Raw genomic sequence first — 56,370 nt, 5'->3', positions numbered from 1 at the left:
CATGTGTTAAAAGAAAAAATTAGAGCCCAACAAAATCTTCGGGCTTTGGCATTTCAAGTTTCAGTCCTTTTCTCTTCCTGACCTCCATTACGAATTCCTGGAAGAGGTTCTGTGGGACGAGTTCGAATCCCGCGTGCTCTGTGCTCCAGATGGCCTTTCCTGAAGTAGCCCCTCTTATAGCCCCGGCAAATCCGAACATCTCTTTAACCGGTGCCTTTGCGATTATCGTTACCATGTCTCCTTCGGTTTTCATTTCGAGTATCTGGCCTCTTCTACCCTGGATTTCTCTCGTCACAGCACCCATCATGTCCTGCGGGACTGTAATGAATATCTTCTGGTACGGTTCGAGTAGCGCTGGCTTTGCCTGCAGTATTGCGGCAAAGATTGCCGACCTCACCGCTGGAATTACCTGTGCTGGCCCCCTGTGAACAGCATCCTCGTGGAGCTTACAGTCAACCAGCTTTACCTTTATGCCCATGCACGGCTCCCTTGCAATTGGCCCCGCTCTCATCGCCTCTCTGAATCCCTCAAGAATCAGCTCCATAGTCTCATTGAGGTACTGAATACCCTTCGTGACGTCGCAGAAGAGATTCCCTTCGTAGTACTCCTCCGCTCCGGCAGCTTCTTCGCTTGTGAGTCCAGCTTCTTGGAGAAGTCTCCTTCTCTCTTTCTTGTCCATTTTCATGTCAACTACGCCCTCTTTGAACATCTGAATTACCTTCTCCGGCAAGGGTTCGACAACAATGTAGAACCTGTTGTGCTTGTTCGGCGACTTGCCCTCCACAACAGGGGAGGTGCCGGTAACAGTCTCCCTGAAGACGACAATTGGCGGGGAGGTGATAACATCAAGCTTGTAGTCCCTTCTGATCTTCTCAACCTTGACTTCGAGATGAAGCTCTCCCATACCGCTTATGAGGTGCTCTCCCGTCTCCTCATTAAGCGTGATGTGAAGCGTTGGGTCTTCCTTCGCGAGCTTTCTAAGCACCTCAATGAGCTTCGGCAGGTCCCTCGGGTTCTTGGCCTCAATGGCCATCGTAACAACGGGCTCGCTGTAGTGCTTGATGCTCTCGAAGGGCGTTAGATTTTCAACCGTTGTGCAGGTTGAACCTGCAACAGCATCCTTCAAGCCAATCACCGCAACAATGTTTCCCGCGGGGATTTCATCAACCTCAACCCTCCTCGGCCCCATGTAGAGACCGACCGTCTGGATTCTGTTCTTTGCCTTTCTGTCGACTATGTAAAGCTCCATTCCCGGCCTTATTGTTCCGCTGTAAAGCCTCCCAACCGCAATCTCGCCTGCCTGCGGCTCGACAACGATTTTGGTAATCATCAACGCAACCGGCCCTTTGGGGTCGCAGTTTACCATCGCCTTGCCCACTTCGCTGTTAATGTCTCCCTTCCAGATAACGGCTATTCTCTCCTTCTGAGCCTCAATTGGGGAGGGAAGGTGCCTTATGACCATGTCGAGGACAACCTGATAAAGGGGGCTCTTCTTGGCGAGCTCCTTAACCTTGCCCTCTTTAATGTGCTCGTAAACTTCCTTAAAACCTATTCCGGTCTTCTTCTGAGATGGCACACTTACAGCCCAGTTGTAGAGCGCTGAGCCGAAAGCTGCGCTTCCGTTGGCAACGTCAATCTTCCATTCCGAGTACTTGTCGGGCCTCATTGCCTTGATGAGCTTGTTGACTTCAGTAATTACTTTAATAAGCCTCTCCTGCATCTGCTGCGGCGTTAGCTCAAGCTCCTTGATAAGCCTGTCAACCTTGTTGACGAAGAGAACCGGCTTGACGTTCTCCTTCAAAGCCTGCCTAAGAACTGTCTCAGTTTGCGGCATTACACCCTCAACAGCATCAACAACAACGATGACACCATCAACAGCTCTCATCGCCCTCGTAACGTCTCCTCCGAAGTCCACATGTCCGGGAGTGTCAATGAGGTTGATGAGGTAGTCCTGCCCCTCGTACTCGTGAACCATAGAAACGTTCGCAGCATTTATGGTAATTCCCCTCTCCTGCTCCTGCTCATCGAAGTCGAGATAGAGCTGCTGTCCCGCAAGCTCCTCGCTGATCATTCCGGCTCCGGCAAGAAGGTTGTCGCTCAACGTTGTTTTTCCATGGTCGATGTGAGCGACAATTCCAATGTTTCTTATGAACTTCGGTTTCCACATTAACTCCTTAATCTTGTCGACTTTCTTCGCTCTGGCCATTAAAATCACCTCGCTGACTTGGCGACTCTCTCAACTTCCTCTTTCTTCGCCACTGCAAAACTCCTGCTCTCGTTGTTTGCGGCAGCAATAATCTCATCCGCCAAACACTGAGCGATGCTTCTCTTTGATTTAAATGCAGCCCTCCTCGCACCCTCTGCAATGTTTCTGAGAGCTATATCAACTCTCCTTGAGCTTGAGGTGTCAACGGCCTTGGGAACGGCAATACCACCGTACTTCAGCCTTACAACCTCTTCCCTCGGCCCTGCATTGATAATCGCATCAACGAGAACCTGAATGGGATTCTTCTTTGTCTTCTTCTCAATAATCTCGAAAGCCTCCTTAACTATGTTGTAGGCGAGAATCTTCTTCCCCGTGTTGTGGCCCTTCCTCATGACCTTGTTTATCAGCCTCTCGACAATGAACACCTTCTGCTTCGCAAATGGGACGTTGGCATGCCTTCCGTGGTTGTGCGGCACGTACTTCGGCTCAAGGCAGATGTAGCTCTCCAGTGCTGGATCGCTGATTTGAACCTCGCTTGGATCATACTTGCCAAAAACCAGCAGCTCCTCCTTTGTAAAACCGTATTTCATGCCTTCACCTCAGCCTCTTCTCTTTCCTGCCCCTCACAAGCTCCCTGAGGCTGGTGTTGTTCACCTTGACAACCTTGTACCTCACTCCCGGAATATCTCCCATGCTTCTGCCCATCCTTCCTCCGATTTTCTCCACAATGACCTCATCGTGCTCGTCGATGAAGTTGATAGCACCATCTCCGGGGCAGAAGGCTGTAATCTGCCTGCCGTTCTTGATTAGCTGCACTCTGACAGCCTTCCTGATGGCTGAGTTCGGCTGTCTCGCCTCGATACCGATCTTCTCCAGCACAATTCCCCTCGCCATCGGTGCTCCCTCAAGCGGGTCTGCTTTGGCAGCTAAACCAAGAGTCCTTCTGACGAATCTCCTGTCGCTCCACCTGAACTTCTTCCTGTTTTCCATGAGCTTTCTCGCAGCGAATAATCCTCTACCCATATCCATCACCTTACTATCACGTCTTCAATATCGTGATGCCTCTTAGCCAGTTCTTTGGCTTTATTAATGTTTTTACCTCCTTTTCCAATCACTATTCCTTTTAAATCTGGACTGACACTCACTACTGCTATTTTTGAACCTTCTTTCTCCATTAATTTGACATTAACCTTAATGGGTTTAAAAATATTGGCAATAAACTCTGCTGGGTCTTCTGAGTGCTCGATAATTTCAATTCGCTTGCCTATGAGCTCTCTCGCTCTCTCGACGTTGATTCCTCCCTTGCCAATCGCAACACCCATGTGCCCCCTTCTAACAACGAAGACGACCTTGTCATCGTAAACAAGACAGTCCTTGACGCTCGCTCCTGTAAGATTCTCAAAAAGAGTGAGATATCTGATACCGTCTGCTGATAGCTTTACTCCCATGATGAACCCCCGAAGTTAGATCTCTTCTGTTATGGCCATGGCTGCAACGCTGAACGGCTTTCCGCAGAGAGCACCAAGCTCCATGTTGGTTCCGTTGTAAACCAGAATTTTGACGTCGTAACTCTTTATTTTTTCAAGCACTTCCTCTGGACAGTTTGATGCCACTATGACTGCTTTTGCCTCTCCATTTCGCAGTGATTTCAGTGTGCTCTTACTACCCAACCTGTATCCTCCAGTCTTCAACACAGTCTTTATTATCGTCTCAACTTCCGTCATTTCTTACCCCCCATTTTCAATACAAGCTCCACATCTCCCGTTCCGAGCTTTATGGGCTGCCCAACAATTATGTTCTCGGTTATACCTCTCAAATGGTCCTCCTCTCCTCTAACGGCGGCATCGAGCAGGTTGTTGACCGTCATCTCGAAGGCAGCCCTCGCCAATATGCTCTGCTTTTCTCCGGCAACACCATGCCTACCTATCTGCCTCAACTCTCCGTCGGCAGTCATGACATCTGCTACGAGCATTATGTGCCTCACATCAACCTCAAGGCCCTGCTCCTCCAGAGTGTCGAGGGCCTCCCTTATTATGGCGTTCCTCGCCGCCTCTATCCCAAGCACCTCGTATATCTCGTATATGTTATTTGTGGTTGTGCGGGTGAAGTCCACACCCTTAACCTTCATTATCTTCTTCAAATTGGAGCCCTCAGTATATAATACATATTCGTCCTCCTCCTTCCTAATGATGACCCTTTTAATTTCCTTGAGCCCCATTATCACCGTATCCTTCAGCTTGTCAAAGGCGGCCATAAGTGCCTTGTATGAAGGCTCCGTAATCTGCACCGCAAGGCCCTGCTCCGTCTCCTCAACCTCCGTCTTGAGGGCCTTTCCAATTTTGCTCTTCAAATCCTCGACTGTGAGTCCCTTTCTCTCCAAAGCCTTCTCGTCTGGTTTTACGATGATTGTAAACCTCCTTATGTCAACCTCAATGTCGGCTACGTCCTTTACGTAGGTGGCCTCAATTCTGTTTGCGACTTCTCTTGCCTTCTCTCTATCCTTTGCGTATTCTGGTAGAAGCCTGATTGTCATCATGGGTGTTGATGGATTCTTACGCACGTCAAGAATTTCTATCAGTCTCGGAAGACCGAGTGTGACGTTGATTTCAGCAACACCCGCGTAGTGGAAGGTTCTCATCGTCATCTGAGTGCCGGGCTCTCCTATCGACTGAGCTGCAACAATTCCTGCAGCCTCACCGGGCTCCATCAGGTTAGCAAGATAAGCCTGAAAGCATTTCTCAACAACCTTCTTTGCCTCAGTCTTTTTCAACCCATGCTTCTCAAGTTCGGCCTTAATCTCCTCTTTAACGGCAGGAGGGAAAGGAAAATCTTTCAGTATTGAGTCGTAATCAACCTTGCTCATTTCTTCACCTCCCCGATCACTTCCCTGATTATTCTTCTAACATCAACCGGTTTTCCTCTGAAGCTCCTCATCGGATCGACTCCGTCCTCACCGTATCTGAACTGCACCAATGCTCCCGAGGTCTGCTCCCTCACCGTTCCATCGTATTCGACCTTCAGGTCCTGCAGAGCGTTAATCATTCTCCTCTGGAGGTAACCTGACTGAGATGTTCTGACGGCGGTGTCAACAAGACCCTCTCTTCCACCTGCAGCGTGGAAGAAGAACTCCACCGGAGAGAGCCCCTTCTTGTAGCTGCTTCTGACGAACCCCCTTGCCTCCGCTCCAAGGTCTCCGGGCTTGAAGTGGCTGAGCGTTCTGTTGGTGTAGGTGTAGCCCCTGCTTATCCTCTCACCTCTCACGGACTGCTGTCCGATGCAGGCAGCCATCTGCGTTAGGTTTAGCATCGAACCTCTCGCACCGCTTACGGCCATGATAACGGCTGCGTTGTCCATACCGAGGTGCCTCTGGGCAATTTTACCCGCCCTGTCTCTCGCTCTTCCGAGAACCTGCATTATTCTCATCTCAAGCGTCTCCTCGATGCTTCTTCCGGGCATTGGCTCTAAATCTCCTCTTCTGTACGCCTCTATCAGCCTGTTAACTTCGTTCTCAGCTTCCTTGAGGACCTCCTCGATTTGCTCAGCAGCTTCTGGTGGTATGTCTTCATCGTCTATTCCAACGGTGAAACCGAGCTTGCTGATAATTCTGATCGCCAATTGTGTCATATCGTCTATGAACTTCTTTGCCATCTCCTTTCCATACTTTCTGGCAATTTCGTCTATTATTATGCCCTTGAATGCCCCAACAGCCTTTTCGTCAATCGTTCCCTTGAGCAGCTTGCCGTTTTCTATAATCACGTAGGCATCGTATTCACATTCCGCACCTTTGCACTCTTCACACCCCTGACAGATTTCTGCCTTGAATTCAAGCGTTATGTCGGGAAGGATGAAGCTGAAAATCTCCTTTCCGGTGTACTCATCTTTAACAGGAATTTCGGAAATGTCCAAGCTTCTCAGAAGCTCCATGGCTTCCTCCCTAGTGAACTTCTTTTCTCCTCTCGTAAGCAGGTAAAGACCACTTATGTGGTCGTGAATTCCACCAATAATTGGCCCTCCGAATCTCGGGGAAAGAATGTGCTCCTGAACGGCCATAAGAATCTTCGCCTCAGCCTGCGCTTCGAGACTCTGAGGCACATGGAGGTTCATCTCGTCTCCGTCAAAGTCAGCGTTGTAAGGCGGGCAAACTGCTGGATTGAGTCTGAAGGTCTTGTAGGGCAGAACTCTGACGTAGTGGGCCATGATGCTCATTCTGTGCAGCGAAGGCTGTCTGTTGAACAGCACGATGTCTCCGTCCATTAACTGCCTCTCTACAATCCATCCCGGTTCAAGCTTTTCGGCAAGCTCCTCCTTGTTCGATTCTATAACTCTGATTCTTCTTCCGTCAGGCCTAACTATGTAGTTCGCTTTCGGATGCTCGCTTCTCAGAACAAACTCCCTCGCCATGTCTATGTTCTGGGGAGTTACGTAGATAGGAACCGTAAGCTCTTCGGCTATTTCCCTCGGCACACCAACTTCGTTAATGCTCAGACACGGATCCGGGCTGATTACAGTTCTTGCCGAGAAGTTAACACGCTTTCCTGAGAGTGAGCCTCTGAACCTACCTTCCTTACCCTTTAGACGCTGAGCGAGGGTTTTCAGCGGCCTTCCGCTGCGGTGTCTTGCTGGAGGAATTCCGCTTACCTCGTTGTCGATGTATGTGGTGACGTGATACTGCAGAAGCTCCCAGAGGTCTTCGAGTATCTGCTGAGGCGCCCCGGCCTCCTTGTTTTCCATGAACCTCTGGTTGATTCTGATTATGTCAACGAGCTTGTGCGTCAAGTCGTCCTCACTCCTCTGACCGGTTTCAAGGATAATAGAAGGCCTTACCGTTACCGGCGGGACGGGGAGGACGGTTAAAACGAACCACTCGGGGCGGGTTGCCTTTGGATTAATGCCGAAAGCCGGTAAGTCATCATCCGGAATTTTTTCCAGCCACTCTCTAACATCTTTTGGTGTTAATCTGTGCTCTCCGAGGTAGAAGAAGGTAGGCTTGTCGAATTTAACCTCCAGCTGCTCCGCCCCGCAGTGCGGACACTTCTTAGCTGCTTTTGTAAGCCTGAACACCTCTTTCACGACTTCTTCGTAGCTCTGGTTCAGCTCCTTTCTCCTCTCAATTTCGGCTATGAACTTGTCTCTCCTCTCATCCTTCAGCAGAATTCTGCCGCACTCGCTGCAAGTCCCATTAAGGAGCCTTGCTATCATCTTCGCGTAACCGACGTGAATGACGGGTGCAGCCAGCTCCACATGGCCGAAGTGCCCAGGACACTCTCCTGCCTTTCCTCCGCAGGTCTTGCATCTCAGGCCAGGGTCGATGACACCCAGCCTTGTGTCCATTAGCCCGCCGTCTATGGGAAAGCCATCATCATCGTACGTTTCGGGAGTGATGATTTTAACCACACTCATTCTTCTTATCTCTTGGGGGGAGAGAACCTCAAATTTAATGGCTGAAATCCTCTTCGGTACCATCTCATTTCACCTCATGCCTTATCTCCGAGAATTATTCTCGGAGCGATCATCATTGACTTCAGCTCATCCAGAAGGAGCTTGAAGGCGTAGCTCATCTCAACCTTGTGGATGTTGCTCTCATCATCGCAAATATGGCAGTAGGCTGTGTTTCTTCTGTAGTCATAGGTTGCCACATGCCCGCAGTTTCCGCAGACCCACACCTCTACTTTGTCGGACTCCTCAAGGAGCCTATCTTTTAGCAACAGAGCCGCGCCGTGTCCGATTAAAACATCCCTCTCCATCTCTCCGAACCTGAGACCTCCCTTTCTCGCCCTCCCCTCGGTTGGCTGCCTCGTGAGAACCTGCACCGGCCCGCGGCTTCTTGCGTGAATCTTGCTCGAGACCATGTGGTAGAGCTTCTGGTAGTAGATGACTCCAACGAAAATATCCACGAGGTATCTTCTGCCAGTAATTCCGTCGTACATGACTTCCTTGCCTGTGTGGCTGAAACCGTATTTTTTGAGCGTTGCCCTCAAATCCTCCTCACTCTCACCGTGGAAGAGTGAGCCGTCAACCCTTCTTCCCTCGAGGCTGCCGACCTTCCCTCCAATCATCTCTAGAACGTGTCCGACTGTCATCCTTGAGGGGATGGCGTGGGGGTTGATTATCAAGTCGGGAACGATTCCTGACTCGGTGAAGGGCATGTCCTCCTCAGGAACCAGCAGCCCAACAACTCCCTTCTGACCGTGTCTTGATGCGAACTTATCACCAAGCTCCGGAATTCTCAAATCTCTAACCCTTACCTTGGCGAGCTTTGAGCCGCCTTCTGACTGCATCAGGAAAACGGCGTCAACAACACCCTTTTCGTTACTTCTCATGGTTACAGACGTCTCTCTTCTCTTCTGCGGGGAAATCCCAAGCTCCGTCGGCTCTTCAAGGAATCTCGGAGGGGAGGTTCTGCCTATGAGCACGTCATCAGGCCCTACTTCAGTTTCGGGGAAGATTAGTCCATCCTCATCAAGATGCGCGTAAGCTTCTGCACCCCTGAAGCCTGAAATATCAGCTCCGGGTATTTCAAACTTGTCCTCCTGACCACCGGGATATCTCATTTCCTCAGATTCGTAAGTTCTGTAGAAGAAGCTCCTTCCAAGGCCTCTCTCAACGCTTCCCTTGTTCATTATGAGTGCATCTTCGATGTTGTAACCTTCGTAGCTGAGAACTGCCACAACGAAATTCTGCCCCGCAGGTCTTTCATCAAATTTTATCTCTACCTGCGTGTCTGTTGTGACGATGGGAACCTGCGGGTGCTGCATCAGGTGCCCTCTTGTATCCGTTCTCCACGCGAGGTTGGAGTACGGAATTCCGAGGCTCTGCTTTATCATAGCCGCTCCCATCGTGTTTCTCGGAGATGCGTTGTGCTCCGCATATGGAATGCTGCCGGTACAGATTCCAACGATAAGCGAGGGGTCGAGCTCCAGGTGGGTGTGCTCAGGAGTGAGCTCATGCTCGTAAACGGCAACGTACGCGTTCTCCTCCTCTTCAGCGTCAAGGTACTCAATCAGCCCCTGCCTGACAAGGTCCTCAATCGTCAGCTCCCCCTTCTTGATTTTTTCGATGTGCTCCGGCGTTACGAGGGGCTTACCGTCTTTGACAACAATCAGCGGCCTCCTTGCCCTTCCTGCATCTGTGTTTATTCTCACCTCGTTTGAGTCGGGATAGTAAACAACATTAACCTGATTGGAAATTCTGCCCTTTCTTCTCAGCTCTCGGATTTTATTTGCAAGCTCCTCCCCATTATCGTGAAATCCTACAAGGGCACCGTTGATGTAAACCCTACACTTCCTCATTCACTCACCCCTTATCGGCTCGACACCAAGCCTGAAAACAACCTTCTTTATCTCGTTCTCATCCGTTCCAACGCTTACTTCAGCGTATTCGGCGAAGTTCTTGACGAGACCACAGTTGGGGCCTTCGGGAGTCTCACTTGGGCATATCCTGCCCCACTGCGTGGGGTGGAGGTCTCTTGCCTCGAAGTGGGGCTGGGACCTTGAGAGAGGGGATACGACTCTTCTCAGGTGGGAGATGACGGAAATGTAGTTGTGTCTGTCGATTAGCTGCGAAACACCCGTCCTGCCACCAACCCAGTTTCCGGTTGCCATCGGGTGCATGAGTCTGTCCGTCAGAACGTCGCTTCTCACGGCTGTTGACATCTTCAACGGCCTTCCTCTGATCTTCGCCCTCTCAAGCTGGTACTTCACGTCTTTAATCAGCCTCAGAAAAGCAACTCTGAAAATCTCCTCCATGAGGTCTCCTGCAAGCTTCAACCTCTTGTTGGCGTAGTGGTCTTTGTCATCTTCTCTCTTGTAGCCGAGGTAAAGCTCGAAAACGGCTTCAGCCATCCTTGCGAGGAAGAAGGCCTTTGCCCTCCTCGATTCCTTGTCCGTCCCAAGGTGGGGGAGGAAGTACTGGTCGAGAACCTGCTCGGCCCTCTGATACCTGTACTCTCTGCTCTGACCCGGAGCAACCCTCTTCCCTATGTACTCTATCGCCTCTTCCTGGCTACCAACATCCGAGTCCTCGATGTTCTGGAGCATGTACTTCATTATTTCGGGGTTGGTGCTCACCATCTCCACGATTTCCTGGTCGGTTTCAACTCCAAGGGCCCTCATCAGCGTGACGAACTTAATTGGCTTGGGGAGCTGGGGGAAAGTAACCTCCAAGATGTTGTTTCTCCCCCTTTCTACCACAATAAGCGCTCTGTAGCCCGCCCTCTGAGAGAAGCACTTTGCCAGCTCTACCATTTCACCGTACTTCTCCTCCCTTTCAAGCAGAATCTTGTTCGGGGAGAGGTCTTCGAGTGTTACGAGAGCCCTTTCCGTTCCGTTAATTATGAAGTAACCACCGGGGTCATAGGGGTCTTCACCTGCAATGCAGAGCTTTTCCTCATAACTGAGGGACTGGAGGTTGTTCACCTTTCTCGCCCTTTCGAGAACAGCGTCGATAAAAGAGGGATTGAGGTTGCAGATTTTGGACTTTACCATTACCGGAAGCATTCCGATTTGCACAATTTCCGTTTCGAGGGGTTTGCCCTCATCATAAACGGTGCACTCAAGGTAAATGGGCGCAGCGTAGTTGAGATTTCTAAGCCTTGCATCTGCTGGAAGTAAAGGCATAGTCGTCCCCTCAGCCTCTTTGATTATGGGCGTGCCCACCTTGATCCTTCCCAGCTCCACGTAAGTGTCGGGAATGTCGAGCTCAATCACTCCCTGCTCATCAATCACTCTCTGAAGCCCCTCATCTATGAACCTGTTGAAGGAATCTATCTGATGTTTCACCAATCTTTCATGGGTAAAGTACGCCCTAGCCAAAACACGAGTGTCGAGCATGTCATCTCACCTTTCTCTTTTTGCAGATTTCATCATACAACCAATCTGTAAAAAACACTCTCCCCTGCAGTTAAACTTTTCCTTGTTATTTTTACAATATCCCCGGGTTTTGCTCCGATCTCCTTTGCTATTGGATCGTCTGCCTTAATTTTCGGAAGCTGCTCTTTCCCGATTCCCAGTATCTTCAAAAGCTCTTCTGCCTCCTCTTTACTCAAAACTTCATGCTTCGGAACGAGCATGTGGTCCTGCAGCTTGAACTTCATGTTGATCCTCCTATTTTTAAATACGGGCTCGACGGGATTTGAACCCGCGACCGACGGGTTAAAAGCCCGTCGCTCTGCCTGGCTGAGCTACGAGCCCTCATCCATTAGCGATGGTGAGGATTTAAATCTTTTTCGTGCTCTAAAGATACAAGCAAAGGACAGATATATTTATCGGTGCATTCGAGATTTGCGGGGAAAAGGCATGTACGCCATTGAAGTGGAGAATCTGGTGAAAAAGTTCGGGGATTTTGAAGCTGTTAGGGGTGTAAGCTTCAAGGTTAAAAGGGGTGAAATCTTCGCTTTTCTCGGCCCCAACGGGGCTGGGAAAACAACGACGGTTCACATTCTCACAACACTGCTCAAGCCCACCTCGGGGAAAGCTTTTGTCGCAGGCCTTGATGTGGTGAGGGAGGCAAGGGAGGTGAGGAGGAGAATAGGAATAGTCTTTCAGGACCCAAGCGTTGACAGAGATTTGACAGCATACGAGAACATGCTGGTTCATGGTGGCGTTTACGGATTGAAGGGAAAGGAGCTTAAGGAGAAAATAGAGAGGCTCTTGAAGTTCGTTGAGCTCTGGGAGTTCAGAGATAAGCTCGTCAAGTACTTCAGCGGGGGGATGCAGAGAAGGCTGGAGATAGCGAGGTCTCTGCTGCACCATCCCGAAGTGCTCTTCCTCGATGAGCCGACTATTGGCTTAGACCCGCAAACAAGAGCTCACGTCTGGAGCTACATTGAGGCCATGAAGGAGGAGCAGGACATGACGATATTTCTCACAACCCACTACATGGAGGAGGCTGAGAAGCTTGCGGACAGAGTTGCTATAATCGACCACGGGAGAATTATTGCGGAGGGAAGCGTTGAGGAGCTTAAAAGGCTCGTGGGGAGCGATGTTGTTTACCTTAAAGTGGAAAACGGGGCGGAGTGCTTTGAGACGGGTTTGGGCAACTGCGTCGTTTTGCCGGATGGAAGAATCAGAATAGACGTCTCCAACGCGAGCGAGGCGATACCAAAAATTTTCGAGATTGCAAGAGAGAAGGGCGTCAGGATTTTGGAGGTTACATACCACAGACCCACGCTCAACGATGTGTTTCTCCACCTCACGGGAAGGGAAATAAGGGATGAGGGTGGTGAGCTGAGAAAAGCGATTATCAGGGCTAGAATGAGGAGATAAAGATGAGAGCGTTTGAAATCATGGTTTACAGGCAGATAAAGCGATTTTTGAGGGCGAGGTCGAGGGTGGCTGGGATGATTATAAACCCCCTTGTCTGGCTAACGTTCTTCGGCATCGGGTGGAGCCGAGCTTTCAGAGACCCGAGCATTTTCGGAGGCGTTGACTACCTCACCTACCTTTCTCCTGGCATATTTGCCATGACCGTTTTCAACCAGAGCTTCGTTAGCGGAATAAGCGTGATATGGGATAGAGAGTTTGGGTTTCTCAAGGAGGTGCTTGTAGCTCCCGCATCGAGAAAGGAGACGATAGCAGGCAGAATTTTTGGCGATTCGGCGGTCGCCACACTTCAGGGAGCGATAATACTAGCTCTCACCTTTTTCATTGCAAGGATAAACATATTCGGTGTGATTCCCGCTCTCGGAGTAGGTTTTGTTCTTGCGGTAGCGTTCTCCAGCTTCGGGGTCAGCATCGCAGCCAGGATGAGGAGCATGGAGGGATTTCAGATGATAATGGCTCTCGTGATGCTCCCCCTGATATTCCTCAGTGGGGCGATTTACCCCATCGCCTTCATGCCCGCCTGGATGAAGGTCTTGGCTCTCCTAAATCCTCTAACGTACGCCGTAGAATCTTCGAGAGTTCTGCTTACGGGAGTCAGCGGGATTTTCCCCTTAGACCAAAGCCTGCTGATACTTCTGTCACTCACAGCGTTGATGCTGTACGTGGCGATGGTCTCATTCGAGAGGAGCACCGTGGAGTAAAATTAATTAACTCTTCGCCTCAATCACCCCATGCTGCCGCCGTGGCTCAGCTGGCAGAGCGGGTGACTTGTAATCACCAGGTCGCGGGTTCAAATCCCGCCGGCGGCTTTCCTGATAATTTTAAACTTCATGTATTTTCAGTTAGGGCACAGCACTGCCCGCTGTTGAAGTTTTTACAGGTGTGATGCAGAATTCTCACCACAACCGCTCAAAACGCCTTTCCGGTAGCCCGTGTAGCATTTACTATTTAGGATACATGGAATGGTGCTGTTTTATGAAGTTCTCACGATCTCCATTTTCAGGAGACTTCCATTCTTACAGAGGATGTTGAACAAGTCGCAGGCGAAATCGAAGACTTGCTTTCAATCTCCATTTTCAGGAGCCTCCCTTTCTTACACCTCTGTTGCGGTCCACTTGTGTCCACACCCCTGCAGTCTTTCAATCTCCATTTTCAGGAGCCTCCCTTTCTTACACAACCGTAAGGTTCAAGCAGCAGGCCCGCTTCGAGGGCTTTCAATCTCCATTTTCAGGAGCCTCCCTTTCTTACCCGATTATAAGAGAAATCCAAGCCCAGTTCAACGACATCTTTCAATCTCCATTTTCAGGAGCCTCCCTTTCTTACGGATGGGGCATATGACTCAGATGGCAGGCCAAGCAACCTTTCAATCTCCATTTTCAGGAGCCTCCCTTTCTTACCCTTCCCCACTACCACTACCCGAACTTCTCTTTTGCATCTTTCAATCTCCATTTTCAGGAGCCTCCCTTTCTTACGCTGAAATTATACCGCATTACTACCACCCCTATTTTGCACTTTCAATCTCCATTTTCAGGAGCCTCCCTTTCTTACAAGCCGCCTAAACTCTCGCCCATCTGCTGATAGCTCCTTTCAATCTCCATTTTCAGGAGCCTCCCTTTCTTACAGAGATATATGAGAAAGAGGGAAGTGAGAAAGCATTTACTTTCAATCTCCATTTTCAGGAGCCTCCCTTTCTTACTTGGTTTGGAGAAGAGGTGATATGAATGGGTCGTGATTCTTTCAATCTCCATTTTCAGGAGCCTCCCTTTCTTACTAAAGGAAAAGGATGAATTTCATCAGGTGATATGACTTTCAATCTCCATTTTCAGGAGCCTCCCTTTCTTACCGAATCGATCGCTGATACTCTCAAGGATACGAAAATATCTTTCAATCTCCATTTTCAGGAGCCTCCCTTTCTTACTTGTTAAGAAGGTTCTTGAGTATGAATCTGATGCATTCTTTCAATCTCCATTTTCAGGAGCCTCCCTTTCTTACCCATCAAACCACCTCACTCAAGATATTTTGCATGTATCCTTTCAATCTCCATTTTCAGGAGCCTCCCTTTCTTACAAGATGGTTGCCAAGTCACCAAACTTGGTGGCTGCACTTTCAATCTCCATTTTCAGGAGCCTCCCTTTCTTACCCCTAACTTCGGAAATTCCAGGCAATGATGAGATTATTGCTTTCAATCTCCATTTTCAGGAGCCTCCCTTTCTTACAGCTTCCTGCAGAGGTAGTGTGGAGATGCAGATAAAATCTTTCAATCTCCATTTTCAGGAGCCTCCCTTTCTTACGTGGGTTCTGATTCAAATAATATGTATCAGGAATTTATCTTTCAATCTCCATTTTCAGGAGCCTCCCTTTCTTACACGTCTCCCTGATAAATTTGGCCGTCAATGTTTACTGCTTTCAATCTCCATTTTCAGGAGCCTCCCTTTCTTACGCGGCAACCTCAGTTGGTGCACCAGTTGTGGTATCAGTTCTTTCAATCTCCATTTTCAGGAGCCTCCCTTTCTTACTTCTCCGAGATAAGCATCGCCCTGATAAATCAGATATTCTTTCAATCTCCATTTTCAGGAGCCTCCCTTTCTTACACATACTATACGGATGAGTTCACAAAAGAGCTGATATCTTTCAATCTCCATTTTCAGGAGCCTCCCTTTCTTACATCCAGCTCCTCGTCCTTGATTACAACACCTCTGATAATCTTTCAATCTCCATTTTCAGGAGCCTCCCTTTCTTACCTCAGCGTTATCGAGGATATGGAGAGTGGGGAGAGGGACTTTCAATCTCCATTTTCAGGAGCCTCCCTTTCTTACTCTCGGCATTTCAACGAGGACGCTGTACGAGAGGATGACTTTCAATCTCCATTTTCAGGAGCCTCCCTTTCTTACGCAATTTCAAGCAAGAAGATAGGGGGTAAGGAGTATATCTTTCAATCTCCATTTTCAGGAGCCTCCCTTTCTTACAGAATTTACTCGCATCGTTGCCACCAGAACAGCTTGCTTTCAATCTCCATTTTCAGGAGCCTCCCTTTCTTACTTGTTATGAAGGCGGTTAAAATAAACGGTGTAGATTTCTTTCAATCTCCATTTTCAGGAGCCTCCCTTTCTTACTTTCCAATTCAAAAAACCAAATGAATACAGCGATTTCCTTTCAATCTCCATTTTCAGGAGCCTCCCTTTCTTACAGATAGTTGGACATCACTATTCCTAAGTTCAGCACGACGTTCTTTCAATCTCCATTTTCAGGAGCCTCCCTTTCTTAGGAGATGAACGATGCCTTAACCGACCTGAGCGAGACCTTTCAATCTCCATTTTCAGGAGCCTCCCTTTCTTACGAAGTAGTCTGTGCAGATTGCGGCGAAATAGTCCAAACTTTCAATCTCCATTTTCAGGAGCCTCCCTTTCTTACCCAAATCCGGCTTTGAAGCAGGCATGAACATGTTGACATCTTTCAATCTCCATTTTCAGGAGCCTCCCTTTCTTACCCCAGTGTGCTTCAAGAAACTGGACAGTGATATTGAAGGCTTTCAATCTCCATTTTCAGGAGCCTCCCTTTCTTACTTGCAAGGGTGCAATGTGTTCTCCTGTGCCTGTTAGACCTTTCAATCTCCATTTTCAGGAGCCTCCCTTTCTTACAGAAAAAGGCCGAAATTGTGCAGGGGTTACCTGAAGCTTTCAATCTCCATTTTCAGGAATACGGCAGCTTAATCCTGTCCGAGTAGGTCTTAGTTCAGGGGTTACCTGAAGCTTTCAATCTCCATTTTCAGGAGCCTCCCTTTCTTACAATTATGTCAGCAATTGTCTTACCCTGGCCCTGCAGAGCCTTTCAATCTCCATTTTCAGGAGCCTCCCTTTCTTACGGAGATTAAGAAGGTTAAGGAGGAAGTGCAAAAGATCTTTCAATCTCCATTTTCAGGAGCCTCCCTTTCTTACTGGACGCAAAGCCATCCGATTTCATCAGGGCAAGCGAGACTTTCAATCTCCATTTTCAGGAGCCTCCCTTTCTTACAACCCAGGTTACAATGTTGACCGTATAGGAGTTATAGACTTTCAATCTCCATTTTCAGGAGCCTCCCTTTCTTACGCGTTCCCCTTCAACCGTGTGTTTCCGGTCCCTCCTGCTTTCAATCTCCATTTTCAGGAGCCTCCCTTTCTTATTGATGTTAATGCGTTATATAATTTTATTTGGAGAATAGCTTTCAATCTCCATTTTCAGGAGCCTCCCTTTCTTACCCTCCCTAAAATCCCTCCATTCACCTAATATTTAAAGTTAACTGCCCCCTTCTCCCGCCCATTGCAGCATACCTCAAAACTAACACTGTATTTATAAAGGGATGCCGGAGCAGTTTGCGGAATAGGATAGCTTCGTTAACCCAACAGCCAATTCTTAAAACTAACCCACAATTTTTCACCACCCAAAACTTTCCATTCTCTATCAAAACTCACGAAATCCCTCCATTCATTTTGGACTTTCTTGACAATCAAAAAATAATTAGTTTAAATCTTAAACTATTCGGGCATCACTTCCTTTGTATCGTGTGGAAAACTATAAGTATGGCTATGCCTAATTAATTCATGGTTTACTTTCTTAACGAGCTGGAGCATAAGTTTCTCACCCTTGAGCTAAGGCCAAGAATCAGGCAGAATCCCGTTCCTGAGGAGCTCAGAGGGTGGAACTGGCATTCTCCTCCGCTCAAGCCCTACTACAATGTTAAGCTCCCCATGTACCTCATCTGCAGCAGATACTGCCCTACGTCGAGGGATGTTTATCTCACAATGGTTGAGAAGGTGAGGGGAGAGGAGAGCTTTCCTGTTTCTCTCGGTAAAGCCATTCACGAAGCTGTTGCAAAAGCTATAAGAGAGGCGAAGAGTAAGAATTTCTCTGCAGAGCCTCCGAATTACGATAACGAGATGATTAATGTTGCAGTTAAAGCAGTATGGGAATACACCATGTCCCTGTGCCAATCATCCTACCTCAAGGTCAGGTCTGAACAACCCTACGCCACCGAAGAGGGCGTTCTTCTCACGTCCATGCCTTTTCTCGTTGAGCACAGAATGGATGGCTCCCTTCTCGGCTGCAGCGGGCTGATATCAGTTGATTGCTACGACTATCTCAGAAACGTCGTTTTCGATTTGAAAGTTGGGGAGTTCAATGAAGAAATGAGGCTCTACACCACCGGCTACGCTCTCGTTCTCGAAAGCATTCACGAGATTCCTGTTGATGTGGGCTGTATAATCTCCATCACATTCAACGGTGAGAGAATGAGAGTCAGCAAGGACCTCCATTACATCGACGCAAATCTGAGAAGCTGGTGGATTGAGGAGAGGGACAGAAAGGCTGAAATCGTTTTTAATGAGGCTGATCCGGGAGTGGCGAAGAGCTGCAGCAGTAACTGCCTGTTTAATGCCTTTTGCCTATGAGGCTCGTTGTCGATGGCTTTGGAAAGTATCTTGGAATTGAAAACGGGCTGATTGTCGTTAAGGAGAAGGGCAAGGCATTGAGGAAAGTCAGACCTGAGGACCTGAAGCAGGTTCTGATTATCGGGAAAGCAGCAATAAGCAGCGATGCTATCAAGCTATTGCTCAAAAATCGAGTGGACGTGGTTTTTCTCGATTTCAATGGCGAAATTCTCGGAAGGCTGAGCCATCCTCTGATTGGCACAGCAAAAACGAGAAGAGAGCAGTATCTTGCATACGGCGATAAAAGAGGAGTTCATCTGGCGAAGGAGTTCATCAAAGCAAAGATGGCCAACCAAATGGCCATTCTTACAAATCTTGCTAAGGCAAGGAAAGATTCGAATCCGGAAGTAGCTGAATCGCTCCTGAAGGCTAAGAAGGAAATAGATGCTTGTCTGAACGAACTGGATGGCGTGGAGGCAGAGATGATCGACAAAGTGAGGGAAAGATTGCTCGGAATTGAGGGTAAAGCTTCGAAACATTACTGGGATGCTATATCTCTCGTTATTCCGGAGGAGTATCGGTTTAACGGAAGGAGAGGGATTGAAATCGGAAGTCCGAGATATGCCAAGGATATTGTGAACGCTATGCTCAACTACGGCTATTCTATACTGCTTGCCGAATGTGTCAAGGCTGTTGAGCTTGCGGGTCTTGATCCTTATGCAGGTTTTCTTCATGTGGACGTCTCAGGAAGAAGCTCCCTCGCCATAGACTTAATGGAGAACTTCAGGCAGCAGGTTGTTGACAGAGTGGTGCTGAGGCTCATTTCTTACAGGCAGATTAAGCCCGAGGACTGCGAGAAGAGAAATATGGTCTGCCAGCTGAGCGATAATGCGAGGAGACTTCTATTAGCAAGTCTGCTTGAAAGATTGGACTCAAAAACGCAATACAGGGGTAGAAACCTTGCATACTCCTCCATTATCCTCCTGCACGCCAGAGATGTTGTTGCTTTTCTAAGAGGAGAGAGGAGGTATGAGGGGTTTGTTCAGAAGTGGTAAAATGGATGTTAGCGACATAGTTCAGTATCTTTATTGCCCGAGGAAGCTTTATTTTTTAAAAATAGCAGGGATAAGGATTTCTAAGCCGAAAATGGAGGAGGGAAAGGCTGCGCAGGAAGAGGCGAGGGGAAAGCTGAGGAGCTTTGCCAGAAAGTTGAAAGGAGAGCTTTTAACGTCGGTTTATCTTGAGAGCAAAAGATATGGGCTGAAGGGTGTGCTCGACGCTCTTGTGATTGTTGATGGAGGGGCCTTTCCCGTTGACGTGAAGCTGACGAGATTTCAGTCCATCACCTACGCATGGAAGATGCAGCTAACTGCCTACGCCCTGCTTGTTGAGGAGAACTACGCAGTTGAGGTGAGGAAGGGTTATCTCTTTCTTCTCAATCAGGGAAAATTTGTGGAGGTCAGCATATCTCCTGATGACAGGAAAGCACTTTTAAGGATAATAAAGGAAATAGAGAGGCTGATTGAGGAAGAAAAGTATCCCAGAACGTCCAAATCGAAAAAGTGCGGTTACTGCGAAGTTAGGGAGTTCTGCGTTTAGCTGCTTGGGAGTTGTGAGCCATTAAACGAACTCCACTCCCTTCTCCTTTACAAGCTCAACTCCCGTGTTGCTGATTACAATTGCGGTGGAGGAGCAGCGCTGGCAGAGAGGGATGATGAAGATGCAGTCCCTATCATCCCTCACAAATTTTCCCACCTGCCTCGCCAGAACCTCTCTGTCGTTGGGATTCAGCTCTCCACGGAAGGCTGAATACTGCACCCTCTGCAATCCAAACTTTTCGAGGAGCTTTGCCAGCCTTGCCCTACTGCCATCATCGCTTATGTCGTAAACGACGAGGTGGAGCATAGCTTAATTATAAGCAGAGGTTAAAAAACCTACTTTAAATAGAACTCGCTGAACTCCTCCACCACTCTTCCGAAGGGTGTTTTGTTACCTCCTCTGTTCAAAGCTGCTGAGCTGTAATCTGCGGCGATTAAAACGAGAAGGTTCAGGTAGCAAAGCCTCTTCAATTTGCTGCTGTCCATCGCATTTCTCCACACCTCTCTTACTATTTCGCCTTTAACGTATCCTGTTAAATTTGCGGTTCCTTTTTCTTTTACTTCCTCCAAAGCCGCCTTCAAAGCTTTCTTCTCTTTATCCTCCAGAAAACGCTTAACTTCGCTGTAGAGAACATCGAGAAGCTTTAACCCTGCTTTTATGTTACTTCCTGCCTCTGGCTCCCTCATCCGAATGTTCATAGCGTGGTGATGGAAGAAGATTGAAAAATTGCAGATTTTTCTGAGTTCAGAAAGAGCTTCGTAGTTCTCAATTTCGCTTTTGATTAATCTGCGGGCGAAAACGTCGAAAATGTAGGTGGAGAAATACTCATGCCCTCTGAAGCTCATGTATCCATATCCCTTTTTAATCTGAAAGAAAACCTTCCCCGTATCGTGGAAAATAATGGCAAGCTTCACCGCCCTCTCAAATTCGGGGCTTAGCTTTTTTCCGTATTTTACCAGCTTTGAGTTCTCTGCCGAGTCCAGCAGTTTGAGGGCAGTAGCTACATGCTCCTCAAGCGTCTCCCTTCTGGCATTCTCATTGTAGAAGCTGTATATCCTCATCTTTTCACCAGCCCCATCTCGCTGTCATAATCTCCGTCAACAACAAATGCGGCTATTGACTTCCTAATCATGTCTCTGAGAAGGGCTTTGGGGGAGCTGAGATTGCATTTTAACTTTTCAGCGCTAACGAATTCATCTGAAACTATGCAGCCATAAACCTTGAAGTTCTTGAAAGTTTCAAAGGATACTGGAACCTTCGAGGACCTTCTTTTTTCCTCAATAACGCTGTAAGGAACTACTGGTATTATAAACGAGTCTCTGACGAAGCTACCTTCCAGCTCAAAGAATTTTTCAACCGCTGAATTGATGTTTTCGAAGTTCATCAGTATCCTTCTCAAATCATTCACGCCCCTTTCGTCAACCTCAAATTCCCCATACACGTCAAGCAATCTGTCGTAATCAACGTGCACGCTGAAGTTTTTCATCTCTGCGAGTTTTTCAAGCGTTAGAGCGGTAAGACTGTAGTCGTAAACCTTGTACCTGTCATCTTTCCAGCGAGCAAGCTCTCCTCTGTCATCCACCTCATACCAGATGTAAACTTCCCCCTCCCTTTCCCCATACCTCAGAAATCTTCCGAGGCGCTGGATTAAAGAGCTGGCAGGAGCAATTTCTGTTATGAATAAGTTGGATGAGATGTCCACTCCCGCCTCTATCACCTGAGTTGTCACGATTACAAATTTTTCCGATTTTTTCATCTCTGCGAGCAGCTCAGCCTTTTTCTCCCTATCCATTTCGCTGAATCTTGAATGAAGGAGGAGCTTTTTAAACTCGGGAATCTTTTCCTTTATATTGTTGTAAAAGTAAACAGCATCGCCAATTGTGTTAAAAACCACTGTGATTTTTGAGAACTTCTTCGATCCTTCCAGCAGGATCCTCTCCAGACTTCCAAACTTCTCAACCGATGCCAGAGCAATCAAATTAATACGGTATTTTTTCTTTCTTCTTTCTTCAACGAATTTTCTGTCGAACGACTCATTAAACTCTACCATACACACATCGGGATTAAACTCCTTTATTCTTTTCTTTAGCGCTTCGGGTATTGTTGCGGACATCAGGACGAGCTTCTGGTCATTATCAATCGCAGCATGCATGAGGGCAAAGAGGAAATTGAGAGATTTGGTTGAGTCTGCGAGAAGATGCACCTCATCAAGAACGATGTTGGATAAAGCCACCGAGGCCTGAGAAAAAAGATAATGGCCGAGAGAGCCCGAAGATGTGCCATCCCAGTATTTTACCGCCTTATCAAGGTCTTCTGGAGGAATGCCGAAGAGTGTCAGGGCAAGGGTGTCGATGGTTGTTAGGGTGACGGGCTTAATCAGGTAAGGGGAGTCGGGGTTGTGCATGTACCTCTTTCCTAATTTGTTGCCAAACAGGCCCTTAAACTTGTTATACTGGTCCTCAAGGAGCGTTCTGAGCGGGAAAGCTATTATTGATTTAAGCTCCTCTTGTAAAGAGTATGCAGCAATAGTGGCAGAAATCGTGGACTTTCCGTAGCCTGTTGGAGCTTCTATGACGAAGATGTTCCTGTCCCAGTTTTTTTCAATTTCTCTGATGGCGTTGGCGATGAAGGGTCTTTCGTCTCTGCCTCCAAACCATTTTTCCACAATCTCCCCGTAGATTTCGGATAGCGTTACCATGCTACCTCTTTCACAATGTTGAGATACTGACCTGCCCTTTTCTTCTCCCTTCCGTCACTGCTGTTCTTGAGCTTCGAGTGTGCATTGTTGAGCTCCCTCAAAAAACCAAACCATCCCTGCAGGTCGCCAAGAACCACGAACCTGTAGAGCATCTGGATTGCTTTTAGAATGTTGTCAGCCTCGCTGTACTTGTTTTTGGTGCTTAGAATTGCAAGGGCTGAGGGAATTACTCCCTGTGTAATGGCTTTTCGCAACTTCTCAGAGAATTTTAACGGGTCTCTGAAGTACTTTTTGGCTGTTTCGTAAAAAGCTGGATTTCTGTAAACTGTTATGGGTATTTGCTCGTAAATCTTGTAAGTTTGACCTTCGTGGGCAATCTTGAAAAGTGTCAAAGAGATCTTATCCAGATTTTCTGTCTCCATGAGCCTCTGCAGCTCAAGGTTTAGAGTTGTCTCAATCAGCAAAAGCTCGTTAAACGTTGTCCTCCTTAAAAGCTCTCGCAGGCTCTCCCTTACGCTCTCTTTTACCAAGAAAAACTTCTCAGCTAAGGATGGACTGTTTAGCAGCCCTGCAACCTCTTCCGGGGAGAAGAAAAGGAAGTAGTAGTAGCTCTGCTGTTGCTGCCTGACGTTGGTCACGAAAGAGGAGTAGATTCCCAGCAGCGCGAGGAGAGCAACCTCCTTTGAGAGGTAAAAGGTTAGCTGCTGAGAGGTGTAGGGGGTGTCGAGGGAGGAGAAGCCGGTGTATCTGTCAACTTTGAGGAGTTGTGGTGCCGCAATACCGTCGGATTTGCTGTTTATATCCATGAAAACGTCTTTTCCCTTTATATTGAGATGGATTTCCGACTCATCTTTGGTGGAGATTTTATCCCTGTGCTCCTTAAGTAAAGCGATGAGGTCGTAGTAGGTTTTTCTGCTTTTTACCCCACCTATCCCAAAAGTTTCGAAGATTTTGGCGTTAATGTTATCATTTCCAGACATTACAATCCGAATTTCGCCCACTCTTTCATCATCAAAAGTTTCAAGAGCCTTTGAAATGGATTCAATCAAGAGCTCTCCGTTTTCAAACTTTGCAAGCTTTTTTCCAGAGAGGTAAAGAAGGCTTTCGTAAATCAGTTGGCTTAAAAAGGTCGAGTCTGGAGGCAGCGAGAGTTTCACTTTGAGCATCTACCAATCACCACCTCTCCGCCAGCCTCGTAGGCTTTGAAGTCGCCCCCCACCTCTACCAAACATTCGGGCGTTGAAAATATGGAGGTCATAATGGGAATTCTGTAGAGCACCGCCTTCTTCCCAGAGATGTAGCTCATTAGGGGGTTTTCCTTCTCTGAATACTTCACCTCAAAAGGATTCAGATAAACCTCAAACTCCCATCTCTGGCTCAGGATTCCCCTGAGTTCCACACCGTCCTCTGCGGGAAAGCTGTAATCTGTTGAAATAAGACCATCCTTCTGCGTGACCTTCACCTTTTTGACGTCCACAACCGCCACTCTGCTCTCCTTCGAGCCGATTCTGTGTATTTTCCACAGGATTTTCTCCTCTACTGCTTCCTCTTTGAATACGAGGAACCATCTTATTTTTGGAGCCTCATCGTTTAGCGAGGATAAGATGGTTTTCCCTCTTGCGGGGGAGTCGAAGGACTTTGCAAGGTCTTGGGGATTGGGGTAAAGAACACCTGAAGTGATTTTGACAGCGAGAATCCTGTTAATATCTGAATACCTCAGGGGAGTGCAGTTTAAAGCCTTCCAGCCTATGGCAAGCAGATTCTCTCCGAGCTCCGAAATTATCTCCTTTCCCCTCTGCTCTCCAATGCCCTTATCCTTTGCAATAGCCTCTGCAACTGCACCGAGAAAGGTTGTTGGAGGGGGATAGTAAAAGGATGGGGAAGTCTTTGACAGCCCAGCAATCCTCGCCTGAAATCCCCAGACGAATTCAACATCAACGAGATAGCCAATCATTTGCCCGCTCTCTCCTTCGCCTCCTCAATCGCCTCAACCACAACCTCTTCAAAGCTTCCACCTTCGGGGTAAACAAAGAGCTTCGTGTTGAAGTTAACCTTCTCCTTTTTCTTCCTTGCGTTATCTATGTAGCCTGCAGTGTAGGGGCTTGGGACAGTCCACACGTCGTCAGAAACTGCCACAACTAAGGAATCCCATTCCATTACTGGCAAAAACCTCGTTTTCTTTGCTCCAAAGGCGAACTCGATGAGAAACTTCTTTAGGGCTTCAAGAGCTGCGTTAATTCTTTCACTCCTCTTCCCCACCTCTGTCCCAGCTTTTTCATAGCTGAAGGTCGTCCTTCCAATGTACCTCGTATCAAGGTCAAAGCTGAAAGTGTAAACCGCTGAAGAAAGCTCCACGTAGTAAATCATCTGTCCCTGCCCTCCCTCAACGAAGGGAGTGCCGAGGGCGTACCTTGAGTGAAGCTGAGGCTCTATTACTGCTCCCTCTATGGACTCCCTTACGGGAATCATGTAGCCGGTGTAGAAGTTTGACGTTCTTTTTACGTTTCCACCTGCTCTGGGAGCGTAAAGGAATCCACCAACATCCTCAACAATGCAATTTTCAATTACTGTTTTTTCAAACTCGAAATCGTCCTTTGGCGGGTCTGATGAGAAGGACTCCTTGAAAACGTTCTCGTTGGTGCTCTTAAGGAAAATTCCCTTCTCACATAGCTTGCAAACCTTCAGCCCATTCTTTTTGCCAACCTCTGCAAGAACCTCCTGAAAGCCATGGGCAATGCTTTCACCACTGATTGCAGGAACAAAGTATGTTGTGTATTTTGCGTCAGGCAAAACTACGGGCACTCTTCTGTGCTTCACGTAATTTCCAACGCTCTCAGTCATGTTCATTGCTTCCACATTGAGCATAACTCTTCCTCTTACCGAAACGAAAACGTCACTCACCACTACCACCTCCCAATTTTGCTGAGAGGGCAAGAGCCTTAGCAGCGATGAGAGAGGTCTTCTCTCTCAGCTCCTTCCTCTCGTCAGTTTTGGCTATATCTTCAAGCTCTTTCTCCACCCTCTCGTAGTCAATCTTTCCAACCAGTTCTCTGGCCTTCTCATTTTCAAATTTTTCCTTCTGCTGGATGGAATGGAGGTCTCTCAAGGCCTCCTTCAGGTAAAAAACTGCTAAATCCTTAGAGGGCACGTATCCGAGCTTGTCAACGTAGGTGTAGCTTCCCTGCTCTGCGACGAGAACTGCAAGGACCTTTGCTAAATTGTCGAAACTCATGGTAGAACTCATACTTCATTTAATATAAATCTTTCTGCTACCAATATACATCGGAAAAGGCTAAATATTGCTTTCAAATTAACAACGTGTATGAGAACTGCACTAATCGCCACACTCGGCTTTGACGAAAAATTCTGTTACAGAGCCATACTCCGGCACGGAATCAAAGAAGGGGACAGAGTAATCCTTATAACGACGCAGATGGTTGAAAGAGTGGCAAAGGCTTACGAGTGGATTCGAAAGCTTCTGGAAACTTCCTACGGAGACAGGGTGGAGGTTGAAGTTCTACAGGTTGAGCTGAAGAGTGTTGAAAAAGCAATCAGAGAGGTTGCGGATAAAATCAAAGAGGTTGAGGGCTATGATTTGGTTGTTGTTAATATCAGCGGAGGTATGAGAGTTTTGGTCGTCATCGTGCTTCTCGCATGCATGTTGGGGCTGCCAGAAAACCTGAAAGTTGAGATTGAGAAAGAAGATTTCTCTGATATTGTGGAGCTGCCCGTTGGAGTTCTGAAAATAGTCAAGTCACCGCTTGGTGATGATAAAGTTGAAGTCCTTAAGGCCGTTATGAACGGGCTGAGAGACGTGAGAGGCTTATCCAAGCACTTGGGCAAGGATGAGAGCACCATAAGGAGGCATCTTGCAGCTCTTGAGAAGATGGGGTTGATTGAGGTGAAGAAGAGAAAGCCCCTGATTGTGAGTGCAACCGAACTCGCTGGGTTGATTGTACCGTAACACTGTAAAATGAGCACATTTCGAAAGCTTAATATTTTCCTTTGATAGCCAGTGTGCATGTACAGTGCTACCTTTACTCTTGAGGCTATCACTCCTGTTTTCATGCGCGGTGCTAATCAGAGCAAAGCCGAAATCAGGGCTGCATCGATTAAAGGCTTGATGAGGTGGTGGTTCAGGGCTCTGTCCGGGAGCTATTTTGGCAATGATGTTGAGGGGTTGAGGAGGGTTGAGGAGTACGTTTTTGGAAGCACAAAGCGGGAGAGTAGGGTGGTGGTTGAAGTTGTAAAAGAACACGTGGAAGAGAGGTTCTGTCCACTACCAATGGTTTGGAAAAAGAAGAAAGGTGTTACAACAAGAGTATCTCAAAGAGCAATCGCTCCCGGATCGAAATTCACGCTGCTTTTAACTTCGGATGATGAAGAAGTTCTTAAGTTAGCCTGCTATTCTTTAATTGGGTTGGTGTATTTTGGTGGGATTGGTTTTAGATGCTCTCGTGGAGCGGGGTCACTCAAAATTTCAAGTTTAAAATCCGATGTGCAACTAATAGATTTGCCTAAAAATAAAAATCAGTTGGGGCAGATGGTGAATGATCTCACTGTAGAAATTGCTAAAATTCTAAAAAAGACGTTTCTTTGTGATCATGAAAATAAAAATTGCACAAGTTATTCTTCTTTTTGGTGTTTCTACCTGTTCTTGTGGGGGGAAAAGGCTGAATTGGAAGAGGTATATTATCGGAGCAACAATTTAGAAAATGAGCGGTTAACCCTTCTTGATTTGTTTGAAAAAGAATTTAAGAACAAAAATAACCACTTGTCTAACTACGGATACCGTGATTTTGTTTTTGGTTTACCGAGAGGTACAAAAAAAGACAGGAGAGCATCTCCTATTAAAGTCGGGATAACAGAACTTTCCGAAAAGTACCATGTAAGGGTGTCGGTTTTTAAGACTAAAATATTCAAACCGGGAATGAATGTGAAGTGGGACAATATTTTCGTGTTTCTGGAAAATATCGGGGCAGAGAGAATTTACCCAGAGAGGTGAATAAAATGGCTGACAACGAATTCTGGTTAAACAAAATTAGGGCTTTCTTCCATGACCCTCCAGATAAGTCGTTTGAACTTAAAACGCATGAACGAAGAGCCTCATTTATTCTTGGAGAACTAAAACCAAGCAAATCTCTAAAAAGAATAATAAAAAATGCTGATATACAAGCATCATCCTTACAAAGAGTAGACCTTGAAAAGAGTATCCACAAAAAAGAACTGAAATCGACATTTGACAGGATTCACAACACGGAAAAATATGAGTACATAGGCCAACCAATTATAAGGCACCCCGTAACCGGGGAGATTAAGGAGTACGGCACAATTTTAGCCAATCTTCCTCAAACACAGAGGGAGGTTTACGACGTTGATGATGAGGGCAAAGAAGATTACGAGGAGCAGTTTCAAGAGATACTTAGCAGAATTCTTAAAATAGAAAAGAAAGTCTTTGATGACTTTAAGAATAGATACAGTGACCCAAAAGACCTCTACATTTCACTATGGGCATTTTACGCCGAGAAGCTAAAGGAAGCCTTGGAGGAGGAGTTTTCGGCAAGCTTCGCAGAGGAGTTCGTGAATTTACCTGCATATACTCTTAGCCCGGACCATACGCTATTTGACCATGCAGACGCCACTTCGGCCATTTTCGGTGCTGAAATTGACGGAAAAAAGCCTGTGTTGGTGCTTTTTAAAATTAGCCCCGTTCAGAAGTTCATTGCTGATGCGAGGAAAGAAAAAGATCTGTGGGCAGCGAGCCACATGCTTTCAACTTTAACCTTCAAAGCAATCTCATTCATCGCTGATAAATTCGGTCCAGATGTCGTGATATATCCTCACTTGAGGGGAAATCCCTTTTTCCATGCTTGGTTACATTCAAAGAAAATCTGGGAGTTTTCAGATTCTCACAGCCTTAAAATAGCGTCTGTTCCCAATAAATTCCTGGCACTCGTAGGTGTTAGCGATGAAAAGGAGCTAAACAATTTAAGAGAAGGCATCAGGAACGAAATTGAGAGCTTCTTGGCTGATTTATTTGACAAACTCTGGAATGAGGTTATTGTTGGGGCCTTGGAACACAGTGACGCTCTAAAACATTTAGGTGACAAAAAAGAAATTCACAAAGAAATTTTGCTCAAACGTTTCACCTTAACCCTGAGCTCTCTTAAAATCCATGATGTAGATGTTTCTGGGAGCAAAGAGGAAGCTTATGAAAAGGTAAAAGATTTTGTCAGAAGTCTTGGCTTGCCAAATGCAATAGAAAGTAAATATCTGCAATGGCTTGATATGCTTGGTAGTGTGGAGGCAAGCAACAATCGACCAACCAAATACGACCTTTACTCTCTTTACTACGAAATCCTGACTGTGTTAAATGCGATTGAATCGACGCATTTCGACAAACCAGCCGAACCCGCAGGATACAAATGCACGCTTTGTGGTGAGCATCTGGCCATAGGTGGCGAAAGCCGGGAAATGATGGAAAATGTTTGGGGGAAAATTCATAAGCGATGGCCCTCCCACCTTCGCAGCAATGAACGTCTATGTGCTGTCTGCGCTGTTAAAAGGTTCTATCCAAAGTTCATTGAGACTCTGGATATTTTTGAAGGGGTAGGTAAGGTAGTTCCGGATATTGAAAGTGTAAGCGAGGTTGCGATGTGCAGGAGAACAAAGCATGGTATTACCTGGAAGGAGGTTTATGATTACCTGAGAGGACTAAAAAATGTTGATGATGAGAAGTTATTGGGTAAATTGGAGAACTTGAAGCATTCTGTTCAGACCTTAATAAACAACGTCAAATCCGAGCTCAAAAGCAGAAAGGTATATCCGGAGGAGTTCTTGGAGGGGCTGAACAGGAATTTCAGCAATGAGATTCTGTACTCAGAGCGGTTGCGAGACTTTAATACACTGCTCGATACACTCGGTTTCGACGCTGCTAAACTCGGTTTAGACGATGTTAAAAATTACGAAACCATGATTTCCGAGTTAAGAGAAAGACTATCTGAAGTATATAAGATGTTGGGAGAGCCTCCGAAGTACTATGCCATACTGATGATGGATGGGGACGAAATGGGGAAATTGCTCAGCGGTGAGAAGCTTAAAACTGCTGAGCATTATTTACACTCAGCCATTTTGGAGAGAGTAAGTGATGCGTTGAGAGTAAAAGCAAAAACAGTTAGAAGACTAATCACTCCTGCAGCCCACTCTTCGATAAGCAGGGCATTGAAAAATTTCTCGGTGAACCATGTCCCAGATGTAGTTAGAAAAGGCAACGGAACGCTCATTTACTCAGGTGGAGATGACGTTCTCGTTTTGCTACCTGTAGATACCGCCTTTGATGTTGCTACAGAATTAGCAATGACCTTCTCAACCTCGTGGAATGGCTGGGAAATGTTGCCGGGAAACAAACTCAGCGCAGGTCTTTTAATAGTTCACTATAAGCATCCGCTTTACGATGCACTTGAAAAAACACGGGAACTGCTTCAAAAAGCTAAAAAACTCGGTAGAAATGCAATTGCTGTTGGACTGCTGAAAAGGAGTGGTAGCTACTATGAAAGTGTTGTTAACTTCGAAACACTGGAAGATGCAAAAGCGGTTGCCAATCTGCTGGTAAAAGAGCAGGTTTCTCCCCGAATTATTTATGAACTCCTGAATTTCGCAGATGTCATCAGTAAAGAGTTTCTACACCAGCTCGTTAAATATGAGGCAGTTAGACATTCTATAGATAAAAATTTGGCTGAAGAGTTTCAGTCAGTTTTTGCCAGAGGTCATCAGGGAGTTAGAGTTGAGCTGGAAGGTAATGACGAAGAAATCAACAAATACATAAGTGATGGGGCAAACTTAGAGACATTTCTTGATAAATACGAAAAAGCAGTAGATGTAATCAGAAAACAGGTGCGGGGATTCTTAAATCTTGTAAAAATCTTATATGAGTCAATTAGAGGTGGAGCTAAATGATTTTGGTGATGAAGCCTTATGATTCTTTATTATTCCGCGAGCCACGGCCTTTTGATGTAAACAATCATGTAGCGCGCACAATATTGCCGTTACCTCAAACATTGGCAGGGGCGGTGAGGTCTGCAATTTACGTGAAATATGGTTCGAAAGTGAAAGATCTAATAGGGTTTGGAAAAGAGGAGCCTGAATTTGAAATTCTGGGTCATTTCTTCTACAGGTACGATGGTAAGTTCGAACTTCTTGTAGAATCGCCGCATGATGTGACCCAGAACCTGGGCCTTGTAAAACCACACAGGATTGACAAATTGGGTATTACAATCCTAATGGATTCTGAGGGCATTAAATTTAGGCCATTCAACGGCTTTTTAAAGTTCAGCGGTCTTATTGATTACCTTCAGGGAAGAATTGCTGAGGATTCTGTGGTAGAAAGGCAGAAAATTTTTAAGAAAGAACGTAGAGTAGGAATAGCACTTACAAAGGCTAAGGTTACAAAGGAAGAACACTTCTACCAAGTAGAAATGCTAAGGTTCTCCGACGACTGCGGTATAGCTGTTTGGGTTGAAGATGGCGTCGATTTTGATGACGAGGGGATTTTAGGAGTCGGTGGTGAGAGGAGGTTTGTTAAGTTTGAAAAGAGAGAAGAGCCGGAGTGTATAACCAACCTGAGGAGTAAATGGAAAAAGATCAGAGACAAAATAAACGAAACCGGAAGATTAAAAATCTACCTCGCAACTCCGGCGATACTGGGAGCAAAAGGTTATTCATCAAAATTAGATTATGATTTGCTCGGTGATATCGGAATAGAACGTGTGAGGAGTGTGAATTTCATTGGCGGAAAGCCAGTCATTTTCAGCGGGTGGGATTTTGTTACCAGAAAGCCTAAACCAACAAGATATGCGGTTCCAGCGGGTTCCGTTTATTTTGTAGAGTTTGAGGGGGAAGTCAAGTTGGATATGCCTTATCTCAAGCTCGGAAAACTCACAAAACTCGGCTACGGTTTGTGCTTTATGGGGGTGTGGTAAATGGGTGTGTATCACATCTCAGGTGTAGGCTTTCGACCGGGTGCTGTTACTGTACCATTGACGGCAGTGTACACTCTTCAGATTGCTCAAGCTCTTGGAATTGAAGAGGCCAAAGAATTTTTCAAGTACTCGAGTGAGGCGGAGAAAAAGGGCAGTTACGAAATGACAAAAGGTATACCTGAAGTATTGGTGGTATTTACCTCACGAGATGTGATTGAAGGGCGCAAAAAGCTGGAATATAAGTCCAATTGGTTCAGTCTTTCAGGAGGGTCTGAAGAGAAGGTAGAAAAACCAATTGTGAAGTATTTGAAGAAACTATTTAGACACATCGAAAAAAATTTTAATTTGGAATTCTGTTTAAAGAAATTCTATCTTGTTAAAGTAGATCATCAGAATTTTGATGATTGCTTTGAGAAAATTGGAGTGATACTCAGAGCCTTAAAAGATAAGGAAGTCTGGGGTAACATGATAGGAGGAACGAATCAGATTAATCTGGCAATGCTCACAGCAGGCGCATACACGGCAACGATCTCAAAGTATTACTATCTGTTTCAGAATGATGTGGCTCTGATGGAGCCAGAGTGGATAGACAAACCGAGTAACAAAAACATAAGGCAGGCAACAATAGAGATTCTCAAGAAATGGCAGGAGTTGCCAATATTCAACTTGGAAATGGGTAGCATCATGAAAGATATTTCTAATTTGTTTGGTGGAAGAGGTTTCGTGAACATCAGGGAGGTGGAGCGGATTCTTGAGAATTACGGGCTCGGAAAACAATTTTTGACAAAGTTCAGGGGTAGAATACTGGAGTTTGAAGAAGATAAAGTTTCTAAGGGTATAATGTTTGATAAAATTGTGAATCTCTGGAATTTGATAAGCGATGTGGATGTTAGAAATGTATTGAGGGAGTGGAAAGATACGGGTGTAATTCGAGAGGTGGATATCAATGAAATTCGCTGTGATTGATCGCAAGAACTTCACTTTAATTCACTTTGAAATCGAAAAGCCGATAAAACCGGAAATTCTTAAGGAAATCGAGATCCCTTCTGTGGATACGAGAAAAGGAGTTGTAATCTCTGGAAGAGGTCCAATATGGCTCCACTGCTTTTTAGCCCACAAGTACCATCACACGCCCTTTGTGGCAGTATACGACCCGAGACTCGGAGCTGTGGTTGTTCAGTCCCACAGTGAGCTAAGGGAAGGAGATGTTATTGACGTGGTTGTGGAGGAGATACTGAAAGGAGGTGTTCGACATGTTTGAAAAAGCCGTGGTTTTTGGTTTGTATAGTATAACACCCGTGCATGCGGGGAGCGGGGCTGAGCTGAGCGTTATAGATTTGCCGATACAGAGGGAAAGGCATACGGGGTTTCCCGTTATATGGGGGCAGAGTTTGAAGGGTGTTTTGCGGAGTCGGTTTAGACAACTTGAATTAGATGAAAAAATTGAGGTCGAAAGCCAGAAATGGAAGTGGAAAGAGAAAACAAAGGAAGTTCTAAAAGAAAAGGCGGATGAATTCATTAAAAAAGTTGAAGAGAGAAAAAGAGATCCTCTGCTTACGGAGATCGTTTTCGGTCCCGCAACAGATGGAGCATCAGAGCATGCTGGAGCTGTAAGCGTTGGAGACGCTAAAATTCTCCTATTTCCGGTGAGGAGCGCTAAGGGGGTTTTTGCTTTTGTCACGAGCCCCATAGTTATCCAAAGGCTTAAGGAAGACTTTGAGTTAGTTTCTGAAATCGAAAATGATATTGAGCTAAAGCAAATTCTTTCAAGATTTAAAGTGGAACTCAGCAATAATGAAACGATTGCTGGCAATGCCTTAATTCTAAATGGAGAAAACAAGGTAATTTTGGAGGACATCGTCTTGAAAGTTAAATCAGACAGCAATGTAATAGAAAATTTAGTTGAAGTCTTAAAAACGCTTTTTGGAGACAACTTTTTCGGAAAACCTATAGAATCAATCAAAGAACGCATTGCAATAGTCAGCGATGATGTATTCAAATCATTCACGAGATTCTCAACTGAGATTGTTGCAAGGGTTAGAATTGATGCAGAAAAAGGTACAGTTGCTCGGGGTGGACTTTGGTACGAGGAATTTTTGCCGTCAGACACCTTAATGTACTCTCTGATTGCTGTAGGCAGTCCAAAAAAAGAGAATTTGCCCAAAGAAGTGGACAACACTCAGAAAATTGTTAATGTTTTAAAAGTAACTTTCAACAATGCATTTCTGCAAATTGGGGGAGATGAAACTGTTGGAAAAGGGTTTGTGAAAGTTAGAGCGGGGGTGTTGACCGGTGGACATAAGGGAAATTGAGCAGGAACGGGCAAGTTTCGCCTTTAAAGTCGTGTCAGATATTAAAGATAAATACAGTCAGAACAAAAAAGTTCAGGGAAAGTACTCTTCTTATGCTGAAAAGGCCCCAACAATAATTCTCAATAATGGTCTTGGGGCAACTCTTGCGTTTTTCCTTTCAAAACTTGAAAAGCCGATTGATGATGTCGATTACAAAAGTATAAACCCGGAAAGCTTTGGAAATGCAGAAAACATCGCCTATGCCTTTCTTTACAAGCATCTTTCAACTTGGCTTGCGGAAGGAAACGGAAAAGATTCTGCATTTAGTGGTTTAACAAACGGAGAGGACCCGCTGAAGTACATAATGGAAAAAACAGCAATAGACGTAGCTATTTCAACAGAGGAGGCTCTTTCAATTCTTAATTGGATTAAAAAATTTGCCAAGGCTATGCTGGAGGAGGAATTATGAAATCGAATGTAGTTGTAAAATACCCCGTTAACTCAGAATTAGCAAATTATGCAGAGAAATTCTGGAAAAAAGAGTTAGCAATATACAATCTTAGCTTAATCCTCAACAAAATGACGCCATTCGTTAAAAGGAGGTCAGAGTCTTACAAATCATCACTTTCGGCGGTGAAGGAAATCTTTAAAAACGTTGATGATTTTCAGAACTTTTTGAATTCTGTACTCAGAAGAAGTTTGGATGAATACAGAGTCTTTTTCGAAAACTACGAGAGACTGTTTAATTCTTTTTCATCAAAAATCTTTAGCATGAGAACAAAATCCCGCCTTGTAGTCGGGTTGGGTGATGAGAGTGTTTACGAAACTTCAATAAGGCTCCACAGAAACTATGGCGTCCCGTATATACCCGGCTCTGCTTTAAAGGGTGTGGCCAAGCACTACGCATTCAGCATTCTTGCCAGAGAAAATGGTGACGAGATACTTAGGATTTACGAAAGCGTAAAGGAAGACTTGAAGGCGAGGATTGCAAAGAGAGACAAAATAAAAAAGAATGACGTTCCCGAAGATTACTATCTAACTGCTGCTGTAATCCAAGAGCTCTTCGAGAAAAAATTCGACGAGCTCGGAGCTATACGGAACACTCGCGTTGAGATTGGAGATACTGTGATTAGTGTAGGAGACATAGTAAAAATCTTCGGAACCCAGAAAGAGGAGGGCAGCGTGATATTTTTCGACGCATTCCCTACGCCTGAGCAACTAAAAGATAAACCAAATCTCGAACTCGACATAATGAACCCTCACTATCAGCCATACTACCAGCATGGGGAGCCTCCGGGAGACTGGCATTCACCAAATCCAATCTTCTTCTTAACAGTCCCTGCCGGCGTTGAATTCACCTTTGCCGTGGCTTCAAGAGATTTGGATGATTTAGCGGAGAAAGCAGAAAAACTGCTCAAAGAGGCTTTGAAGAAATTCGGAGTAGGGGCAAAGACGTCGCTGGGCTACGGCAGATTTGATGCGCGTGATGATAGATAAAAGAATTTTTAAAGCGAGTTTGAAAAATTTATAGAAATGAATGCCGAAAGCCTATCCACAATCGTAAATGAAAACTTCAGACCGCCTGCACTATACGAGGCAAATCTTGCAAGGGACGATGTGAGGACTCTCGTCCCTGCCAGATTATGTTTAACGTCCTAAAAACTCAATCCTCATTCACTGTAAGGATGAAAAGAGGGAGGGTGGAACAGAGTAATGATGGGAGTATCTGGACATAAAGCCCGTATCACGAGTACTACGAGAGAATGAGGAGGTTGAGGTATGGCATTAGATAGGGTTGACAGGAATATAATCGAAGGCAAGATAGACATAATTGAGACTGCACACATCATCTCATCTTTAGGACTCGAAAGAGCTGAGAGTTACAGCGAAATGTTCGAAATACTTGGAAAGACGGGGATAATTGTGAAAAACTCTCTTCAAAACAGGTTTTGAGCAAAATATGTCCTTCTCCCTCCAACTCACCAGACTTAAAGCCAGACTCTACTTCCCCCAGTATCACCTTCCGCCCTTCCTCGGCAACAAGTTCAGAGGGGGCTTTGGCAGCGTTCTGCTGAAGGCCGTCTGCAGCTACCTTAAACCATCCTGTAACATCTGCAAGTCTGTCGATGACTGCCTCTACCATGCCCTTTACACAAGAGACAGGCAGAAAAGGGGCAGATCCCAGCCTGTACGCCCCATCGTGTTCATCCCGCCCTTTTTCGGCAGGTCTGTAAGCGGAAGAGGAGAGCTAACGCTTTACATCAACGTTTTTGGGGACTACGTCAAGTACTTACCACACATCATATATGGTCTCCGATATCTTGGCAAAATGGGGCTCAATGCTACAAGCAAATACGAAATAGTAAGCATTTCAGATGCCATAAGCGGAAAGGAGGTTTACGATGGCGAAACGGTTTTTGTTGAGAACCTTAGTAGCATTGAGCTGGGCAAAATCAAACCCAGAGAGGTGGAAAAGGAGATAGAGGTTGATTATCTAACTCCCATGGAAGCCAAAACCCCCATAAATCTTCCATTCCTCATTCACATAGTGCGAAGGAGGCTAATCCTCTTCGTCAACGAGTATGGCAGTGGAGAGGTGCCTGAATTTTACTGCGAAGCTGAAACACTGGAATCAAGCTGGGAGAAACACGAGTTGCATCACAGGTCGAAAAGGCAGGGGTTAAGGTCTTTTTTCGGTGTTACGGGGAGGGCGAGATATTCGATTTCAGAAATTGACGATAATGCTCTGACTCTCCTGTCAATAGGCGAGCTTATTGGCGGTGGAGCAAAGGCGAGCTTCGGGATGGGATTTTTCAGGATTCGGAGTTGATTTTGTTGTTGATTGCGTTCCGTTGAAAATATTTAGAGCATTATAATTAATCTATCGAAACAGAAAAAGAAATATTCACAAAAGGTTTATAACTGAAAGATTTTATTTATTAATATTCTTATAAGTTTAAATATTCATCGAGAGCATGTGTATTATGAAGTACGACGTTTTGATTATCGGAGGTGGACCAGCAGGAATAGTCACAGCAACGACGGCTAAAAAGTTTTACCCTGCCAAGAGCGTGGCGATAATAAAGAAAGAGGAAACAAGTTTGGTGCCTTGCGGTATACCGTACATCTTCAAAACTCTCGGCTCTGTAGAGGCTGACGTGATGCCAACGAAGCCTGCAGAGAACCTTGGGATTGAGTTCATCATCGATGAGGTCGAAGATGTTGACGTAAAAGCCAAGGTCGTGAGAACGAAGGGTGGAAAGAGCATTTCATACGAGAAGCTTGTTTTTGCAACGGGTTCAACACCGGTGATGCCGAGAATAGAGGGGGTTGAGAAGAAAGGAGTTTTCACGGTCTCGAAGAACATAGAAGAGCTCAGAAAACTGCATGAGGCAGTAAAAAAGGCTGAAAAGGTTGTCATAGTCGGAGGCGGGTTCATAGGTGTCGAGGTAGGAGAGCAGATTGCTAAAGCTGGGAAAAAGTTTACGATGGTGGAAATGATGGATCAGCTGCTTCCAGCCGCTTTTGACAAGGAATTCGCAAGAATTGCTGAGGAAGAGCTCAAGAAGCTTGGAGTAGAAGTTTATCTGAACTCGACAGTTAAGAGGATTACGGGCAATTCCAGCGTAGAAGCTGTTGAACTCGCGGATGGCAGGAAGATTGAGGCAGATGTGGTCATAATGTCGGTGGGATACCGTCCGAACATAGAGCTTGCTAAGAAGGCAGGACTTAGAATAAGCATAGGAAATAGAATATGGACGGATGAGTACGGAAGGACGAGCGAGAAAGACGTTTTCGCCGTTGGGGACTGTTCGGAAGAAAAGGACTTTTTCACCAGGGAAACGAGCAGGGTAATGTTAGCTTCAACTGCCACCTTCGAAGCGAGAATTGTTGGGGCAAATCTGTACTCTCTCAAGGTTGTGAGAGTGAACAAGGGAACGGTGGGTGTTTTCTCAACCTTCGTTGGGGATGTTGCACTCGGCGCTGCAGGCCTTACTGAGGAGATGGCGAAGAAAGAAGGTTTTGAGGTCGTTGCAGGCTACGGAGAGAGCTTAAACAGACATCTGGCAAGTATCCCCGGGGCGGCAAAGACGAAGGTGAAGCTGATCTTTGCCAAGGAGAGTGGTGTAATCCTTGGAGGTCAGGTTACTGGGAGATATGAGGTTGGAGAAATGGTAAATCAGATAGCAATGGCAATCCAGAACAACCTGACCGCCTCAGAGATAGACACGCTTCAGATAGGCACGCATCCGCTTTTAACTTCAGCTCCCACCACCCCACCAGTAATACTTGCAGCAGAGGATGCGCTCAGGAAGATGTGAGTATTTTTTCCACCTTTTTTGCGACCTCTCTTAGTGGCAGATTAAGCTCCCTCGCCACCCTCTTTAAATCCTCGTACTCCGGCTTTGCGTTGATAACTTTCTCTCCCACTCTTGATATCTTAACGGTAATCTCGAATTTTTTCCCCTCTAAAAACACCTCAACTCTCTCTTTTTTCCTCTGAGCCACCATTCTCGGCAGCTCGTAGATTCTCACTCCTATCGTTCCCGTTTCTCTCATCAGCAGCTCAACCAGCCGGGAGTAGTTTTTGTAATCAGTTATTACTGAAATTACGTGTGTAGGCCTATTCTTTTTTCCGATTGCAGGAGTTACATAGACATCTACAGCCCCCTCCTCGAATAGTCTGGTTGCTGCATGGCCTATAATCTCACCGCTTGCATCGTCAACGTTTGTTTCCAGAATCACTATCCTGTCGTTAACCGCCTGGAAAGCATCTCCCTCAGCAACCCTCAAAACGTTGACAACGCCATGTATTTTCCTTGTTCCTGAGCCGTAGCCCACCCTAAACGGTGTCATGGGTGGAAAAACGTCAACGATGTTTTCCGTTAAGTTTGCGAGGATTGCAGCGCCGGTTGGTGTTGTAAGTTCGGCATCAACGTTGAAGTTGGAGTAGCGGAACTTATGTCTCCTAAGAATTTCGAGAGTGGCTGGAGCAGGAATGGTTATTCTGCCGTGAGCTATTTCTATGCTCCCTCCGCCTAGCGCTGGTGGAGTCGTGTAGATTTCCGCGTCGAGGTAGCCGTTTCTGCAGAGTAGCGCGGCGCTTCCCACAACGTCAAAAATAGTGTCGAGAGACGCAACCTCGTGAAGGTGAAAGTTATTACCGTGAAGCGCGGCTTCAGCGCTTATGAGGTCATCAATTACATTCCAGACCATTTTGCTCCCCTTTCTGGCAGGTCCATGTGATTCACAACGAACTCCACCGCCCTCTTGAATTCCGAAGGGTTTGCCAGCTTTCTCTCTTCAATCTCGATTTCAAGCCCTTTCGCCCTGATTCCAGCATCCCTTTCCACGACGTTTACCTTGAACTTCCTGCACGAGTCCAGCCTGTTTATTACCTCCTCAAGCTCTAACACCTCGTCAAGGGAGTTTGTAAGGTCGATGAGTGAAGAGAGGAGCATATCTCCTGATACGCCTGCTATTTTCGGGTCAAAAATAAGAATTCTCATAAAAAATCAAGGTAATATTTCGCCCTTCTCCTGTAATCTTGAGTATATCATTTTCGCAAGCTTCGCAACCTCCTTGGCGTTGTTCTTGGCACCTGGAATGGCCCTTGTCAGGTAAGCTCCATTTTCGGCCATCTTTGCTGCATCCTTTTCATCAGCACCAAGGATCGCTGCAACCGCTGCCGGAACGGTGACGTTGATGATCGTGTGCCCGATATACTGAAGCTCCTGTGCCAATACAGCGCCTGCAAATAAAGCGGTTCCGTAGTCAGGGTCGTCTCTGCCTTTACCTTCAAGAGCGAAGTCCACAACAGCCTTTGCGGACAGGTTCTCAATGTGGTAGGTCTTCCCGTCTATTGTAACGTCGTAGGAGATGTACGAGTCGAAGCCCCAGTACTTCTTGGTGAATCCATCCGTCCTTCTCGCCTGAGGTCTGAGCTCCGTAAACCTGAACTCTATCTTCTTGCCTGTGAACGCCGAGAGAATTGCCGAGCCTCTCTTTTCCACGTATGCCTTTCTCTCTTCATCCAGAGCCTTTGCGACTTCATCAACGCTCTTACCCTCCTTCAGCATCTCGTATGCTTTCACGGCCCTCCTGTAAACTGCTCTGCCTCTCACGTTTTCACTTGCTATCATGCATGCTCTGGTTACAGGTCCTCTCTTGACCTCTTCAGCCTTTCTCGTTATGGTGTTTAGAGCGCAAAGCGCCATCTCTGGGTCGATGAACGAGTTCATCTTGTAGTTCCTTATTTCCTCAGCAACTTTGTAGATGTCCCCTTCGTACTTCATGAGCAGCCTGATTGCAGGTACGCTATCCCCGCAGAGGTGTCCAAGCGGTGGGTTGACGGGCCCTCCAGAGAAGCCAGCACCGATTATCGGTGACTCCTCAAAACCTGCAAAAATCTCGTTGAGAGCCATTGAGTCTATAACTGACGACCCGCCTATGTCCTTCAGTATAAGACCGAAATCACCGATGACTCTTGCTGTATCAAACTCCTCCCCCGTTCCGCGTACATGAATCTTCTCAGGCAGTCCGGCAGCCTCAGCAGCACCTTTTCCTGCCATGTACGCTGAATCAACGCTCCCAAACGCGCCGTATTCCTCACCCAGGAAGGCGTCTGGATGCAAGATCTCCATTGCGACTGTTGCGCCAATCAAAGCGGGCCAGAGCGGATAGGGTGTAATTCCAGCCCCTTCCATGGCTCTCATCATGGCCTCAGTTCCAACCTTTGCGGCATTCTTAGCGAGTTCGGGAATGTTAACATCCTCACCAAGAGCGCTGTGTCCGTAAATGGCTCCGCCTGCAATAAAGGGTGGCAGAACGGAGCCGTCAACTCTAGTAAGCTTCTTATCGAGGAGCTGCTCGAAAACTGCTTTGTAGGCCGGAAAGGTGGGCATCCTATGCGTGAATTTGTTTGTAACAAGTGCTATACCGCTCGTTCTGCTGGCTCCTGCGTGCATTCTGGCCATCGCTCCCAGCTTTCTGTTTGCCATTGGAACTCCTGCCCTTGCAGCGGCTCCGGAGAAGTAAGCGAGGGCAGCAACGATCAGCGCCGCATTCTCCGGCGATGCTCCGGCGTTCTTTGCTTCATTAACGGCCTTCTGAATTACAAGGTCGAGCGGGAGTAGCGGTGCGGCAGCATCAACAAGGGTTGCTGAACCCATCAGCCTCATTCCGGGCTCCTCAACTGCACCGAACATGTCTTCAGCAATTGAGTTTGCGGCACAGAGAACCGGTATTACGAGCGTTCCATGACCCTTCGTTGCAGCTTCAATTTTGTCGTTCGTCATCAAGTCTGGCTTAAACGTTGCTGCAAGAGTTGCAGCAAAAACAACTTTTTCCCTCTCTTCCATCCTTTAATCACCTCAGTTTTAGGTTAACTTAAAATTAGCATGAAAATATAAAAAAAGTTTCGGTTTAAAATTTAAATAAAAAATTATTCTTAAAATAAGAGAATGTGTTATTTAGTAATAAAAAATTGATGCTACTTAACCAGCTTTCATCCTCTCAACGATCTCCTTCCTCAGCCTACTCTTCAGAACCTTCCCCACAGGATTTCTTGGAATCTCGTCAACAACAACCACCACTTCAGGCCACTTGTAAACTGCAACTCCGCTCTCCTCCATGTGCTTCTTTATGTCTTCCAGCGTTACGGTAGTGCCGGGCTTTGGAACAACGTACAAGCCAACTCTCTCCCCGAGCCTCTCGTCAGGAACACCCACTGCTGCAGCATCCAATACGTTGGGGTGCTTCTTGACGACGTCCTCCACCTCAGCGGAGCTTACATTGAACCCTCCTCTGATTATTATGTCCTTCTTTCTGTCGAAGAAGGCGATTGTAGTATCATCAACTACCTCAAACAGATCACCTGTGTGGAAGAAGCCGTCAGCATCAAAGGACTTCTTCGTCAACTCAGGCTGGCGGTAGTAGCATGGCATCGTAAGTGGGCTTCTGTAGCACAGCTCTCCCACACTGCCCGGCTCCTTCATCTCCTTACCACTCTCGTCAACAATCTTTATCTCTATAGCCCTGAAGAAGGGCAAATCCCTTACTTTATCCGGAATGGGAAAGCTCCTTGCCCTCTTCTCCAGATCAGGGATTGTCCTGTCGTAGGAGAACAGTCCAGTCCCCTCATTCTGCCCCCAGATGTTCATCGGCTCTATCCCCCTGTTTTTCAGCTCGACAAAAGTCCATGGTGGTGGAGGTGCCGAGCCTTGGGCGAAGTACTTCAGCTTGTCAAAGCTGAGCTGTGAAGCCATGGGATGTTTTAGAATTGCAACAACAACAGCAGGAGGAGCGAGAGTGAAGTTCACACCCTCCTCAATCAGCTGCCTGACGTAGAGCATTGGTTCGAAGGGGTGGTGCAGAACAAAGGTTCCGGAGCACATGATCCACGGAATGAGGCCAACTCCAATTCCTGTCATATTCACTATGGGGGCCGGGTTCATTATAACATCCCCATCGCTCAGCAGCCCTCCTCTGTATCTCTCTCCATCGTAAAGAAAGCGCAGAAAGCCCCAGTTGTTGTGGGAGAGGGGACAGGCTTTGGGCTCGGCTTCGGTTCCTGAGGTCCACTGCACCACGGCAATATCGTTTCCAGATGCAAAGGATGACGCCTCATCAAGATCCTCCCTTATGCGGTAGTTTCTGCAAATCTCGTAAAGCTGGGAATACGTTACGACTTTCTCAATGCTCGGAAAAGCCTCCTTAATCCTGGAGGCCATCTGAGCGTGGTCGAAGCCTTTGAAGGTGTCTGCTGTTATGAAAACCTTTGGCTGCAAAACCCTGCAAACATGCCCCATCTCGTGCTCCCTCCACTGCATTGGAACGGGAGAGATGAAGGCTGAAGCCCTCCACGTTGCGAGGTATGCAGCAATTAGCTCCACCGTATTGGGAAGCTGCACCAAAACGCAGCTATCCTTGAAAACTCCGTTATCGAGCAGAAATGAGGCCAGTCTGTCATCAAAATCGCTGAGCTCAGCATAACTCAACCTTTCAGGCTTAAAACCCACGAGCTCCTCCTTGTTTGGAGGGTCAACAACAGCAGTCCTTTCAGGATTTCTCTTGCAGTTCCTCCTGAATCTCTCAAAAAGCGTTACGTTGTCCCACCATCCCTCTGCAACGTATCTGTCCACCACATCCTTCCCGTAGAGAACTACCATAATCTATAATTGCCAAATCCCTTAAAAAATTTCCCGATTAAAGTTGGTAATGTTAAAATTGTTTAAATGTTGACAATGAACTTTCAATATCTTTAATTTTAAAAAATTTCCTAAACTACCGCAAAATCTTTTTAGAAAAGGTTAAATTGTCAGCATAATTTTTAAGGTAGAGGTGGTGATATGGACTACCAGAAAGAATATGAAAGAAAGCTCATCAGCCCCGAAGAGGCTGCAAACCTCGTAAAGGATGGAATGCACATCGAAATTGGCGGTTCTGCCAACACTGCCCTTATTATCGACAAGTACCTTGCAAAGAGGAAGGACGAGCTCAGCCATGTGGAGGTCGGAACCTTCATCGACATCGCCCACTACGAGTTCTTGAAGGCTGACCCTGAGCAGGAGAAGATTAAGTGGGAAAGCTGCTTCCTCTACGAACCAGTAAGGAAGTGCAGCAAGGAGCTTGGGCCCTGCGTGCACCGCCCCGGAGTTCTGTCGGATGCGGGATACATAGCGAAGGAGCTTGGTGGAGTTTTGAAGGGAGGGAAGAAGTACACGGACATAGCTTTCCTCGTCACGACGCCAATGGACAGGCACGGCTTCTTCAACTTCGGAGTCACCTGCACCTTCCTGAAATCCATAGCTGAGGGGGCAGAGAAGGTTGTTGTGGTGGTTAAGAAGGACATGCCTTGGGTGAATGGAGGTTACGACGAGTGCATCCACATTTCGGAAGTTGATTACATTGTTGAGGACAATGAGTTCCCCACACCCTTCCTGCCCTTCTTACCCCCACCATCAAAGGAGGATGAGATGATAGCCGAGAACATCATGGAGGCAGGGCTGATTGAGAATGGCTCAACGCTTCAGGTTGGCATTGGTGGATTGCCCAACACGGTTGTCAGGATGCTGAAGGAAGCAGGACTGAAGGACTTGGGCATCCACACCGAGATGATGGGAGACGGACTGATGGAGCTGATGGAGGAGGGGATAGTTACCAACCAGAACAAGAAGCTTGACAGGGGAAAGGCTGTGTTCTCCTTTGCCCTTGGAACAAGAAAGCTCTACGATTTCCTCGACAGGAATCCAGAGGTCGCAACCTATCCCGTTGAGTACACCAACAACCCCTTCGTTGTTGCCCAGCAGCCGAAGATGTTCTCCCTCAATCAGGTTGCCCAGATAGACCTCATGGGACAGATAAACTCCGGGCAGATTGGTCTAACGTCTCCAAGCGGCAAGATATTCCAGATCAGCGGTACAGGAGGGCAGCTTGACTTCGTGCTTGGCTGCTTCTACAGCTTCGACAGGCAGGGGAAGAGCGTTCTGGCGACCTACTCAACCTACAACGGCACCTCAAGAATTATCCCCGCTCTACCAACAGGTGCTGGGGTGACAGTTCCGAGGTCGGTTGTGCAGTATGTAGCTACAGAGTGGGGAATTGCCTATCTGCGAGGTCTGCCAATCTACAAGAGGGCAGCGGCAATGATTCAGCTTGCCCATCCAGACCACAGGGACTGGCTGGAGGAGGAGGCAAGGAAGCTCGGTATCCTGCCTCCAAAGTACTCCATCCCTGCAGGAAAGGCGGATGGGGTGATTTACAGGAGGGATTAGTGAGCTCTTTCTTACTTTTTTATTCAGATTTTGTGGTATCTCCTGATGGCTCTGGACAGTTTAGAAAAATTATCCCCTCTTTATCGTAAACGTACGTTTTTACGTCTCTAAGCCTTTTTCCGAGCTTTCTTTCGGCCTCTCTGATAACGCCGAGTTCCAGCAGCCTGTTGACGTGGTATTGAACTGTTGAAACGGGAATTTCGAGATTTGCAGAGAGATCCATGACTGAGAGAGGATTCCTGTACAGTTCTTTTAATATTTTGAGGCCAACCTCGCTGCTTAGCTCAGCAGCCAGTGCTTTAGCCCCCTCGGAATGAAGATTTACCACGTAAAATGAGCATTCTCTATGTTGCCAATCCACAAGGACATGTCAAATCAAGTTAAATAAATCTTTCGATTGCTTCAATCTGAGTTGAAACAGTCGGAATCTTTATTTGGGAAACTGGCATACAAGTTAGAGAATGAAAAAGAGTGGTTGGTTAGTGGTTGCTCTGATAGCGCTCGTGGTGTTGGGAGTTGTGACGAGCATAGCGGTGAATGTGTATTTTAAGGATAAGTTGGTTCAGGGAATAACCGTCCAGATGGAGGATGAGGGCGGGAAACCGATTTCTGCGAATTTAATTATAAACGAGCTTACGGATGAGGGTCCAAAAAAAATCTGGAGTGGTTCTGGACCGGGAATCGTTGCGACCAGTTTGATATTGCCCAAGGAAGAAGTGAACACTTTCGAAATCAATGGTGAAAAAATCAGGGTTTACAGAAGCATAAACCTCGAAGTTATAGCTTACACTGAGGGAAAAATGGGCGTGGCAATATTCTCAGTAGACCCTGCCAGACCAGAGCATAAATCAGTAAAGATTGTTTTAAGGGACGTTCCCAAGACAAAGTCCGAACCAACACCCGGAGTTTGGACGACTTACGAATTTACCCCGGTACTCAAATTCGCAACGTGGGATGACATATTTGCTAAATACGGCTATCCAAGAGGGGCAAAAATTAGAATCGAAAGTAAAACCCGTCCCTACGGTTCCCCAACTTGGGTTTCCGGTTATACCGAAGTCACTCTTGACAGCGGACTTTTCAGCCCGTACCTGTCAGGAAAAAACAAGTATACCGTCTATTTCCAAATAAAATACGTTTACGCGATAACGGAGCTTGAGATGGGAGAAGAAAAAATATACTACGAGAGGGTGTACGCGGTTGATACGAACACAGACCCTGTTGCAGGTTACAGGGATTACGTATCGTGGCACGGGAATTTGCCAGCGAATTACGATGAATATTACATAACCCCCGCTGGAGATACGAGGGAAATTGCCATTACGGGAGGGCACGATTATGCATTTTCCGTATCGGTAGGGTTCTCGTATCCTGCGGGAATAACGGTTGCGCTGGGTGTGACAAAGGTGCCATCACCCCCGGCAACTCTCAGCGTAACCAGCACGAGGAGTGATGGCTGGGTGAAAACCGCCGGATTTAACGGATTTATCGAAAGCTACTCTAACTGGATTTAATAATTTTAACACTAACCGTTATGCTGAATGAAAGAGGCGATCGTGCTTTGCCTTTTTCTTAGCCCTATTGAAATAAGCTAATAATCCACCTCCCCTATCGCCATCCTGCAGAGCTCGCTCACCATTACTGGCTTAAGCCCATTCTTCCTCACTTTCTCTGCGAGAGTGGTGTAGCACATAGGGCAGTTGAAGACGACGTACTCTGCATTACTGCTCACCATATCATCGATGTTCTTCCTCTGCAGCTCCTCAGCCTTCTCCGGCTCATCTGAGAGGACGAAGGGGGCACCGCAGCAAATCGCTCTCTCCCTATCAAACTCCCTCTCAACTCTCTCCACGCCTATTAGCTCAAAGATTCTGTCGAGAGTTCTGTCAGTCTCGGCAATAAACCTGTTGGAACAGTTTCTCTGGTAGGCAACCTTTACTCCAAGCTCCCTCACCTCCATCTCCTTCAAACGCTGATAAAGGAACTCGAAGAGGTGTGTGTAGGGGAAGGGAACTTCAATCCCGTAAGCTTCGGCAAAGGACTTGTAGAAGGCGTAGCATTCATCGTGGTAAAGGATTAGCTCATCAGGTTGAAGCTTCATTATGTTGCTTATCGTTCTTTCCGCCCTCTCCTTAACCACGGAAACCATCCCGTAGTGGAGGTAGAGCATGTTGCAGAATACATGCCTCCCCCTGACGACATCATAGCCCTCAAAGAGCTTCCCCTTCACCAAGTCCTTCACTTCAGGGAAGAGGCAGATGTGGACGAACTTCCCGCCAACCTTTTTTGGAATGAACTCGCTGCTGACATCGTATCGCTGCAGAAGGGCTGCTTTTGTTTCATCGCTGACTTTCTTCACTCCCAAACTTTCCTGAAGCTCTGCCATGCGGTAGAAGGGATGGTTGTTGAACTCACAGTACTCCTCGCAGCCATAGCATGTGTAGCACTCCTCAAGAACCCTGCTGTACTCTCCGAGGGCAATCTTCCTTTTCTCCTCCTTCGCCGAATCGAAATCGTAGTTCAGGTTGATGCATTTGGTGAGGCAGCTGTATGTTGTGCAGTTAAGGCACAAATCAGGGTTGAACTTCAGCATCATTCTATCATCCTCCTTGCTGCGTCGAGCATTCCGGTGGCTGAGGTATAGATGAAGCTCAGCGCAACTGGCTTGCTGCCAAGCACGTTGAAAAGCTTCTCAACATCCTCATCTTCTTTCCTAAGCCTCCCAACGAACTCTTCAACAGTTCCATTTGCATTGGCAACCTCCTTTGCTATTTCCAACCAGCTCTTTACCTTCTCGTAGGATTTAGCAATTGGCCAGTCTCCCTCAACCACCCCGTAGTGGGTGAAGGCCACGTAATCAACCTTCAGCCCCTTCAGCCTCTTAAGGGTTTTCAATGCCGCATCAGCATCAAAGGGTGGTGGTGTGAGGGGAAAAACCACACCTCCGAAGCACATCCCCACGGCATCAGCAGGAAACAGCACCTTTGAGTTTGTCAGATAATACACCAGCATGTGCGGAGCGTGGCCCGGAGCGTGGAAGACTTTAAGCCTCTCCCCTCCCAAATCAAACTCCTGCTCATCCTCAACAGCAATCACCTTGCTCTCATCAATGCTCTCTGGCTTGCCGTAAATCTCCGCAACCTCGCCGAGAACCGCCTTTGATGCTTCCCACAGCTTTTCGGGATTGACGACATGCTTAACCCCTCTCGGATGGACTATGATTTTCGCATCAAGGGCTTTGGCAAGCCTCGCTGCCCCACCTCCGTGATCAATGTGGATGTGAGTGGGGCAGATGTACTCAACATTCCAGCTCCTATCAATCTCATCAAGGATTATCTCGGCCCCCTTCGCAGTTCCGGGGTCTATTATTGCAGCCCTCTCGTGAACAACAGCGTAGGCAGAGATGACTCCCGGCTCGACGTACTTCAGCGTGTCTATGAGGTAAACGTTGGGAAGAACCTCCTCCATGAAAAAGGAAAAAATTGGTAATTAAAAAATGTTTCTAAATTAGCATCAGATTCCGAGTGCCTTCCTCTTCTCCTCAATTACCTTCTCGAGGAGTTCGGCAGCCTTCAGCGGGTCCTCCTCCACCACAACTTTTCCGCCAGTGAGCTTCTCCACGTCCTCGGTAAAGAGCTTTACCGCATCCTCGCTTCCCGTGATTGGCGGAACAGGCGAAACGTGAGTTGTGAGGCCGTATGCAACGGCAAAGACAGCATCAATCGTGGCCTTCTGCTCCATGTATTCAGGGGCTGTTACAGCAACGGGAAGCTGCGGAACATCAACGCCGAGGGCATCGGCAATAAGCCTGACGAGGTAGGCTGCTCTCCCAGTATCGGTGCACGTTCCGAAGCTCAGCACCGGTGGGATGTTAAGGGCTTTGCAAACGGCCTTAAGCTTCTCTCCCGCAAGCTCTACAGCCTCCATAGATGTAAGCCCGGCAACCTGCAGCGCAGCATTACCGCACCCCATCGAAAGGACCAGAATATCTCTCTTTATCAGCTCCTTTGCAATGGTTACGGTGCTGCTGTCGTGCGGGCCGTTCTTCAGGGTTGTGCAGCTAACCAGGGCCACCACTCCCTTTATATCGCCCTTCTTTATTGCATCCAGCAGTACGTTGAGGTCACCGTTGAGAGCTTTGAGTATCGCTTCAGGCGAGAATCCGACAACAATTTTCTTCTTCTGCTCAACCTTAACAGCCTTGCTCTTGTCCCTCTGCTTGAAGTTCTCTATGGCCATATCGATTAGCTTCATCGCAATCTCTTCAGCCTTCTCCGGCTCGTAGTCCAGCCCCTCATCAATCCCTTTGAGCCTCACAAGCCTGCTGACGGGGACAATTTTAACGCCGTAGCGCTGGTATTCGGGCAGTGACGGAAGAGTGCAGTTCATATCAGCAGCAAAAACGTCAACACATCCAGTAGCGAGTGCATATTCCTGAACAATCCAGTTTCCTACGATTCCAGCAAACACCGGGCTGTCAACGCGCTGGAGTATCTCCTGACCGGTTTCAATGAATCCAATGATTCTCAGCCCCTTTGCTCCAGCCTTTCTCGCCTTCTCCTGAATCTCCTCTCTCTCGGCGAGCTTTATCAGGGCAATGCCCACAAAGGGCTCATGACCGTTAACAGCGATGTTAACGTACTCAGGGTCGAGAATGCCCAGATCAGAATGGCTCTCGTGGGGCATCGGAGTGCCGAAAAGAATGTCCTGTATGGTTTCAAGAGCTATTTGTGCTGCCATACAGGTGGCGATGCTCATTGACATGCTCTTCTTTGCAAGAGAGACGTAATTTGAATCGACGTTTGTCATGGCCGAAGAGCCCATAGTTAGCAACTCCTGAAAGACTCCTGACGGGAAAATTCCCAGCTTCTCCCAGAGCTCCTTCCTTTTTTCTGGAGCAAAGATTTCAACAAGCCTGCTTTTCTCCAAAGAGCTCAAATCGGATATGACGAAATCTGCAACCTTTGCAGCGAGTTCGTTCACGTCTTCCCCTTCAATGCCAAGCAGCTTTGCAAACCACTTCAGCTTCTCAACATCCTTGATTTCGTAAATAGTCTTTCCCTCTGCCGTTGCTTTCAGCGTTTTCGCGGCCTCAATGGCGTGGTAGGTGTATGCTTCAGTACCAAGCATGTTCTTGTGGGTGAAGTTCCTCACGACCATTCCAGCAGCATCAATCCCGCACGCTCCTGTCGGCTTGTCCTTACTAATTCTGCATGGACCCATGCTGCAGAGCTGGCAGCTCAGGCCCTTTTCGCAGAAGGGGCATCTCCCCTTCTCCTGTGCGTTGAACCTATCGACAATGTTCGTTACGCCCTCCTTGCTGACCCTCTCATACATCATGTTTATGCTTTCATGCTCACTAACCTTACCCTCGATCTTCATGATTTGATATTGACTCCAAGTGGTATATACTTACTCCCTAAGATTTTCGTCATCTTTATTTTCTGCGGTGAACCAACTGTAATGCTCGAAGTGCAGATTAAAACCAAGCTGCCTGAAAACTGCACCCTCGCCACGCTGAACGGAATCATGAAAAGCTGCATTGTGAAGGTAGAGGCTTCGCCAAGAGAGAGGAGGTTGTAAAGGGGCTGCTGAGGGTAAAGGGAGAAAACGCTTGGGAGGTGTTAGAGAAATTGCCTTCGCACTGCGAGGGTGTGTCCATCTCTTCGAAAGAGGCGAAGGTCCTCATTAAGGAGCACACCTGTCTGGTTGCGATTCCCATCCTCGAGTCCGGCTGTGTCATTACAGGAGTTGACGTCAGCGAATCTGAGCTTGTTTGGAGCATAATCTGCGATGACGAGGGCTTTATCGCCCTGCTTGAAAACCTTGAGGGTGTTGACTTCGAGCTTATTTACAAAGGCAAGCCTCCGGCAAGGACGAGATAACTTACAGGGAGGAGGAAATCCTGAAAATTGCCCTCGAAAAGGGATACTTCGATTTCCCGAAAAGGGTAAAGCTCGAACAGCTTGCAGAGTTTTTCGGCATAGCCCCCTCGACTCTATCAGAGATACTAAGAAGGGGGCAGAAAAAGGTGCTGGAGAAGTACTTCGGGAAAGCTTAAGGGAAAAATTATAAGATGTGCTGGCCCTAAAATTCACAGGTGATATAATGGAGGCCACATGCAGTCCCGATTTGAAGTGCGTGCTGAAATGCGCCCTCAACATTTCATGTCTCGAAATGGACGTTTATCTCATTCTCCTGAAAAACCCCGGTCTGGATGTAGAAACCATCGCAAAAGAGCTTGAGAAAGATGAAAGCACAGTTTACAAAGCTTTAAGAAACTTAATGGAAAGAGGGCTTGTTAAGAGGGAGTACAGAATTCTGAAGGGTGGGGGGTACAAGTACCTCTACTTCCCGAAGGACTTCGAGGAGTTCAAAAAGATTGCTAAAGATGCAATGGAAGAGTGGTTCAGGCATTTTGACAGCATGATCAAGGACATAGAGAAGGTAGATAAGGAGGAATTGGCATCTTTTGCCATAGTTCGATAAAATTTTTATCAATTCGTTTGATATTTTAATTCGAAATCAAAATTTTCTTATAAGGGATGCACAGTTTAGGAACAAAAAATGTGAAGGTGGGTAAATGAAGTTCGAATTTAGAACTCTGGTTTTAATTTCGCTGGCTGTGGTAGTCGTGCTGTCCGGCTGCTCCCAGTCGCCAAGCTCAGGAGGCGTTCCGGAGTACAGCGGTTCTAAGGTTTACAGCGCTCCAACTCTCTACTCTCAGCTCATTGGCGTTCCGACAGAGGGGGTGAGTGTTAAAGCCTACACGGTGGAGAACGCCAATGCCAAAGATATTCTGAGCTGGTACAAGGAGAAGCTGTCCGACTACGAGATTGTTAATGAGATGAGCGTTGTGCAAATGACCACCCCCCAGGGAAGCGCTGAGTGGGGAGCAATTTTGTTTAAGAAGGGCGATAAAGGTGTTGGAATCTGGGCGATGAGTGGTAGCGGTGTAGAGGGCGGTGGTGCTGTTTATTTCATCGTAGAAGGGCCGATAGACAAGCTGACGGGCGAGAGCGGTGAGGCTGGAGGTGCAGGAGAACAGCTTCCAGCATCTGATCAGGCATCGGGAGAGGAGCCTGTGAAGAGATACCCCGGCTCAGTGATGCTGAGCTACTACAAAGACACCTCTAACCCGCTTGAGGTTTCCATAGGCATCGATTACGGCACTGAAGACAGTGCAGAAAAGGTAGCACACTGGTACAAACAGGAGCTTCAGGCTGAGGGATGGGTGCTGGAGAGCGAAAGCTCGGATGATTCCAGCATCGACCTGGCTTTCAGCAGGGGAAAGGAGTACATTGACATCTACATAATAGAGCCCTACGAAGGGTTTCTTACACGGAAATTGACATCGACTACAGGCAGAAGGGGCTGCCATCTCACGACTTGGTCAGTGGAGAGGAGCCGATGGAGAGGTATCCCGGCTCAGTTATGCTGGAATACATGACGGTAACAGCGGGTGGAGTTAACACAGTTCAGATTACTTACGGCACTGAAGACAGTGGAAACAGCGTCTTCCAGTGGTACGTGAACAAGCTTAAGAGCGAAGGCTGGGAGGTTATGACCAGCACCTCTGAAGGACAGTATTTCGTTGGGGGCAGCAAGGGGAGCAGCTACATTCAGGTTGAAATAACTGAAGAGGCTTTCACTAAGATAAGCGTCACATATACATCCTCTTAATTTTCTTTTTTATTCATAATTTTCTCCAAAATACTAAAATCAAAAACTTTATTAGCACTTGTGAAAAATCTGAAAAAAAGTAATACGAGGTGAGAAATTGCACATCCCTGATGGCTACCTCGATTTGAGCATAGCGGGTTTGTTTTACATTCTTAGCATAGCGGTGCTCGGATACTCGATTTACAGGCTGAGAGGGCAGAAGCTGACGTCCCTCTTCGGGATTGTTGCAGCGGCTATTTTTGCTGCACAGATGCTCAACTGGCCCATTCCGGGAGGAACATCAGCCCACTTCGTTGGAGGGGCGCTTGCGGGAATCCTGCTTGGTCCATACGCTGGGGCGCTCGCGATGGCAGTGGTTTTAACAATTCAATGTCTGGTGTTTGCGGATGGAGGCATAACTGCTCTCGGGGCCAACGTATGGAACATGGCTATTGTTAACGTTTTCGTTGGTTACTACGTTTACAGAGCCATTGAGAGGTTCAACAGGTCTGCAGCGGCCTTCATTGCAGGATGGATTGGCATAACGCTCGCAGCCATCTTTGCAGGAATCGAAATCGGCATTTCCACATCCTTCGGCTACGGGCTCAAGGTTACATTGCCCGTGATGGGGACTTGGCACGCACTCCTCGGTTTGGTTGAGGGAACGATTACGGCTGGAGTTGTGAGCTACATAGCTGCAGCGAGGCCTGACGTCATTGAGCAGAAAGCAGCTCCGGGAAAGCTGGCTCTTGCAGTTATTGCTGCAATGATTGCAGTTTCACCGCTCTTTGCCTACGCCGCAGAGCTCGTTGGATACTCTGAACCTCTTGAGAACGCTGCCGCGATGCTCGGCCTTGAAGAAAACCCCATTTACGAGGGATTGCTTCCAGATTACACCCTGCCGGGCCTTGACCCCTATGCGGGAACGCTGATTGCTGGTATAGTTGGAACAGTAATCGTTTTAGCTCTTGGATTCGCATTAACCAGATATGCACGAACTGCTTGAAAGGACAATTAAGGAGGCTTCGAGCTACTTTCAAAATTTTTTGCTCCACGAATACACAAAAAGGAGCGCTTTGCATGAGGTTGATGCGAGAGTAAAGCTAATTGCAACCATAGTTTTTGTTGTCCTCGCCGTTTCAACCTTCACCCTTGAGAAAGTTTTGATGGTCTTCATTTTTCTCATCGTCATTTCTGCGGTTGTTGGCCTGAGCCTGAGGAGGATTGCAGAGAGAATCTGGCTTTTTACCCTATTCTCGTTTATTGTGGTTCTGCCCTTTGCAATATCATCTCCTACATATGGAGTAACCTTCACGCTCAGAGTTGCCGCCTCGCTGGTTGCGATTCAGATGCTTATAATGACCACAAGCTTTGCAGAGATTTGCTCTGCTCTCCGCTCCTTCAAGGTTCCTGCCATTTTCGTCTCGGCTCTATGGCTGGCATACAGGTATGCGGTGCTTATGTTCAGGGAGCTTCTTTCCATTCTGCTGGCGAGGGAGAGCAGGAGGGTTTCGAAGGGCAGTCACATGGAGGTGTGGAGGAAGGGAGGGGAGGCGGTGGGGCTGTTCTTTCTGAGAAGCTTTGAGAAGGCTGAAAAAGTTCAGCTGGCGATGGAGGCGAGGGGTGAGGCTATTGTCCACTACAGAGGAAAGCTTAAAATGCTGGATTTCGTTTACGCAGTAATCGTGGGCTTCACAGCTTTCTGGTGGGTGATAATCTGAAGGTTATTGAGGCTGATAGCGTCAGCTACGACTACCCGGACGGCAGTGCAGGAGTCAGGGAAGTGAGTCTTGAGATTTTTGAGGGAGACAGGGTGGGGCTGATAGGGGCCAATGGGAGCGGCAAATCCACCCTGATTCTCCTCCTTGCGGGACTGCTCAGGCCGACAAAGGGAAAAATCAGGATTTTCGGAAGAGAGATTGACAAGAAGAACGTTGAGGAGATAAGGAGAAAGATTGGAGTTGTTTTCCAGAATCCCGATGACTTCCTTTTCAATCCAACAGTGAGGGATGAGCTTCTCTACGTTCCGAGGCAGCTTGAGTGGAGCGAAGAGGAGATGGAGAATGCCGTAAAGGAGTATGCGGAGATGTTCGGCATTACTCACCTTTTGAACAAGCCCCCCTTCAGGCTGAGCGGTGGGGAGAAGAAGAAAGTGGAGATTGCAAGTGTTCTGATTTACAAACCTGAGGTCTTGCTGCTTGACGAGCCCACGGCATACGTTGACGGGAAGACGAAGAGGCTGATTCTGAAGATTCTGGAAGATTTTAAGGGCACTCTGGTAATCGCTACACACGAGCTGGACGTGGCTGAGAAGCTTGCAGACAAATTCGTCCTTCTCAACCTTGAGCACAGGATTGAGGCCGCTGGGGGAAAAGAGATACTGAAAAATGAGGAACTGCTGGAGAAAGCGGGAGTTATTTAGTGGTTATGGTTGCTCCTCCGTCCTCAACAATGAGCGTGTGCTCCCACTGGCTAACCAGTCCCCCACTCACCTCTGTCAGCACGGGGTAGGCTCTCAGCACTCCCTCTCTTGCGAGCTTTGAGATTATGATGTCCGGAGCCTTTTTCAGCCATCTCTTCGCAAAGGGCAGAGTCTTGTAATTCTCCTCCACTTCCTTCAGAATTTCCCTTGCCATCTTCATTCTCACGGGTCTCGGGTTGAGAAGGCTGTAAATCTCACATTCTCCCCTTTCCCCGACTTTGCCAACACCGTTGGTTGCGAAGGGCTCAATGGCTACCACCATCCCCTCCTCCAGCGTCACTCCCTTTTCCGTTGCGTAGTTGTAGATGCTCGGCGGTGCGTGGTTTAGATACGGAAGAAGGCCATGGCCCGTGAGATTGACAATGGGCTTAAAGCCATAATTGGTTATGGCATCCTCAATGGCCTTTCCTATCTCCGAAACACTCACCCCTGCCCTCACAACCTCCATCGCTGCCTCAAGAGCCTCCTTTGCAGCTTTAACAAGCTCTGTATTGTCTCCGAGGTCGACGGTAACTGCCATGTCTGCAATGTAACCATCAATGTGCGCTCCAACGTCAAGCTTGACCACATCTCCCTCTTTAAACGTTCTTTCATCGTTTTTCTTGGGAGTGAAGTGCGCCGCATCGCTGTTGATGGAGATGTTTGCAGGAAAGGCTGGCTTTGCTCCCAGCTCGATAATTCTGTTCTCGACGAATTCGGCAACCTCAAGAATCTTTACCCCGGGGGCAATTTTCTCAGCAGCCTCGTTAACGGCCTGCTTCAGAATTTTTCCTGCCTCAATCAGCTTTTCCCTTACCTCGTCATCCATTGGTCTAAATTGGCAGGCTGATATTTGAAATTATTGCAAAACTCTCAGGCTGAAATCTAAGGCGGGGGCGGAGTGGGTGATGTATCCAGAAGAGATGACGTCAACGTCCATGGCAGCAAACTCAGCGACGTTTTCTGGCGTTACACTGCCGGAAACCTCAATAATGACCTTCTCTCTCAATCCTCTCCTCCTTAGCTCCTCCACAGCCTCAGCAACCATTTCTGGTGTAAAGTTGTCAAGCATTATGATATCTGCCCCAAACTCTGCCGCCTTAATTGCATCCCCAACACTTCCTACCTCAACCTCCAGCTTCTTCGTGAAGCTTCTCTTCACCTTCATTGCCCTCTCCAAGGAACCTGCAACGGCGATGTGGTTGTCCTTCAGCATGAGGCAGTCTGAAAGGGAGAAGCGGTGAGCATCTCCTCCCCCAATTTCCACCGCCATTTTCTCAAAAATTCTGAAGCCGGGAGTTGTTTTCCTCGTTGCTGCAACAACAACTTTGGGATTCACTCTCCTTGCCCTCTCCACCATTTTTGCTGTTGCGGTAGCAATCCCGCTCATTCTCATCAAAATGTTGATTGCAAGTCTCTCCGTTGCAAGGATTGAGTCAGATTTTCCCCTCAGCCTCATCACCACGTCTCCGGGCTTTATTGGCTCCCCGTCTTTCTTGGACTCCATCACAACGATTTCTGCAAGGTCGAAAAGTATCTTAACAACCCCAACCCCCGCCAAAACTCCCTCGCCCTTTGAAACGATAACTGCCTCCACATCCTTTGTAGGGATGGCCGTCACATCCCCGTAAGGCATGTCCTCCTCCAGAAACTCCAGCAGCTTTTTCTTTATTAGTGCCTTCAAACCACCAATCCCTCCTTAAGATTTCTCAAAATTCTCGTTACAGAAAGGGCAGCAAGATAGCTCGTCTTCGGATTTTCCCTCATTGGCCTGTTCCTAACTCTGATTTCCATCTCCCCAAACTCTCCCCTCACCAGAATTTCGTGGATGTTCTCCTCAACCTCGTCAGCTACAAGCCTGACCTTCACGTCTTTTCCTGAGGCAATGCTGAGCGTCGCTGCAACGTTCAAGTTTTTCGGGAATTTCTGAGCTGCCTCAGATGCAGAGCCTTCGAATATTACACCTTTTCTGCCAAACT

At 47.1% G+C, this 56,370-nt stretch carries 55 protein-coding genes, 2 tRNA genes, 2 pseudogenes and 1 CRISPR repeat array (2 of these 60 running past the window's edge); of the genes and pseudogenes, 29 read left to right on the top strand and 30 right to left on the bottom strand.

What is annotated here, in order from left to right; genetic code table 11:
- The 12 genes from AF_RS09520 to AF_RS09465 form a co-directional block, all read right to left on the bottom strand.
- A protein-coding gene (locus AF_RS09520; RefSeq protein WP_010879388.1) for a YkgJ family cysteine cluster protein crosses the window boundary here: on the bottom strand, window positions 1-3 show its start. 627 nt of this gene lie to the left of the window's left edge; only the first 3 of its 630 coding nucleotides appear in the window; it begins with the start codon at window positions 1-3; its stop codon lies beyond the left edge, outside the window.
- Window positions 4-19: 16 nt separating this feature from the next.
- Window positions 20-2,206, bottom strand: coding sequence for an elongation factor EF-2 (locus AF_RS09515; RefSeq protein ID WP_010879387.1), 2,187 nt, complete (start codon window positions 2,204-2,206; stop codon window positions 20-22).
- Between the two features lie 5 nt (window positions 2,207-2,211).
- Window positions 2,212-2,796: a 30S ribosomal protein S7 gene (gene rpsG / locus AF_RS09510; protein WP_010879386.1), complete on the bottom strand. Its 585-nt coding sequence runs from the start codon at window positions 2,794-2,796 to the stop codon at window positions 2,212-2,214.
- 4 nt (window positions 2,797-2,800) lie between these two features.
- Window positions 2,801-3,229, bottom strand: coding sequence for a 30S ribosomal protein S12 (locus AF_RS09505; RefSeq protein WP_048064744.1), 429 nt, complete (start codon window positions 3,227-3,229; stop codon window positions 2,801-2,803).
- A 5-nt stretch (window positions 3,230-3,234) separates the two neighbouring features.
- Window positions 3,235-3,654: a NusA-like transcription termination signal-binding factor gene (locus tag AF_RS09500; RefSeq protein WP_010879384.1), complete on the bottom strand. Its 420-nt coding sequence runs from the start codon at window positions 3,652-3,654 to the stop codon at window positions 3,235-3,237.
- A 15-nt stretch (window positions 3,655-3,669) separates the two neighbouring features.
- On the bottom strand, window positions 3,670-3,930 hold the full coding sequence (locus AF_RS09495; RefSeq protein WP_010879383.1) for a 50S ribosomal protein L30e: 261 nt from the start codon (window positions 3,928-3,930) through the stop codon (window positions 3,670-3,672).
- Window positions 3,927-5,069 carry a DNA-directed RNA polymerase subunit A'' gene (rpoA2, locus tag AF_RS09490; RefSeq protein WP_010879382.1) on the bottom strand — a complete coding sequence of 381 codons (1,143 nt, stop codon included), beginning with the start codon at window positions 5,067-5,069 and terminating at the stop codon, window positions 3,927-3,929. Before rpoA2 ends, AF_RS09495 begins: the two co-directional genes overlap by 4 nt.
- Window positions 5,066-7,669: a DNA-directed RNA polymerase subunit A' gene (locus AF_RS09485; protein WP_010879381.1), complete on the bottom strand. Its 2,604-nt coding sequence runs from the start codon at window positions 7,667-7,669 to the stop codon at window positions 5,066-5,068. The genes rpoA2 and AF_RS09485 overlap by 4 nt, the downstream gene beginning before the upstream one ends.
- Window positions 7,670-7,680: 11 nt before the next feature.
- The gene (gene rpoB, locus AF_RS09480) at window positions 7,681-9,495 is read right to left on the bottom strand and encodes a DNA-directed RNA polymerase subunit B (RefSeq protein WP_010879380.1); all 1,815 of its coding nucleotides are present in this window, start codon (window positions 9,493-9,495) and stop codon (window positions 7,681-7,683) included.
- Window positions 9,496-11,034, bottom strand: coding sequence for a DNA-directed RNA polymerase subunit B'' (locus AF_RS09475; RefSeq protein ID WP_010879379.1), 1,539 nt, complete (start codon window positions 11,032-11,034; stop codon window positions 9,496-9,498).
- Between the two features lie 32 nt (window positions 11,035-11,066).
- Entirely contained in the window at window positions 11,067-11,273 is a 207-nt protein-coding gene (locus AF_RS09470; RefSeq protein WP_158296894.1) for a DNA-directed RNA polymerase subunit H, read from the bottom strand.
- Window positions 11,274-11,320: 47 nt separating this feature from the next.
- A tRNA-Lys gene (locus AF_RS09465) sits at window positions 11,321-11,394 on the bottom strand.
- 105 nt (window positions 11,395-11,499) lie between these two features.
- On the opposite strand from AF_RS09465, the gene AF_RS09460 reads away from it, so the two are divergent.
- From AF_RS09460 to cas4, 6 genes are all read left to right on the top strand, one after another.
- Window positions 11,500-12,468, top strand: a complete 969-nt coding sequence (locus tag AF_RS09460) for an ATP-binding cassette domain-containing protein (protein ID WP_048064482.1) — start codon at window positions 11,500-11,502, stop codon at window positions 12,466-12,468.
- A gap of 2 nt (window positions 12,469-12,470) precedes the next feature.
- Entirely contained in the window at window positions 12,471-13,226 is a 756-nt protein-coding gene (locus tag AF_RS09455) for an ABC transporter permease (RefSeq protein WP_010879376.1), read from the top strand.
- Between the two features lie 35 nt (window positions 13,227-13,261).
- Window positions 13,262-13,334 (top strand) — tRNA-Thr (locus AF_RS09450).
- Window positions 13,335-13,508: 174 nt separating this feature from the next.
- A CRISPR array of direct repeats spans window positions 13,509-16,760; the repeat unit is 37 nt; unit sequence CTTTCAATCTCCATTTTCAGGAGCCTCCCTTTCTTAC.
- 342 nt (window positions 16,761-17,102) lie between these two features.
- Window positions 17,103-17,948 (top strand): type I-A CRISPR-associated protein Cas4/Csa1, encoded by an 846-nt coding sequence (cas4a, locus tag AF_RS09445; protein WP_010879372.1) that lies wholly within the window; start codon window positions 17,103-17,105, stop codon window positions 17,946-17,948.
- Window positions 17,945-18,982 carry a CRISPR-associated endonuclease Cas1 gene (cas1, locus tag AF_RS09440; RefSeq protein ID WP_010879371.1) on the top strand — a complete coding sequence of 346 codons (1,038 nt, stop codon included), beginning with the start codon at window positions 17,945-17,947 and terminating at the stop codon, window positions 18,980-18,982. Before cas4a ends, cas1 begins: the two co-directional genes overlap by 4 nt.
- Window positions 18,957-19,526, top strand: coding sequence for a CRISPR-associated protein Cas4 (cas4, locus tag AF_RS09435; RefSeq protein ID WP_010879370.1), 570 nt, complete (start codon window positions 18,957-18,959; stop codon window positions 19,524-19,526). The genes cas1 and cas4 overlap by 26 nt, the downstream gene beginning before the upstream one ends.
- A gap of 21 nt (window positions 19,527-19,547) precedes the next feature.
- Here the strand turns inward: cas4 and cas2 are convergent, their stop codons facing one another.
- From cas2 to csa5, 8 genes and pseudogenes are all read right to left on the bottom strand, one after another.
- Window positions 19,548-19,832 (bottom strand): CRISPR-associated endonuclease Cas2, encoded by a 285-nt coding sequence (gene cas2, locus AF_RS09430; RefSeq protein ID WP_010879369.1) that lies wholly within the window; start codon window positions 19,830-19,832, stop codon window positions 19,548-19,550.
- A 29-nt stretch (window positions 19,833-19,861) separates the two neighbouring features.
- A complete protein-coding gene (locus AF_RS09425; RefSeq protein ID WP_010879368.1) occupies window positions 19,862-20,587 on the bottom strand; it encodes a CRISPR-associated endonuclease Cas3'' in 726 nt (241 codons plus the stop codon).
- Window positions 20,584-22,224 carry a CRISPR-associated helicase Cas3' gene (gene cas3 / locus AF_RS09420; RefSeq protein WP_010879367.1) on the bottom strand — a complete coding sequence of 547 codons (1,641 nt, stop codon included), beginning with the start codon at window positions 22,222-22,224 and terminating at the stop codon, window positions 20,584-20,586. Before cas3 ends, AF_RS09425 begins: the two co-directional genes overlap by 4 nt.
- A complete protein-coding gene (locus AF_RS09415) occupies window positions 22,218-23,390 on the bottom strand; it encodes a hypothetical protein (RefSeq protein WP_010879366.1) in 1,173 nt (390 codons plus the stop codon). Before AF_RS09415 ends, cas3 begins: the two co-directional genes overlap by 7 nt.
- Entirely contained in the window at window positions 23,378-24,178 is an 801-nt protein-coding gene (gene cas5a / locus AF_RS09410; RefSeq protein ID WP_010879365.1) for a type I-A CRISPR-associated protein Cas5a, read from the bottom strand. The genes AF_RS09415 and cas5a overlap by 13 nt, the downstream gene beginning before the upstream one ends.
- Window positions 24,159-24,215 carry a hypothetical protein gene (locus AF_RS13910; protein ID WP_372429907.1) on the bottom strand — a complete coding sequence of 19 codons (57 nt, stop codon included), beginning with the start codon at window positions 24,213-24,215 and terminating at the stop codon, window positions 24,159-24,161. Before AF_RS13910 ends, cas5a begins: the two co-directional genes overlap by 20 nt.
- A gap of 67 nt (window positions 24,216-24,282) precedes the next feature.
- Window positions 24,283-25,125: pseudogene (gene cas7a, locus AF_RS09405) on the bottom strand (type I-A CRISPR-associated protein Cas7/Csa2); the annotation flags it as partial.
- Entirely contained in the window at window positions 25,118-25,456 is a 339-nt protein-coding gene (gene csa5 / locus AF_RS09400) for a type I-A CRISPR-associated protein Csa5 (protein WP_231487488.1), read from the bottom strand. The pseudogene cas7a and the gene csa5, both read right to left, overlap by 8 nt.
- Before the next feature lie 90 nt (window positions 25,457-25,546).
- Between csa5 and AF_RS09395 the strand changes: the two genes are divergently transcribed.
- From AF_RS09395 to AF_RS09345, 13 genes are all read left to right on the top strand, one after another.
- Window positions 25,547-26,188, top strand: coding sequence for a CRISPR-associated transcriptional regulator Csa3 (locus tag AF_RS09395; protein WP_010879362.1), 642 nt, complete (start codon window positions 25,547-25,549; stop codon window positions 26,186-26,188).
- A 57-nt stretch (window positions 26,189-26,245) separates the two neighbouring features.
- Window positions 26,246-27,229 (top strand): type III-B CRISPR module RAMP protein Cmr1, encoded by a 984-nt coding sequence (cmr1, locus tag AF_RS09390; protein WP_048064480.1) that lies wholly within the window; start codon window positions 26,246-26,248, stop codon window positions 27,227-27,229.
- Window positions 27,230-27,234: 5 nt separating this feature from the next.
- Complete coding sequence (cas10, locus tag AF_RS09385) at window positions 27,235-30,180, top strand: type III-B CRISPR-associated protein Cas10/Cmr2 (protein WP_143274454.1); 2,946 nt, start codon at window positions 27,235-27,237, stop codon at window positions 30,178-30,180.
- Window positions 30,177-31,202, top strand: coding sequence for a type III-B CRISPR module-associated protein Cmr3 (gene cmr3 / locus AF_RS09380; RefSeq protein WP_010879359.1), 1,026 nt, complete (start codon window positions 30,177-30,179; stop codon window positions 31,200-31,202). The genes cas10 and cmr3 overlap by 4 nt, the downstream gene beginning before the upstream one ends.
- The gene (locus tag AF_RS09375) at window positions 31,203-32,168 is read left to right on the top strand and encodes a hypothetical protein (protein ID WP_010879358.1); all 966 of its coding nucleotides are present in this window, start codon (window positions 31,203-31,205) and stop codon (window positions 32,166-32,168) included.
- A complete protein-coding gene (crn3, locus tag AF_RS09370) occupies window positions 32,149-32,463 on the top strand; it encodes a CRISPR-associated ring nuclease Crn3/Csx3 (protein WP_010879357.1) in 315 nt (104 codons plus the stop codon). Before AF_RS09375 ends, crn3 begins: the two co-directional genes overlap by 20 nt.
- The gene (gene cmr4, locus AF_RS09365) at window positions 32,456-33,514 is read left to right on the top strand and encodes a type III-B CRISPR module RAMP protein Cmr4 (RefSeq protein WP_048064477.1); all 1,059 of its coding nucleotides are present in this window, start codon (window positions 32,456-32,458) and stop codon (window positions 33,512-33,514) included. Before crn3 ends, cmr4 begins: the two co-directional genes overlap by 8 nt.
- A complete protein-coding gene (gene cmr5 / locus AF_RS09360; RefSeq protein WP_010879355.1) occupies window positions 33,495-33,962 on the top strand; it encodes a type III-B CRISPR module-associated protein Cmr5 in 468 nt (155 codons plus the stop codon). Before cmr4 ends, cmr5 begins: the two co-directional genes overlap by 20 nt.
- Window positions 33,959-34,990, top strand: coding sequence for a type III-B CRISPR module RAMP protein Cmr6 (gene cmr6, locus AF_RS09355; RefSeq protein ID WP_010879354.1), 1,032 nt, complete (start codon window positions 33,959-33,961; stop codon window positions 34,988-34,990). Before cmr5 ends, cmr6 begins: the two co-directional genes overlap by 4 nt.
- Before the next feature lie 36 nt (window positions 34,991-35,026).
- Window positions 35,027-35,152, top strand: a complete 126-nt coding sequence (locus AF_RS13760; protein ID WP_257640131.1) for a hypothetical protein — start codon at window positions 35,027-35,029, stop codon at window positions 35,150-35,152.
- A gap of 120 nt (window positions 35,153-35,272) precedes the next feature.
- Window positions 35,273-35,446 carry a hypothetical protein gene (locus AF_RS13140; protein WP_010879353.1) on the top strand — a complete coding sequence of 58 codons (174 nt, stop codon included), beginning with the start codon at window positions 35,273-35,275 and terminating at the stop codon, window positions 35,444-35,446.
- A 7-nt stretch (window positions 35,447-35,453) separates the two neighbouring features.
- A complete protein-coding gene (locus AF_RS09350) occupies window positions 35,454-36,323 on the top strand; it encodes a hypothetical protein (RefSeq protein WP_010879352.1) in 870 nt (289 codons plus the stop codon).
- 154 nt (window positions 36,324-36,477) lie between these two features.
- The gene (locus tag AF_RS09345) at window positions 36,478-37,815 is read left to right on the top strand and encodes an FAD-dependent oxidoreductase (protein ID WP_048064476.1); all 1,338 of its coding nucleotides are present in this window, start codon (window positions 36,478-36,480) and stop codon (window positions 37,813-37,815) included.
- Here the strand turns inward: AF_RS09345 and larC are convergent.
- The 3 genes and pseudogenes from larC to AF_RS09330 all read right to left on the bottom strand — a co-directional run bounded on the left by larC (window position 37,802) and on the right by AF_RS09330 (window position 42,663).
- Window positions 37,802-38,955: pseudogene (gene larC, locus AF_RS09340) on the bottom strand (nickel pincer cofactor biosynthesis protein LarC). The gene AF_RS09345 and the pseudogene larC overlap by 14 nt on opposite strands.
- A gap of 54 nt (window positions 38,956-39,009) precedes the next feature.
- Window positions 39,010-40,854, bottom strand: coding sequence for a hypothetical protein (locus AF_RS09335; protein ID WP_010879350.1), 1,845 nt, complete (start codon window positions 40,852-40,854; stop codon window positions 39,010-39,012).
- A 135-nt stretch (window positions 40,855-40,989) separates the two neighbouring features.
- Window positions 40,990-42,663, bottom strand: coding sequence for a class I adenylate-forming enzyme family protein (locus AF_RS09330; protein ID WP_010879349.1), 1,674 nt, complete (start codon window positions 42,661-42,663; stop codon window positions 40,990-40,992).
- 180 nt (window positions 42,664-42,843) lie between these two features.
- Here AF_RS09330 and AF_RS09325 point away from each other — a divergent pair, with 180 nt between their 5' ends.
- Window positions 42,844-44,268 (top strand): acetyl-CoA hydrolase/transferase family protein, encoded by a 1,425-nt coding sequence (locus AF_RS09325; RefSeq protein WP_010879348.1) that lies wholly within the window; start codon window positions 42,844-42,846, stop codon window positions 44,266-44,268.
- Between the two features lie 19 nt (window positions 44,269-44,287).
- Here the strand turns inward: AF_RS09325 and AF_RS09320 are convergent, their stop codons facing one another.
- Entirely contained in the window at window positions 44,288-44,629 is a 342-nt protein-coding gene (locus AF_RS09320; RefSeq protein ID WP_010879347.1) for an ArsR/SmtB family transcription factor, read from the bottom strand.
- A gap of 121 nt (window positions 44,630-44,750) precedes the next feature.
- On the opposite strand from AF_RS09320, the gene AF_RS09315 reads away from it, so the two are divergent.
- Complete coding sequence (locus AF_RS09315; RefSeq protein WP_048064475.1) at window positions 44,751-45,782, top strand: hypothetical protein; 1,032 nt, start codon at window positions 44,751-44,753, stop codon at window positions 45,780-45,782.
- 77 nt (window positions 45,783-45,859) lie between these two features.
- Here AF_RS09315 and AF_RS09310 read toward each other — a convergent pair whose 3' ends face one another.
- From AF_RS09310 to cooS, 3 genes are read right to left on the bottom strand one after another with little or no spacing between them, the layout of a single operon-like run.
- Window positions 45,860-46,864, bottom strand: coding sequence for a (Fe-S)-binding protein (locus AF_RS09310; RefSeq protein WP_010879345.1), 1,005 nt, complete (start codon window positions 46,862-46,864; stop codon window positions 45,860-45,862).
- Window positions 46,861-47,736 (bottom strand): MBL fold metallo-hydrolase, encoded by an 876-nt coding sequence (locus AF_RS09305; RefSeq protein WP_010879344.1) that lies wholly within the window; start codon window positions 47,734-47,736, stop codon window positions 46,861-46,863. The genes AF_RS09310 and AF_RS09305 overlap by 4 nt, the downstream gene beginning before the upstream one ends.
- A 45-nt stretch (window positions 47,737-47,781) precedes the next feature.
- Window positions 47,782-49,650: an anaerobic carbon-monoxide dehydrogenase catalytic subunit gene (cooS, locus tag AF_RS09300; protein ID WP_010879343.1), complete on the bottom strand. Its 1,869-nt coding sequence runs from the start codon at window positions 49,648-49,650 to the stop codon at window positions 47,782-47,784.
- Window positions 49,651-49,901: 251 nt separating this feature from the next.
- On the opposite strand from cooS, the gene AF_RS09295 reads away from it, so the two are divergent.
- The 8 genes from AF_RS09295 to AF_RS09265 all read left to right on the top strand — a co-directional run bounded on the left by AF_RS09295 (window position 49,902) and on the right by AF_RS09265 (window position 54,352).
- The gene (locus tag AF_RS09295) at window positions 49,902-50,153 is read left to right on the top strand and encodes a hypothetical protein (protein WP_010879341.1); all 252 of its coding nucleotides are present in this window, start codon (window positions 49,902-49,904) and stop codon (window positions 50,151-50,153) included.
- Window positions 50,150-50,329, top strand: a complete 180-nt coding sequence (locus tag AF_RS12750) for a helix-turn-helix domain-containing protein (protein ID WP_081423301.1) — start codon at window positions 50,150-50,152, stop codon at window positions 50,327-50,329. Before AF_RS09295 ends, AF_RS12750 begins: the two co-directional genes overlap by 4 nt.
- A 47-nt stretch (window positions 50,330-50,376) precedes the next feature.
- Window positions 50,377-50,757 carry a helix-turn-helix domain-containing protein gene (locus AF_RS09290; RefSeq protein ID WP_143274453.1) on the top strand — a complete coding sequence of 127 codons (381 nt, stop codon included), beginning with the start codon at window positions 50,377-50,379 and terminating at the stop codon, window positions 50,755-50,757.
- Window positions 50,758-50,851: 94 nt separating this feature from the next.
- On the top strand, window positions 50,852-51,718 hold the full coding sequence (locus AF_RS09285; RefSeq protein WP_010879339.1) for a hypothetical protein: 867 nt from the start codon (window positions 50,852-50,854) through the stop codon (window positions 51,716-51,718).
- On the top strand, window positions 51,703-51,951 hold the full coding sequence (locus tag AF_RS09280) for a hypothetical protein (protein WP_048064473.1): 249 nt from the start codon (window positions 51,703-51,705) through the stop codon (window positions 51,949-51,951). Before AF_RS09285 ends, AF_RS09280 begins: the two co-directional genes overlap by 16 nt.
- A gap of 97 nt (window positions 51,952-52,048) precedes the next feature.
- Window positions 52,049-52,936, top strand: a complete 888-nt coding sequence (locus tag AF_RS09275) for an energy-coupling factor ABC transporter permease (RefSeq protein ID WP_048064472.1) — start codon at window positions 52,049-52,051, stop codon at window positions 52,934-52,936.
- The gene (gene cbiQ / locus AF_RS12445) at window positions 52,920-53,651 is read left to right on the top strand and encodes a cobalt ECF transporter T component CbiQ (RefSeq protein WP_010879336.1); all 732 of its coding nucleotides are present in this window, start codon (window positions 52,920-52,922) and stop codon (window positions 53,649-53,651) included. Before AF_RS09275 ends, cbiQ begins: the two co-directional genes overlap by 17 nt.
- Entirely contained in the window at window positions 53,636-54,352 is a 717-nt protein-coding gene (locus AF_RS09265; protein ID WP_010879335.1) for an energy-coupling factor ABC transporter ATP-binding protein, read from the top strand. The genes cbiQ and AF_RS09265 overlap by 16 nt, the downstream gene beginning before the upstream one ends.
- Here the strand turns inward: AF_RS09265 and map are convergent.
- The 3 genes in view from map to nadX are tightly spaced (at most 30 nt apart) and all read right to left on the bottom strand, a layout consistent with a single transcriptional unit that may run on beyond the window.
- Window positions 54,345-55,220, bottom strand: coding sequence for a type II methionyl aminopeptidase (gene map, locus AF_RS09260; protein ID WP_010879334.1), 876 nt, complete (start codon window positions 55,218-55,220; stop codon window positions 54,345-54,347). The two genes, AF_RS09265 and map, sit on opposite strands and share 8 nt — an antisense overlap.
- A gap of 30 nt (window positions 55,221-55,250) precedes the next feature.
- Window positions 55,251-56,075, bottom strand: coding sequence for a carboxylating nicotinate-nucleotide diphosphorylase (gene nadC, locus AF_RS09255; protein ID WP_231487485.1), 825 nt, complete (start codon window positions 56,073-56,075; stop codon window positions 55,251-55,253).
- A protein-coding gene (nadX, locus tag AF_RS09250; protein WP_010879332.1) for an aspartate dehydrogenase crosses the window boundary here: on the bottom strand, window positions 56,072-56,370 show its 3' end. The gene runs 412 nt beyond the window's last position; 299 of the gene's 711 nt are visible here — the last part of the coding sequence; the start codon falls outside the window, past its right edge; the stop codon is at window positions 56,072-56,074. The genes nadC and nadX overlap by 4 nt, the downstream gene beginning before the upstream one ends.

The organism is Archaeoglobus fulgidus DSM 4304 (assembly GCF_000008665.1).
GTDB lineage: Archaea > Halobacteriota > Archaeoglobi > Archaeoglobales > Archaeoglobaceae > Archaeoglobus > Archaeoglobus fulgidus.
Note: the sequence above shows the minus strand (reverse complement) of the source record. Positions and strands in the feature narration are given on the sequence as shown.

Excerpts from the sequence above, each read along its gene's own strand:
- AF_RS09515 (WP_010879387.1), bottom strand. The coding sequence starts at position 2,206 with ATGGCCAGAGCGAAGAAAGTCGACAAGATTAAGGAGTTAATGTGGAAA.
- map (WP_010879334.1), bottom strand. The coding sequence starts at position 55,220 with ATGGATGACGAGGTAAGGGAAAAGCTGATTGAGGCAGGAAAAATTCTG.
- cooS (WP_010879343.1), bottom strand. The coding sequence starts at position 49,650 with ATGAAGATCGAGGGTAAGGTTAGTGAGCATGAAAGCATAAACATGATG.
- AF_RS09415 (WP_010879366.1), bottom strand. The coding sequence starts at position 23,390 with ATGCTCAAAGTGAAACTCTCGCTGCCTCCAGACTCGACCTTTTTAAGC.
- cas4 (WP_010879370.1), top strand. The coding sequence starts at position 18,957 with ATGAGGGGTTTGTTCAGAAGTGGTAAAATGGATGTTAGCGACATAGTT.
- AF_RS09310 (WP_010879345.1), bottom strand. The coding sequence starts at position 46,864 with ATGATGCTGAAGTTCAACCCTGATTTGTGCCTTAACTGCACAACATAC.
- AF_RS09325 (WP_010879348.1), top strand. The coding sequence starts at position 42,844 with ATGGACTACCAGAAAGAATATGAAAGAAAGCTCATCAGCCCCGAAGAG.
- AF_RS09495 (WP_010879383.1), bottom strand. The coding sequence starts at position 3,930 with ATGACGGAAGTTGAGACGATAATAAAGACTGTGTTGAAGACTGGAGGA.
- AF_RS09485 (WP_010879381.1), bottom strand. The coding sequence starts at position 7,669 with ATGGTACCGAAGAGGATTTCAGCCATTAAATTTGAGGTTCTCTCCCCC.
- AF_RS09350 (WP_010879352.1), top strand. The coding sequence starts at position 35,454 with ATGTCCTTCTCCCTCCAACTCACCAGACTTAAAGCCAGACTCTACTTC.
- cmr1 (WP_048064480.1), top strand. The coding sequence starts at position 26,246 with ATGTACAGTGCTACCTTTACTCTTGAGGCTATCACTCCTGTTTTCATG.
- AF_RS13760 (WP_257640131.1), top strand. The coding sequence starts at position 35,027 with ATGAATGCCGAAAGCCTATCCACAATCGTAAATGAAAACTTCAGACCG.
- cas5a (WP_010879365.1), bottom strand. The coding sequence starts at position 24,178 with ATGATTGGCTATCTCGTTGATGTTGAATTCGTCTGGGGATTTCAGGCG.
- cas10 (WP_143274454.1), top strand. The coding sequence starts at position 27,235 with ATGGCTGACAACGAATTCTGGTTAAACAAAATTAGGGCTTTCTTCCAT.
- csa5 (WP_231487488.1), bottom strand. The coding sequence starts at position 25,456 with ATGAGTTTCGACAATTTAGCAAAGGTCCTTGCAGTTCTCGTCGCAGAG.
- AF_RS09335 (WP_010879350.1), bottom strand. The coding sequence starts at position 40,854 with ATGGAAGAGAGGGAAAAAGTTGTTTTTGCTGCAACTCTTGCAGCAACG.
- rpsG (WP_010879386.1), bottom strand. The coding sequence starts at position 2,796 with ATGAAATACGGTTTTACAAAGGAGGAGCTGCTGGTTTTTGGCAAGTAT.
- AF_RS09455 (WP_010879376.1), top strand. The coding sequence starts at position 12,471 with ATGAGAGCGTTTGAAATCATGGTTTACAGGCAGATAAAGCGATTTTTG.
- AF_RS09305 (WP_010879344.1), bottom strand. The coding sequence starts at position 47,736 with ATGGAGGAGGTTCTTCCCAACGTTTACCTCATAGACACGCTGAAGTAC.
- AF_RS13140 (WP_010879353.1), top strand. The coding sequence starts at position 35,273 with ATGGCATTAGATAGGGTTGACAGGAATATAATCGAAGGCAAGATAGAC.
- rpoB (WP_010879380.1), bottom strand. The coding sequence starts at position 9,495 with ATGAGGAAGTGTAGGGTTTACATCAACGGTGCCCTTGTAGGATTTCAC.
- cmr6 (WP_010879354.1), top strand. The coding sequence starts at position 33,959 with ATGAAATCGAATGTAGTTGTAAAATACCCCGTTAACTCAGAATTAGCA.
- AF_RS09330 (WP_010879349.1), bottom strand. The coding sequence starts at position 42,663 with ATGGTAGTTCTCTACGGGAAGGATGTGGTGGACAGATACGTTGCAGAG.
- cas4a (WP_010879372.1), top strand. The coding sequence starts at position 17,103 with ATGGTTTACTTTCTTAACGAGCTGGAGCATAAGTTTCTCACCCTTGAG.
- AF_RS09375 (WP_010879358.1), top strand. The coding sequence starts at position 31,203 with ATGGGTGTGTATCACATCTCAGGTGTAGGCTTTCGACCGGGTGCTGTT.
- AF_RS09505 (WP_048064744.1), bottom strand. The coding sequence starts at position 3,229 with ATGGGTAGAGGATTATTCGCTGCGAGAAAGCTCATGGAAAACAGGAAG.
- cbiQ (WP_010879336.1), top strand. The coding sequence starts at position 52,920 with ATGCACGAACTGCTTGAAAGGACAATTAAGGAGGCTTCGAGCTACTTT.
- AF_RS09460 (WP_048064482.1), top strand. The coding sequence starts at position 11,500 with ATGTACGCCATTGAAGTGGAGAATCTGGTGAAAAAGTTCGGGGATTTT.
- AF_RS09500 (WP_010879384.1), bottom strand. The coding sequence starts at position 3,654 with ATGGGAGTAAAGCTATCAGCAGACGGTATCAGATATCTCACTCTTTTT.
- cas3 (WP_010879367.1), bottom strand. The coding sequence starts at position 22,224 with ATGGTAACGCTATCCGAAATCTACGGGGAGATTGTGGAAAAATGGTTT.
- cas2 (WP_010879369.1), bottom strand. The coding sequence starts at position 19,832 with ATGCTCCACCTCGTCGTTTACGACATAAGCGATGATGGCAGTAGGGCA.
- AF_RS09475 (WP_010879379.1), bottom strand. The coding sequence starts at position 11,034 with ATGCTCGACACTCGTGTTTTGGCTAGGGCGTACTTTACCCATGAAAGA.
- AF_RS09470 (WP_158296894.1), bottom strand. The coding sequence starts at position 11,273 with ATGCTCGTTCCGAAGCATGAAGTTTTGAGTAAAGAGGAGGCAGAAGAG.
- cas1 (WP_010879371.1), top strand. The coding sequence starts at position 17,945 with ATGAGGCTCGTTGTCGATGGCTTTGGAAAGTATCTTGGAATTGAAAAC.
- rpoA2 (WP_010879382.1), bottom strand. The coding sequence starts at position 5,069 with ATGAGCAAGGTTGATTACGACTCAATACTGAAAGATTTTCCTTTCCCT.
- AF_RS09280 (WP_048064473.1), top strand. The coding sequence starts at position 51,703 with ATGCTGGAATACATGACGGTAACAGCGGGTGGAGTTAACACAGTTCAG.
- AF_RS09285 (WP_010879339.1), top strand. The coding sequence starts at position 50,852 with ATGAAGTTCGAATTTAGAACTCTGGTTTTAATTTCGCTGGCTGTGGTA.
- AF_RS09290 (WP_143274453.1), top strand. The coding sequence starts at position 50,377 with ATGGAGGCCACATGCAGTCCCGATTTGAAGTGCGTGCTGAAATGCGCC.
- AF_RS09425 (WP_010879368.1), bottom strand. The coding sequence starts at position 20,587 with ATGAGGATATACAGCTTCTACAATGAGAATGCCAGAAGGGAGACGCTT.
- AF_RS09345 (WP_048064476.1), top strand. The coding sequence starts at position 36,478 with ATGAAGTACGACGTTTTGATTATCGGAGGTGGACCAGCAGGAATAGTC.
- AF_RS09395 (WP_010879362.1), top strand. The coding sequence starts at position 25,547 with ATGAGAACTGCACTAATCGCCACACTCGGCTTTGACGAAAAATTCTGT.
- cmr3 (WP_010879359.1), top strand. The coding sequence starts at position 30,177 with ATGATTTTGGTGATGAAGCCTTATGATTCTTTATTATTCCGCGAGCCA.
- cmr4 (WP_048064477.1), top strand. The coding sequence starts at position 32,456 with ATGTTTGAAAAAGCCGTGGTTTTTGGTTTGTATAGTATAACACCCGTG.
- crn3 (WP_010879357.1), top strand. The coding sequence starts at position 32,149 with ATGAAATTCGCTGTGATTGATCGCAAGAACTTCACTTTAATTCACTTT.